The 57,671-nt window shown below is 37.8% G+C and carries 39 protein-coding genes and 3 pseudogenes (1 of these 42 running past the window's edge); 16 read left to right on the top strand and 26 right to left on the bottom strand.

Going from position 1 to position 57,671, the window contains the following annotated elements; all coding sequences use genetic code 11:
- Together HMO_RS0109050 and HMO_RS0109045 are read left to right on the top strand one after the other, a co-directional pair.
- Positions 1 to 185, top strand: the 3' portion of a protein-coding gene (locus HMO_RS0109050; protein ID WP_010301779.1) for an aminotransferase DegT. Its footprint begins 904 nt before the window's first position; only the last 185 of its 1,089 coding nucleotides appear in the window; the start codon falls outside the window, past its left edge; it ends in the stop codon at positions 183 to 185.
- Entirely contained in the window at positions 175 to 1,077 is a 903-nt protein-coding gene (locus HMO_RS0109045; RefSeq protein ID WP_010301776.1) for a peptidoglycan bridge formation glycyltransferase FemA/FemB family protein, read from the top strand. Before HMO_RS0109050 ends, HMO_RS0109045 begins: the two co-directional genes overlap by 11 nt.
- Positions 1,078 to 1,307: 230 nt before the next feature.
- Here HMO_RS0109045 and HMO_RS0109035 read toward each other — a convergent pair whose 3' ends face one another.
- The 4 genes and pseudogenes from HMO_RS0109035 to HMO_RS0109020 all read right to left on the bottom strand — a co-directional run bounded on the left by HMO_RS0109035 (position 1,308) and on the right by HMO_RS0109020 (position 13,167).
- Positions 1,308 to 2,396 (bottom strand): ribonucleotide-diphosphate reductase subunit beta, encoded by a 1,089-nt coding sequence (locus HMO_RS0109035; protein ID WP_010301770.1) that lies wholly within the window; start codon positions 2,394 to 2,396, stop codon positions 1,308 to 1,310.
- A 9-nt stretch (positions 2,397 to 2,405) separates the two neighbouring features.
- Positions 2,406 to 3,326: pseudogene (locus HMO_RS14510) on the bottom strand (ribonucleoside-diphosphate reductase subunit alpha); the annotation flags it as partial.
- A gap of 476 nt (positions 3,327 to 3,802) precedes the next feature.
- The gene (locus HMO_RS16520; protein WP_010301763.1) at positions 3,803 to 9,640 is read right to left on the bottom strand and encodes a DUF7779 domain-containing protein; all 5,838 of its coding nucleotides are present in this window, start codon (positions 9,638 to 9,640) and stop codon (positions 3,803 to 3,805) included.
- Between the two features lie 65 nt (positions 9,641 to 9,705).
- Positions 9,706 to 13,167 (bottom strand): tetratricopeptide repeat protein, encoded by a 3,462-nt coding sequence (locus HMO_RS0109020; protein ID WP_010301759.1) that lies wholly within the window; start codon positions 13,165 to 13,167, stop codon positions 9,706 to 9,708.
- Positions 13,168 to 13,485: 318 nt separating this feature from the next.
- Here HMO_RS0109020 and HMO_RS17055 point away from each other — a divergent pair, with 318 nt between their 5' ends.
- The 9 genes and pseudogenes from HMO_RS17055 to HMO_RS14495 form a co-directional block, all read left to right on the top strand.
- Positions 13,486 to 13,629, top strand: coding sequence for a hypothetical protein (locus HMO_RS17055; RefSeq protein WP_010301756.1), 144 nt, complete (start codon positions 13,486 to 13,488; stop codon positions 13,627 to 13,629).
- 66 nt (positions 13,630 to 13,695) lie between these two features.
- Positions 13,696 to 13,839: a hypothetical protein gene (locus HMO_RS17050; RefSeq protein ID WP_010301753.1), complete on the top strand. Its 144-nt coding sequence runs from the start codon at positions 13,696 to 13,698 to the stop codon at positions 13,837 to 13,839.
- Between the two features lie 93 nt (positions 13,840 to 13,932).
- Positions 13,933 to 14,679: a lasso peptide biosynthesis B2 protein gene (locus HMO_RS0109005; protein ID WP_010301750.1), complete on the top strand. Its 747-nt coding sequence runs from the start codon at positions 13,933 to 13,935 to the stop codon at positions 14,677 to 14,679.
- Positions 14,679 to 16,475, top strand: coding sequence for an asparagine synthase-related protein (locus tag HMO_RS0109000; RefSeq protein WP_010301747.1), 1,797 nt, complete (start codon positions 14,679 to 14,681; stop codon positions 16,473 to 16,475). The genes HMO_RS0109005 and HMO_RS0109000 overlap by 1 nt, the downstream gene beginning before the upstream one ends.
- A complete protein-coding gene (locus tag HMO_RS0108995; protein ID WP_010301745.1) occupies positions 16,472 to 18,190 on the top strand; it encodes an ATP-binding cassette domain-containing protein in 1,719 nt (572 codons plus the stop codon). Before HMO_RS0109000 ends, HMO_RS0108995 begins: the two co-directional genes overlap by 4 nt.
- A 61-nt stretch (positions 18,191 to 18,251) precedes the next feature.
- The gene (locus HMO_RS0108990) at positions 18,252 to 19,664 is read left to right on the top strand and encodes a P-loop NTPase family protein (protein WP_010301742.1); all 1,413 of its coding nucleotides are present in this window, start codon (positions 18,252 to 18,254) and stop codon (positions 19,662 to 19,664) included.
- 544 nt (positions 19,665 to 20,208) lie between these two features.
- Positions 20,209 to 21,432, top strand: a complete 1,224-nt coding sequence (locus tag HMO_RS0108985) for a tetratricopeptide repeat protein (RefSeq protein ID WP_245528670.1) — start codon at positions 20,209 to 20,211, stop codon at positions 21,430 to 21,432.
- 362 nt (positions 21,433 to 21,794) lie between these two features.
- Positions 21,795 to 22,889: a tetratricopeptide repeat protein gene (locus HMO_RS15695; protein ID WP_010301735.1), complete on the top strand. Its 1,095-nt coding sequence runs from the start codon at positions 21,795 to 21,797 to the stop codon at positions 22,887 to 22,889.
- Between the two features lie 7 nt (positions 22,890 to 22,896).
- Positions 22,897 to 23,298 (top strand): annotated as a pseudogene (locus HMO_RS14495) (recombinase family protein); the annotation flags it as partial.
- A 23-nt stretch (positions 23,299 to 23,321) separates the two neighbouring features.
- On the opposite strand, the gene HMO_RS16155 reads toward HMO_RS14495, so the two are convergent.
- The 14 genes and pseudogenes from HMO_RS16155 to HMO_RS0108895 all read right to left on the bottom strand — a co-directional run bounded on the left by HMO_RS16155 (position 23,322) and on the right by HMO_RS0108895 (position 38,165).
- A complete protein-coding gene (locus tag HMO_RS16155) occupies positions 23,322 to 24,032 on the bottom strand; it encodes an IS6 family transposase (protein ID WP_010301729.1) in 711 nt (236 codons plus the stop codon).
- Between the two features lie 194 nt (positions 24,033 to 24,226).
- Positions 24,227 to 24,916 carry a LysM peptidoglycan-binding domain-containing protein gene (locus tag HMO_RS0108960; protein ID WP_075261236.1) on the bottom strand — a complete coding sequence of 230 codons (690 nt, stop codon included), beginning with the start codon at positions 24,914 to 24,916 and terminating at the stop codon, positions 24,227 to 24,229.
- Positions 24,917 to 24,946: 30 nt separating this feature from the next.
- Complete coding sequence (locus HMO_RS0108955; protein ID WP_010301723.1) at positions 24,947 to 26,167, bottom strand: hypothetical protein; 1,221 nt, start codon at positions 26,165 to 26,167, stop codon at positions 24,947 to 24,949.
- A 7-nt stretch (positions 26,168 to 26,174) separates the two neighbouring features.
- Complete coding sequence (locus tag HMO_RS0108950; RefSeq protein WP_010301720.1) at positions 26,175 to 26,483, bottom strand: hypothetical protein; 309 nt, start codon at positions 26,481 to 26,483, stop codon at positions 26,175 to 26,177.
- Positions 26,484 to 26,554: 71 nt separating this feature from the next.
- Positions 26,555 to 26,851 (bottom strand): hypothetical protein, encoded by a 297-nt coding sequence (locus HMO_RS0108945; RefSeq protein WP_029448782.1) that lies wholly within the window; start codon positions 26,849 to 26,851, stop codon positions 26,555 to 26,557.
- 140 nt (positions 26,852 to 26,991) lie between these two features.
- Positions 26,992 to 28,065: a hypothetical protein gene (locus HMO_RS0108940; RefSeq protein WP_010301713.1), complete on the bottom strand. Its 1,074-nt coding sequence runs from the start codon at positions 28,063 to 28,065 to the stop codon at positions 26,992 to 26,994.
- 197 nt (positions 28,066 to 28,262) lie between these two features.
- Entirely contained in the window at positions 28,263 to 28,466 is a 204-nt protein-coding gene (locus HMO_RS0108930; protein ID WP_010301708.1) for a helix-turn-helix domain-containing protein, read from the bottom strand.
- 68 nt (positions 28,467 to 28,534) lie between these two features.
- Entirely contained in the window at positions 28,535 to 29,161 is a 627-nt protein-coding gene (locus HMO_RS15690) for a tetratricopeptide repeat protein (protein ID WP_010301706.1), read from the bottom strand.
- A gap of 140 nt (positions 29,162 to 29,301) precedes the next feature.
- A pseudogene (locus tag HMO_RS14480) lies at positions 29,302 to 29,526 on the bottom strand (recombinase family protein); the annotation flags it as partial.
- A gap of 190 nt (positions 29,527 to 29,716) precedes the next feature.
- A complete protein-coding gene (locus tag HMO_RS17670; protein WP_010301701.1) occupies positions 29,717 to 29,986 on the bottom strand; it encodes a SemiSWEET family sugar transporter in 270 nt (89 codons plus the stop codon).
- A 478-nt stretch (positions 29,987 to 30,464) separates the two neighbouring features.
- Positions 30,465 to 32,747, bottom strand: a complete 2,283-nt coding sequence (locus HMO_RS15685; RefSeq protein ID WP_010301700.1) for an ATP-binding protein — start codon at positions 32,745 to 32,747, stop codon at positions 30,465 to 30,467.
- Positions 32,748 to 33,334: 587 nt separating this feature from the next.
- A complete protein-coding gene (locus HMO_RS0108905; protein ID WP_010301698.1) occupies positions 33,335 to 34,264 on the bottom strand; it encodes a leucine-rich repeat domain-containing protein in 930 nt (309 codons plus the stop codon).
- A gap of 20 nt (positions 34,265 to 34,284) precedes the next feature.
- Positions 34,285 to 35,748: a tetratricopeptide repeat protein gene (locus HMO_RS15680; protein WP_010301697.1), complete on the bottom strand. Its 1,464-nt coding sequence runs from the start codon at positions 35,746 to 35,748 to the stop codon at positions 34,285 to 34,287.
- Positions 35,749 to 35,792: 44 nt separating this feature from the next.
- Positions 35,793 to 38,165 carry an ankyrin repeat domain-containing protein gene (locus HMO_RS0108895; RefSeq protein ID WP_010301693.1) on the bottom strand — a complete coding sequence of 791 codons (2,373 nt, stop codon included), beginning with the start codon at positions 38,163 to 38,165 and terminating at the stop codon, positions 35,793 to 35,795.
- A gap of 1,067 nt (positions 38,166 to 39,232) precedes the next feature.
- Here HMO_RS0108895 and HMO_RS0108890 point away from each other — a divergent pair.
- Positions 39,233 to 39,574 carry a hypothetical protein gene (locus tag HMO_RS0108890; protein WP_010301690.1) on the top strand — a complete coding sequence of 114 codons (342 nt, stop codon included), beginning with the start codon at positions 39,233 to 39,235 and terminating at the stop codon, positions 39,572 to 39,574.
- Between the two features lie 154 nt (positions 39,575 to 39,728).
- On the opposite strand, the gene HMO_RS0108885 is transcribed toward HMO_RS0108890, so the two are convergent.
- The gene (locus HMO_RS0108885; RefSeq protein WP_010301687.1) at positions 39,729 to 42,878 is read right to left on the bottom strand and encodes a P-loop NTPase family protein; all 3,150 of its coding nucleotides are present in this window, start codon (positions 42,876 to 42,878) and stop codon (positions 39,729 to 39,731) included.
- A 111-nt stretch (positions 42,879 to 42,989) separates the two neighbouring features.
- A complete protein-coding gene (locus HMO_RS0108880; protein ID WP_010301684.1) occupies positions 42,990 to 44,822 on the bottom strand; it encodes a hypothetical protein in 1,833 nt (610 codons plus the stop codon).
- Positions 44,823 to 45,687: 865 nt separating this feature from the next.
- Here HMO_RS0108880 and HMO_RS0108875 point away from each other — a divergent pair.
- Complete coding sequence (locus tag HMO_RS0108875) at positions 45,688 to 46,860, top strand: hypothetical protein (RefSeq protein ID WP_010301681.1); 1,173 nt, start codon at positions 45,688 to 45,690, stop codon at positions 46,858 to 46,860.
- 638 nt (positions 46,861 to 47,498) lie between these two features.
- Entirely contained in the window at positions 47,499 to 47,717 is a 219-nt protein-coding gene (locus HMO_RS0108870; RefSeq protein WP_010301678.1) for a hypothetical protein, read from the top strand.
- Positions 47,718 to 47,884: 167 nt separating this feature from the next.
- Here HMO_RS0108870 and HMO_RS0108865 read toward each other — a convergent pair whose 3' ends face one another.
- From HMO_RS0108865 to HMO_RS17045, 6 genes are all read right to left on the bottom strand, one after another.
- On the bottom strand, positions 47,885 to 48,067 hold the full coding sequence (locus HMO_RS0108865) for a hypothetical protein (protein ID WP_010301675.1): 183 nt from the start codon (positions 48,065 to 48,067) through the stop codon (positions 47,885 to 47,887).
- Positions 48,064 to 48,159: a hypothetical protein gene (locus HMO_RS17665; RefSeq protein WP_425358521.1), complete on the bottom strand. Its 96-nt coding sequence runs from the start codon at positions 48,157 to 48,159 to the stop codon at positions 48,064 to 48,066. Before HMO_RS17665 ends, HMO_RS0108865 begins: the two co-directional genes overlap by 4 nt.
- Positions 48,160 to 48,453: 294 nt before the next feature.
- Positions 48,454 to 50,115, bottom strand: coding sequence for an ATP-binding cassette domain-containing protein (locus HMO_RS14465; RefSeq protein ID WP_010301672.1), 1,662 nt, complete (start codon positions 50,113 to 50,115; stop codon positions 48,454 to 48,456).
- 50 nt (positions 50,116 to 50,165) lie between these two features.
- Positions 50,166 to 51,950, bottom strand: coding sequence for an asparagine synthase-related protein (locus HMO_RS0108855; protein WP_010301667.1), 1,785 nt, complete (start codon positions 51,948 to 51,950; stop codon positions 50,166 to 50,168).
- Positions 51,947 to 52,726: a lasso peptide biosynthesis B2 protein gene (locus HMO_RS0108850; RefSeq protein ID WP_010301664.1), complete on the bottom strand. Its 780-nt coding sequence runs from the start codon at positions 52,724 to 52,726 to the stop codon at positions 51,947 to 51,949. The genes HMO_RS0108855 and HMO_RS0108850 overlap by 4 nt, the downstream gene beginning before the upstream one ends.
- Before the next feature lie 21 nt (positions 52,727 to 52,747).
- Positions 52,748 to 52,921 carry a hypothetical protein gene (locus tag HMO_RS17045; protein ID WP_010301663.1) on the bottom strand — a complete coding sequence of 58 codons (174 nt, stop codon included), beginning with the start codon at positions 52,919 to 52,921 and terminating at the stop codon, positions 52,748 to 52,750.
- 410 nt (positions 52,922 to 53,331) lie between these two features.
- Between HMO_RS17045 and HMO_RS0108840 the strand changes: the two genes are divergently transcribed.
- A complete protein-coding gene (locus HMO_RS0108840; RefSeq protein ID WP_010301658.1) occupies positions 53,332 to 56,784 on the top strand; it encodes a tetratricopeptide repeat protein in 3,453 nt (1,150 codons plus the stop codon).
- Between the two features lie 537 nt (positions 56,785 to 57,321).
- The gene (locus HMO_RS0108835) at positions 57,322 to 57,594 is read left to right on the top strand and encodes an HU family DNA-binding protein (RefSeq protein WP_010301655.1); all 273 of its coding nucleotides are present in this window, start codon (positions 57,322 to 57,324) and stop codon (positions 57,592 to 57,594) included.
- Positions 57,595 to 57,671: the final 77 nt, after the last annotated feature.

Here is a 57,671-nt window from a genome sequence, read left to right as displayed (position 1 = left end):
GGGGAATTCAAGCAACTTGGTATTATTATCCTTTGTCAACTATAAGCTTCTTCAAAGATTGCATAATAGAATATACCGAAGGCACTCAGACTTTCATAGATAATATCCTGATTATCCCATGGGGAATTAGACATACGGATGAACAAATCAACTATATTATAGAAACAATTACTGATGAAATTTAGAATACTTCATGAGAATGAGTGGGATGAGATATTGTTAACAACATCATATCCAAGTGTTTATTCTTGCAGCGAGTGGTTTAAAGCTGTTAAGCAAAGCTTTGGGGGGGAGTACCATTTAGTCCTATGGCAACTTAATAGAGAAGCAAGTTATCTTATACCATTTTTTTCAGGCAAGCCATGGTCCTCATCAACCCGCATAGGCTCAATAGGTTATGGTGGGCCATTGCCGATCGAGAATTTTATACCTGTACGACTTGAAGATATTCAGATCCTCGCGCAAAAGATATTTGGAGATCCTTGTACCGCAATTACAACTTTCCCGTCACATCGAGAAAATATCTTATTAAGCGAGAAGAATACGACAATTTCTCACACCAATATTTTGAAGCTTTTTAACTATAATGATATGTACACCTCTGCCTTTTCAGGAAACGTAAGGAATTCTATTAGAAAAGCACAGAAGCACGGCGTTGAAGTCCGTAAATTAAGCCAAAATTATTTTGATGGGGCCCTTCATCTAATCCATAAAACGCAAGAATCAGTAGATGCCTCCTATAAAACGCCGGAAAACTTTTTTACGGCATTAATAACCTCAGAAATAGGAGGAGCATTAGGAGCATTTTACCAAAACAAATTGATAAGCGTAACAGTGTTCGTAAAGAATGATTTTGAAATCGCCTATTATTTAAATGGATGGGATAGAGAATATTCTTCTTTAAATGCGAATCCTCTGCTCATTAATGAAATGATTTTAATAGGCTTGGATTCTAATTGTAAGGTATTTAACTTCGGAGAATCTGCCTACGATTCCCTCAGGATAGCTAAAAACCGATGGGGAGGACAAGAGTACTCAATTTATAGATGGCAAGCTGAAAGAGCAAAAGGAAAGTAATATGTATAATTCAATCAACTTGTTATTGAAAAGCCTAAAGGGTGTCGTCAAGTTGTTGAGAAGGAACAAAATAGACGTTCCTCCTGCCTTCCTTATTAGGGCCGTTGAAAGGCAATTCGGTGTTTATGCCATCTAAATACCAAAGCTTCATACTATCTCCTAACCTTTATAAGTTTTTGCAACAAAGCCAGTGTATTGACATCTAAGACGGTAGCATCAGTGCCGATAATCTAGGATGCTTTTAAAGATTGAAGCTGGTCAAATCTTGTCCAGACACCAGATTCTCCGCTCCATTCACCCTGTGTCGCTGCTTTGGAGTATTCAGTGGCTCTGTTTTCAAAGAAATTTGTATGTTCGACGCCATTTAAAACAAGGGGCAGCCAGGGTAAAGGATGTTCCCTAAGTTGTCTATAGTCAACACCTTCCCAAGTAAAATAGCCATATAAAGTTGGTAGTTTAAGCTGAATTAATCGCCAGTCACAGATGTATCGGACATAATTTTTCATGTCTTCCAGGGTCATTCCGTTAACATTTCCTAAAGCAAAGGCGAGCTCAATAAATTTATCTTCGAGCCTTACGATTGTTTTGGCAACGTCTATAATATCATCTTTGACACTTGAAGTTAGAGTCCCAGTCTCCTTTGTCCACTCGTGATAAAGGCGTATAATACTCTCGCAGTGAAGGCTTTCATCGCGGACAGACCAAGAAACAATTTGCCCCATCCCTTTCATTTTGTTGAAGCGTGGAAAATTCATTAACATGGCAAAGCTTGCAAATAAGGACAGACCCTCGGTAAAGGCACCAAACATTGCCAGCGTTCTGGTGACATCCGCGCAGGTTCGTGTTCCAAAGGTGTGCATGTAATCAGCTTTGGCCGTCATGGCTGTGTAGTCTTTAAAGGCAGAAAACTCTGTTTTCGGCATCCCAAGTGTTTTAAGAAGCAGAGCATAAGCATCTATATGCACAGTTTCCATATTAGTAAATGCTGCCATCATCATTTGAACTTCTAGGGGCTGAAATATGGGGATATAACGTTTGAAGTAATTATCACTGACCTCAATATCTGATTGGGTGAAAAAGCGAAATATTTGGGTTAGCAAATGACGTTCTTCCTCTGTTAAGCGGTCTGATGCCCAATCTTTAAGATCTTCGCCAAGGGGGATTTCTTCGCCAATCCAGTGAACTTGTTGCTGCTTCTTCCAGGCTTGATAAGCCCAGGCATAACGGTCAATATCATAAGTCCCTGACGACTCAAGTAAGCCAATTTGACCTGTGTTAATTAAATTGATGGGATCTTGGTCGCTGTAGTTTTTTGTCATGGTATATTCCTATTGGCAAGAAAGACATTCTTCATAGTTGGTCGTTTGCTGCGAGAGAGGAGGTTGTTTTTTCTTTGATCCCGCAAACTCAGCTCGTTGAACTGATTTAGAACGACAGTAGTACAAACTTTTGACTCCTTTTTGCCATGCGGTCCAGTGAAGCATCAATAAATCCCATTTATTGATGTCAGATGGAAGAAAAAGATTCAGAGACTGCCCCTGACAAATATAAGAGGCTCTATTAGAAGCGAATTCAATTAACCAACGTTGATCAATTTCAAAAGCAGTTTTAAAAATGCTTTTTTCCTCTTCACTTAAGCCGTTTAAATGCTGAACAGATCCTTCATGTTCAATGATTGACTGCCAGGTAGTGTCAGTATTTAATCCTTTCTTCTCCAAGAGTTTTTCAAGATATTTATTTTTGACTATAAAATTCCCTGATAGAGTCTTGTGATTGTATATATTTGCGGGAATCGGTTCAATTCCTGCGCTTGTGCCGCCGCAAATAATGCTGATGGATGCAGTCGGAGCAATTGCAAGCTTATGGCTGAAGCGTGTCTTGTATCCGAATTCTGCTGCATCTGGGCATGATCCTCGTTCTTCAGCAAGAACGATGGAGGCTGCATCTGCAGCGCGCCTAAGGTGCTTGAAAATTCTCAAATTGAAGGATTTTGCTAAGGCGCTTTCAAATGGTATTCCTTTCGCCTGTAATAAAGAGTGGAAACCCATCACACCAAGTCCGATCGATCTTTCACGCATGGCGGAATATTTTGCTGAGTTCATTGAATCCGGAGCATTGTCGATAAAAACTTGAAGAACATTATCAAGAAACCTTAAGATATCTTCGACAATGAGGGGGTGATCTTGCCATTCATCCCACGTTTCCACATTAAGAGAAGATAAGCAACATACAGCGGTGCGATCATTCCCCCTCTTAAACTCTCTTAAGCATAACAAACTCTGTCACTTAATAAGTTATATAATCTATGTAATATAAATGGTATAGAGAAATTATTATGTGATGGCATACATTCGCTGGCCCCCTATCTCTGCAGAAAGATTAAGGCTCCTTTTTCTTTTATGGGTAATAACTCCCCCCTTCCTACCCTACGGCTGTCTTAAATAATAATTTTGAAATGGGGCAAAATTGTGAACTTACTTAAAAATTATTTCTTATGAATAAAGCAGGGCAAATTTAATGTAGGGATGAAAGCTGGACTCCCAGGATAAGGATAAAACAGATCACCCTCTCTTGTATCAGTTTTAAAGTGTTTCTCTAATGAGCCCTTGAAGAACCACTCCATAATTATTTTAGGTTCTGATGGTATGGCCTGAGCAGCTATAGAAGATTTGTAGGAAGGTCTAGACTAAAGAAGCACCAATTAGTAAGGATTATACCCTACGCCTTAGCTCAGCTTTTGTTTGGCGGGAAAGTAATGTAATTCTGCGGCTTTCTTATACCATTCAATGGCTGTACCAAGATTGAGATCAACATTCAAACCATATTCATACATGCGGCCAAGCGAATAAAGGGCATGGGCAGGACAACCTCTTTCTGCTAGCTTATACCACTTAGAAGCTTCTTCGAGATCTTTATCAACGCCGCGGCCATTCTCATACATCCATCCTAATGTATACTGCGCACTGGCTCTTATATCAGCCCGTACACTTTGTTTTGCAGCATTCCGCAGTCCATCAAGGGCATAAGCATCATTCGATTGAATACCTTCACCATCTCTATACAAGAGTGCTAGATAATACTGACCTGTTTGATCATTTTGAGTCGCTGCTTTCTGGATCCACTGTAGGGCTTCTTGAAGATCTTGCAGAACGCCCCAACCTTCTTTGTACATACCGCCAACTTGAGCTTGCCCTTCTGCCCCTTCTTGATCAGCTACTTTCTTATACCATTTAAAAGCCTCCTCATAGTTTTGAACAGTACCCCAACCGTTTAAATAGAGATTCCCGAGGAGAACTTGATCATACTTCGACTCAGATCTCATCGCTGTTTGGACGGCTTTACCGAAACGCTTATATGCTTTTTCTAGGTTCTTTGTTATGCCCCAACCATTAAGATCCATCTGGCCAAGATGATATTGTGCATCCGCATTTCCTTGCTCCGCAAGTTTGGTAAACCAATAAGTAGCTTTAACATAATCTTGTTTTTCTCTTTGAGCATAGAGATACATCTCTGCTAGGTGAGTTTGTGCAGATTCCAATCCTTGCTGAGCAGCTTTGTTATATATTTCTATGGCTCTAGCTTCATTCTGTTCAACCCCCTCGCCTTTCTCATACATTAGGGCAAGACTAAATTGCGCGCATGCATTTCCTTGCTCCGCAGACATGGTGTACAAATTTATGGCTTCGGCATAATCTCGCTTGACACTCTGACCATTCGCATACATCAAGCCGAGGTTTAATTGCGCATATGCATTCCCCTGCTCTACAGCCTTAAGGAACCAAACGATAGCTTGGTCCTCATCCTTACCAACACCGCGACCGTTCAAATACATGAAACCGAGCCTAAATTGCGCATCAGAATCTCCTTGCTGAGCAGCCGCGATGAACCAGTAAGCGGCTTTGGTATCATCCTGTTTTACCCCTTGCCCATTCAGATACATCAGACTGAGACTATTTTGTGCTTCTAAATTTCCCTGCTCTCCTGCACGAGTTAACCAATCAATAGCTTTTTCCCCATTCATGTCAACACCTAAGCCGTTTAGATGCATAAACCCGAGCCTAAGTTGCGCATCTGGGTCTCCTTGCTGAGCAGCCTCACCCAACCAATAAGCGGCGTTAGTATAATCCTGCTCTACTCCCCTCCCACTCGCATACATCAAACCGAGCATAAATTGCGCATTTACATTTCTTTGCTGAGCAGCTTTACCCAACCAATATATGGCTTTAGCATAATCCTGTTCTGTACCCCGTCCATTTGCATACATCAAGCCGAGATTATTTTGTGCATCTGCATTTCCTTGCTCCGCAGCCTGAATAAAAAGATCTTTAGCTCTGGTATCATCCTGTTTTATCCCCTGCCCCTTCAAATACATCAAGCCCAGAGTATATTGTGCGTCTGCAATTCCTTGCTCTGCAGCCTTGGTGAGCCAATAAAAGGCATTGCCATAATTCTGCTCGATACCCTGCCCACTTAGATAACTTACGCCTAGATTATATTGTGCCCCTGCATTTTCTTGCTGAGCAGCCTTGGTATACCATTCTATAGCTTTGGTATCATCCTGCTTGACTCCCTGACCCTTCCCATACATCGCGCCGAGATTAGTTTGCGCGAAGGCATTTCCTTGCTTTGCAGCCTTGGCCAGCCAATAAGCGGCTTTGGTATCATCTTTGTCAACGCCTTGGCCGTTCATATACATCAAGCCGAGATTAGACTGCGCGGAGGCATTTCCTTGCTCTGCCGCCTTAGTATATAATCTTATAGCTTTATCCTCATCTTTGGCAGCGCCTTCACCAGTCGCGCATATATAGCCGAGAATAGATAATGCATCTAAATTTCCTTGCTCAGCGGCCCTGGTGAGCCACTTAAGGGCTCTTTTATGGCTTAGAGGCACCCAGTGACCATAATAATAGCAAACTCCAATAGCGTACTGGACACTGGAATTACTTTGTTTAGCGATTTTCAAAAGCCATTCTAAAGCTTCTAAATTGCTCTGTTTTCTAAGATCTTCAAATGAAACTCTTCCTTGCTCTAATACACGCTGTATGCGCTCCTTAACCTTCTCATTTTCTGAATCTACAGTAAGTACTACTGACAGCATAGAATTGGCTCCGATAAAATATAAAATTTTTCCAGCCAGTTCAAGATAATCAGATTTTTGTGATGTTATATTTAAGCGTTTTGAATGCTTAAGCAATGTCAATACATGTGGTAGATATTTAGAGGTAATTTCGCGTAACTCCGAATTATTAGAATCTGTTTTGAATAACCCTTCTGCTTTTTTTAAAAATAATTTGCAAACCTCTTCGACGACCTGTTGTCCCTGTGATTCCATACCCTCAAGGAATTTTTGGTCATGCAAAGTGCTTTTTTTTAGCAATTGATGAGAAAAAGCTGTCTCCTGTTCTTGGCGGATGACCAATTGTACCAACCGGTGAATGGAATAAGATTGCTGCGATGATTTGATAAGGGAGAAAGAACAAAGTTCCTTGAAAGCAAGATCCAGAGCTTCTTTTTCCATTGATCCTAAGAAAATATCCTCTACAATGGAAGTGGGATCAAGGTAAGAGCAATACACTAGAAGTTCCTGTGCTGAGTTAGAAATCTGTTTTCTTGCCATACGGAGCGTCTTGCCAATTAAGTTTTCATAAGTCATCTCTAGTTCATCTTCTCTAAAAGGGTTCTGATGCTCTTCGAAATGAACCGTAGACTCTTTTTTGAGCTCCTGCAGGTACCTTGCAAGAGGATCTCCAAATACAGAGTTCCCTTTGCTCAACTTGATATAATGTGCAGCATGAGATAAGGCGAGCGGAAAGTGCTCTAACTCGCGCGCAAGTTCCTTCGCTTTCTTTTGATTATCTGGAGTAGTCTCATCCAGTCCTATTGTATTTAGCAAGTATTTTACAGAATCCTCTGAACGGAATACCTCTAGATTGATGGGTGGTTTGCCCCAGCCATGCCTATATCGAGAAGTTATTAAAATATGGGCACCCGTAGGGGTCTTATCCTTTAAAAAATCGGGTGTGGGCACGTTATCATAAATCAGCAAGCACTTACCTTGGCGCGGTATATACTCTTTAATCAACTCGACAATACGCTCATCAGCTTCATCATTAAGCAGAACTCCCATATCTATGAGTAAATCCCTGTACCCTTTCATTAGAGAAATTTCTGTCTCACTTAACAACCAGTAGACTAAGTCATAAGCGTTATTCTCTAAAGCTTCATATGCGTATTCTAAAGCCGAAGAAGTCTTACCAATACCCCCCATGCCTGCAATGGCAGCTTGAGAAGATAGGGTTGCAGTACCTGTATGGTGAAGATCTTCCCATACGAGGGTAAGGTAGCTTTTGTCTGCACTTTCAGCTGCGCTCTCAACAAATCCTATGGGCCGATCAGGCAACCGACTGATCACCTTACCAGCAACTGGTATCCACAAACGATCCTTGGATTCTTTTTTAAGAACAATTGGGTGGGAAAGATTTTGTGAAAGCAACTTTACATTGGCCTTCTCGTTCATCCACGATTTTAAAACTCTTTTCTTTATCTCTTTATCTTTTTTTTCATCCTTATTCTTTGTAAAGTTGAAAATTGCTCTATAAAAACGAAGTTTATAAAAACTACAGTTTTCCTTAAAAATTTCTTCAAATCTTTCTTGTTTTTCTTCTGTAGAAATGTGACTACATATGTTTTGCAAGTATGTTTTGACAAATTGGTTTTCCAGAAATTCTATTTTCCCATAGTATTTAAGCTCTTGCGATTCTGTAAAATTTTGTAGAAAATACCAATCCCATAAGGAGCCTACGAACCGTCCTATATCTTCTGCGGGATCACCAATCTGACCATATGTTCTTGCAACCTTACCAACATCAATCATGGTAACGCGCTTAAAAGAATCTTTACTTATTTCATAGCCATTAATTTTTTCATCATTATTGTAAAAAAAGTTATTCCCATGAGCATCCCCATGAGTTAGCGTCAGAAAGTATAATTCTTGTTCCTCTCTATCCTCAGAATTTAAAGATCTAAAGATCTTATTGCAATTGCTTTCAAACTTATCACAGATTCTTTTTACTAAATGGGCAAAGTTTTCTTGCTCTTGCTCAGAGAGTGAACGAATGATATTGGACGACTGAAGGTCTTTAAGATTATTTTCAGTCCATTGCTTTCCCTTTAACAAGTAAAGGGCCGGCTTTTCTTGGTTTTCCCCTTTTAATGGATTACCTTTTAAAGTTTTAGCTGCTCGTGCTACATGATGGATGTATCTTCCTCCATCAATATTTTTATTATTATTATTTTTGAGATGAAATTGAGCAAAATAGTTAGCGCATGCTTTGACGACACTTTCGGCTAAATCCGTGGAGAGATAATAATGAATGACATGAGTGTTGGCCCCTTCCATTATGAGATTTAGGCAATTTTCAGGATAGATGATCGCATCGTATACTCTAGCCATTTTGAGCTCTTGGGGGGCCGGGTTAATATCCAAAGCGACAAGAGAGTATAATAGCTCACTCATTCCTTCCTCTATATCATTAAAATTTTTTATTGCTATGAAATTAACTCCATCCCGAGATAAGATAGCAAGATCGCAACCACTCCCTCCCTTTATATGTCTGAGAGAAAAGTTAGCTGTTTGACCCTGATGGACCGGTATAAAAGGGTGGTGTCCTCCTTTCGAAGTGAGATATTGCATTAGAGGATCATTCCAGGCTAAAAACTGCTTGCTTTGTGGGGGATATTTTTGAAAAAAAGCATTTAAGGTGTTTAAATCCATTTCCTCTGGAGCGGGGATACGTTTAATATCACCACTTGAAGTATTCACAAGAAGATCATATGTGTGATCTTCAAGGTCATATGTGTGATCTTCCAATTGTATTATCGCTGGTGTGTGGTCGGGGCCTAAATCTTTAGGCATGTCATTTTCTGACATGAAATGGAGGTCACATCCTATCAGAGTGAAATCAGCTTCACATTCTGAACATTTGAGAAGCTTTTTATATTTTTCTAAAAATTCATTAATCTCGATTGAATTTGTTTTATGATTTATAATTTTTTTCTTTAACTCTTCTATATCAGTTTTAATTCGTTTTAATCTGTCTGAAAGGTCCTTATCTTTCCAGAATTCATGCGTCAAGAGATGATCAGAATCCTTATAAAAACTTGTTGACTGTGGGGAACCTTGCCCACTCGGCGCCGCTACCGGAGGCTCTAAAGTCTCTTCAGGAACTAAAGAGGAAGAGGAGAGAGAAGGAATCATCCCGGCAGGTTTTATCTGATGAGATTGTAAGGAGAATGAATCTGTTGGACGGCGTGGTGGGATACCTCTACTCTCTGTATCTTCATCGATATAGTAATAGTTCGGATTAGAATGAAAATATTGAGCAGGATTTTCCTGCTCCATTGCCTTTAAAGAGCTTAGGGGAACTAATGATAAACCGCTTATGATTAATACATGACAAGCCATTTGGCCGATATAATCTATTAAGGCTAATAAAGATCCTACTCTGACCCAGGGCCGATGAGAGGAGAAACTCAAAGCTTGATTATTGGAATTGTCTTGCATAAGTTTATTATCCTTTTTATCAAATATTTAAGACTTACAGAGTTTGGTATTATCATATAGAATACTCATGTTCTTTCTTCCTGTAATCTTTTAATTTTAGAGTGAAGCCTTTGAATGTGAGAAGAAGTTTTGGGAAAATGCTGTTCTATCATTTTTATTGCTGCGGTAAATTGATTGAGAGCTTGATTTTGTAGATCTTGTCTCTCCTTATAGCTTTTGGCATATAACGATCTTTTGAAATATATTTCCCCTAATACTTCAAGAGATTTATAAGTCTCAATATGGTTACGATGTGCAAGAATGTTTAAAGACCTCTTGATAAAATCTTCTGCATCATCTAGCCGATTCTTTTCAAGATAGATTTCGGCCGTATCTCTCATTAAACAAGCTGTTTCAATATTTTCTTCCCAGGAACCCTTATCATAGATTTCAAGAACTTTATCAAATAATTTATGAGATTCTTGATGCTTGCCAAGAGCTTTGTAAGTCCTAGCTAAGTGGAATAATATCCACCCTATTATGGGATGGTTCTCATGAAAGTGTTCTCGGTGAATCTTTAAACTTTGCTCAAGATAGTCGCGTGATTTTTCAAACTCCCCTAGCTCTCGCAAGCAATTTCCTAGATAAGCTAAGGTTAAGCCTATATTTATATGATTTTCAGGAAAATATTTCTTATAAATCAGTAGACTATTCTCAAGGTATTTCTTAGCTTGCTTGTAATCTCCGAGCCTTCTATATAAATTTCCTAATGATTTTAAGACCCTACCAATTCTAAAGTGATCTTCAGGATAATATTTCCTACAGAGTCTTAAGCTCTCTTCTAAAATCTCTATAGATTTTTGATAGGAACCGAGGCCTTTATAGACACTTCCTAAACAAGATAAGCTGCGAACCATACGCTTGCCATCAGAGCTATACTGTTTATTAAGGCGAACGCTTTCTTCAAGGTACTCTCTCGCCTTCTCATAATTACCTTGTCGCCTATAGAGATTTCCCAAATGAGATAAAACCCAAGATAACTCGACCTCATTTTTTAATTTGCCATCTCTATAAATTTTGGCGGCTTTTTCTAGCAATTCTTGGGCTTCCTTATAAAGCCTCAATTCAGTGTAGACAACGCCTATATGAAGGAAGGAACGAGCAACCTTAACCTCTTCTTCAGAAGATAAGACCTTTAAACCTGCGACTCTGAAGTTTTTGAGGCTGTCTTTGAGCACTGGGCGAGATTTATCATTATTGAGAAAATAATATATACAGCCCAGTCTGCTTCTCAATAGTCCTTGAGAAAAATCTGTCAACAAATCGCGATAATTTAGTAATTTCTCAAGATGGCCTGCCATAGTTTGCATTTGGCTAAAGTCTTCCTGCTCTATGACGCGATCTACATAGTCTTCTAAAACAGAGACACTTTGTTTTAATAACACACTATCTTTATTGAGCTTTAGAAATCCTCTCAGATAAGCAAGGCTAATGCCTTGAATACTAAGATGAATAGAAAGATGAGACAGAGGTGTGGTCGATTTCCCTAATGGAGCCGAAATCAATGAATATTTCTTCAGATTATAAATAAAATTATCAACAACCAGTCCCCCTTTATAAAGATCTAATAGATCTCTGGGGATATTTTGGGAATCTAAAAGGCTTATCAATAACAAAAGATCAACAAAATCATTCTGTTTATGAACAAAATCATTTAAAGACAAAGAAACAATTCTGTACCGCGTTTTTGGGTATCCTGTGGATTCTTTAAGAACATTTTCTTGGATTTCTATAAATTCACTATTGCTTTCATTTAAACGACTTAAATATTCTTCATAAGAAATATTGGTTGCTTTTAAGTAATAAGCAGCAGTTGAAACATCAAGAGGAAATGGGGAGAGATTATCTAAAAATTCTTTTGCCTGTTCATTATGTTTGAATTTCTCTGCTTTCGATAATGAGGATGGAGGGGCATTGTACATGATTTTACAGAAGAGCTTTAGTTTCTCCTCATGACTCAACTCTCCTACTTGGATAGTTAAATGGATATGATTATTGTTTTGGATATGGCTATCTTGTGTGGTTAGAATTATTTTTCCTTTTCCCCAAATATTTGGGTCAGAGGGAAAATGCCTATGAATATCATTGAACTGTTTTACATTATCATAGATTAACAACCAATCCGGTCGTAGCCTCAGATAGACTTTGACTAACTGAATAATTTTTTTTTCTCGTTCTTCAGAGTTTTTAATAGATTGCACTTCTCTTAGCACTTTTTTTTCTTCATCAGTTTGTGAAAGAGCGTAAGCAAGCTGCTCAAATGAGGACCTAAGACTTTCTTGTGTTTCAGCATTAATTTCCCAAATAACAGGCAATTTCTGGGAGAGCGCGAATTGACGGGCAAGTGTGGTTTTCCCAGCTCCTCCTATTCCTATGAGGGCAACTGTCTTAATGTCTTGCTGATCTTTAAATAACTCTTCTATCTTAGTTTTTAGTTGGGAACGCTGTAGAAGTATATTATCTATGGGAATAGGTAAATCAGAGCGAATGGAATTATCGTCGGATATATAAGATACCAAGCGTCCTAAGCTCAATATACACAGGATAAGGAAGGCCGAAAGCCATAGCCATTTTGGAGTACTAATAGCTTCTGATAGCTTATATCTGAAGCTATTCTTATCTTTGCCTATGTCTTCGTTCTCTTGAGGTAATTGAGAGCTATCCGGTGAATCGTAAACTTTAACGGTCTCATATTGTTCCTTAAAAGCGGCTTTAATTTTCTCAAGCTCACTCTGGGGCAGAAGTTTCTCCATGATACTGAAGCATGCAGCAAAATAACCATCTTGCTCAGTAATATAAATATAAGAGGAGTTACGAATCTCTTGAGAAATTCCCTTGTTCTCCTTTTCCCTCAGAAATACAAAGTGAGAGCAGCTCATATTTTGTAGAGGTAAAGGCTGTGGCTGTTCTTGCCCTTTTAGCAGAGGGGATGTTTCAGTGTCGACAGGCTCTGTATTTTCAACGATGTGTATATAATGCGCTTGCTCCTGAGAGTCGCTTATTAGGTCTTGAAGGGAAGTAAATTTGTCTCGAGCCTCAACAGAGACATTAAAAGCTGCTGATTTTAAATCTTTTTCTAAACGTAAAACAAATTGTGTATAAGCTTTGTGATCAGACCAATAAATAATCTTATAAGCTACTTTTAGCTTACAATTAAGCTTTGAAATTTCTTTTAAGCTCTTCTTGAAAGCTGAATTGAGGAGTAAATGAGCGTAATGCTTTCTTAAAAGCGGAATCTTACGAGATCTCTCTATGAAATCAATAATCCCTTCCTGTGAATTACACTCCAGTTTAAGCATAATATTACGAATATGGTTTATGACCGTCTTAGGTGAGACGGATAATAAACTGGCTATTTTGCTTGTTCTGCGCGCGTTCAGAAGGCAAGCGATTATATCTATTTCTCTTGGGGTAAACTTAATTTCGTTGATTTTCGCCAAAGAATCTAAGTAAACGTTCTCCGGAGAAATATATTCATTCAGTGACATATATTTTATCGATCTTAACTTATTTTTTTATAGTTATGTTTTTTACGAAGTAGCTCGTATTAGAGTCATTAACTAGCGTCTCCCGAGGCATTTTAGGAGGTTTTTTTTGACAAGTAAAGCGGCTAGGCAAAAATTGCCTAGTCCTTATTCTTGGGTAACTTTTGTGGATAAAAAATCAAAAAAACTCTGAATATTTTGAGCTTATTGCCTCCAGTAATCCAAAGTGAAAGCTGGAACGCGATTAATAAGGACACAATTCTTATTAGATAATTACCCAAAGGGAACACATGTAGATTCCCATAACTAATGGAGAAAGAAATGGAAAATATCGAAATCACCACAAAAACATCAACAGTCCTAGATACCAATTTGGTGGTTGTCTTAGAAGAGAGTGCATCTTCCCTAACTCAAGGCTGTTGTGGGGGATGGTTAGAACAATGGGGAGGATACTCTCGCCCGTGACATTAGAATATTAAGGTCTTTGAATACCTATAACTTATAAACATTTATGGTTAAAGGGAGAAAGAAATGGAAAATATCGAAATTACCACAGAAATATCAGCAATCCTAGATACCAATTTGGGGGTTGTCTTAGAAGAGAGCGCATCTTCTCTAACAAGAGGGCTGGTTGGCACAGGAAAAGAAGGTTTTTGTGTTGGTTTTAGGTATTAGCAATTAAAAAGCTTAAATACTTAAAAATCATAAAATAGCAGGCGCTAGTTTTAGGATAAGATTAGAGCCTGTTTACAAAAACAGGATCATAAAATGTATTACCATTTAAAAGATCACATTTATATTACGCAGTTTAGAGACGAGTTAATTCTGTTAGATACGAAAGCAGATAAATATACAATTTATTTTAAAAGTATTTCTAACCTAATTTGTAACTTACTTGAGAATGTTGATAACGAAAACAAAGGGAAGAGCACCACATCTCTTAATGCCAGATTACTGTCCAACCAAGAGTTAGGTTATACTCAAAAACTCTTAGCTGATAATATCCTAGAAAGTAAGGATTCACCTTATCCATATTCTATTGACCGAAAACCTACTTCTGAAGGGGTATCGGATGTTGATTGGCGACTGCCTTTAGATGCCAAAAATGCAAAAATTAATTTAGCCGTGCTGGGAGCGCTCTTTACTCTTATTAAGGTTAATTTTTACATACAGATAAAGGGTTTCTATCGGACTATTCAATTAATTAAGGCATCTAAAGATCTTAAAAGGAATTACATTACTCCCTCTGAAGAGAATCTTCGTAAGCTCGCCTGTGTTGTCAACCGAGCCTGCCTTTTATATCCGACACGAACAAAATGCTTAGAATGGGCCATAACCTTTATCTTATTGGCTTTAAAGCGGGGTTGGAAATGTAATCTGGAAATTGGAGTTCAAAACTACCCTTTTATGGCCCATGCCTGGGTTGAATGTGAAGGAAAAGTCGTGGAAGACGATCAAATGTTACGAGAAGGGTTAGGGATCATTTTAAATGAACCTTTTAGGAGGCTTGCATAATGATATATCTGGGATTTATTCAATTAAACCAAGAGTCAAGACATATATATGATCCCATAAATACTCTTGCCTTATTTACCTCGGCCCCTCCTGTCTTCACAAAAAAAGGACCAATCACTCTGTGCTATGGAAAGCTTTCTGAAGAGCAGGATTTAGATGAAGTATGGGAGAATGAATCTTCCCTTTTAATCGGGCGCATATTTGATAAATCTACTCACCGCTCTTTCAGCAAAGAAAAATTTCAAGGGTTGCTCAATTTTAATAAAGACAATCTATTGAAAGATGCATGGGGAAAATACGTTTATCTTCATAATAATAAAAAGACATCACAAATAGAAATTGTTGTAGATTCTACGGGCCAGCTTCCATTTTTTTATTATCCATTCCCCGATGGGAGCTTGCTGTTTTCTTCTAGTATAGAAATCATTTATAAAGTTCTCGCCCAAACGCCCGAGTATAATTGGGAATATCTTTGCGCCTACCTCATACATGGAAATAGCAGCTCTATTCAAACACCATTCAAGAATATATTTGAACTTCCACCGGCATGTTGCTTAACCATCTCTAAAAATGAAAGAAAGATAATTCCTTTTTGGAATCCATTAAATTCATACCAAGAAGAAAAGAAACAATCACCAGATGTAGTAAACATTTTGCAAGATACATTAAAACCTTGGATTGAACCATATAAAAACGTATGTGTGAGCCTTTCAGGAGGACTTGATTCGTCTTCAATTTTGTACTGCCTAAAAGATTTAGTTAGAGAAGATCAAAATTTAACAGCTCTGAACTATTTCCACTCCCAAATCAAATCCTCGAACGAGCTTTTTTATGCTCGTAAAGTCGCTCATAACGTTGGGGTGGATCTTATAGAGGTTGACGCATCTGAGTCGCTTCCATTTGACCCTCCTCGGAATAAACTACCTATTAAGCCTAATAAACCGTTGCCAGGAATGGTGAGCCTGCGCTGGTCAGAGAGGACTTTTGAGCAGCTTTCATATCAGGGGTCATTTGCATTCATAAGTGGGCATGGAAGTGATCATATTTTTATGTGTCCTCCAACAAAGAGAACTGTTGCCGATTATTTTTTTGAGAAAGGACTAAAGGGATTTAAGACTAAGCTTGAGGATGTTGCGAATTTTTATAGGGATCCTTTATTTATGATTTTTAAAGAAAGTATGAAGGCAGGCACTTCTTACCTCTTTGGAACAAGGGAAGAAAAAAGATCTTATCAACACACACTCAAGAATCTCCCCAATTGGATAACCCACGATGTTCTTGAAAGACCCACTAATCATTTTGCACATCCTATATATGAGGTTTTGCCAAAGAGGGTTCTTCCTGGAAAATATGACCAAATTAATTTCCTTTATGATGGTATTGCATCTATTCAGATAGAACTCAATAAGCACGCAGACCCAACCTATTATCCATTTTTATACCAGCCTTTAGTTGAGCATGCCCTCTCTTATCCCACCTATGCTCTCTTTGAGAAAGGACACGATCGATATCCTCTTCGCAGGGCTATTGGCGAGCGTTTTAATACAGAAACTATATGGCGGCGAGATAAAAGCCAAACTACAGGAATATTTCAACTAGGGATTAGAAATAATTTAAAAAATATATTGGAACTATGTTTAGAAGGAGAATTTGCCAAGCAAGGTCTTATCCATAAACAAAGTCTCTATAAAACCATTCTGCTTATCGGAAGCGGAGATATAAAGAATATGTGGCCATTTATATACTTAGCTTCTTCTGAGCTTTTCCTCAAATATTGGAATGGAGGAAACCAGTGACCATAAGATATTGGAATTGTATAAAAGATATTCTCTTAGATACATTCAGTGATAAGCAAATTACAATTTACTTTTATTCAGGGACTCTTTTCTTATTTGTCGGCATTATCTCCACATTGTCCGTCCCGCTTCTTCTGAAATATATTATAGATAGTTTCTCAAATTCTGAAAAAGAATATATCTCATGGGCTTTAGTTGGTTATGGCCTTGTTTGGATAATCAGCCAAGCATCACTTCATCTCCGCTCGCTTTTTACTTCTCATATTGAGCAACGTATTACTTTTGCTTTAGGCAATAAGGTTCTTTCTCATCTTTATACTCTATCTCAAAACTATTTCTTAAGGCAAAAGCCAGGCGCTTTGGCAAATATTATTCGCAGAGCTCAGCAAAATGTTCCTCCCATTATTTTAGGAATCTTTTTTCATGTGTTGCCTACGGTTTTGGAATTTCTATTTGTATTGGCCTTGATTATAATCTGCTATCCATTTATTTATTCTCTTCTGCTTGCAAGCATATTATTTACATTCTTTGCTTATACGATGGTTTCAATGAGATGTGTTATAGCTGATCGTCAGACTGCGAATGATGTTGACCAAAATACAGATGGAATTGTGACAGATTGGTTATCCAATCATGAAGCTATTAAGATATTTGGCAAGCATGAGTTTGCAACAGAGATCTGTAAACAAGAACTTAAAAAGCGAGAGGCCGCCGAAGTCAAGTTTATGACAAGGTTTAGTTTCGCTCGCTTAGGACAATCCTTGATTTTAGGTATAGGACTTTTATTAGTCACATTCTTCGTAGGAATGAAGGTTGTAAGTGGTGAGCTTACAATTGGCGATTTCATCCTTTTTAATGGATATATAATACAATTGATGGTGCCTATAAATATCCTAGGACAAATTACACATGATATTAAAAAATCTATTTTAGATCTCAAAGGTGTTATTGAAATTTTCTTTGAAAAAAATGAAGTTATAGAATCTTTACATCCCCTCCATTTAGAAGGTTCTGCCTTTTGCGTTGAATTCAAGAATGTTACCTTCAATTACATGGATAGAAATATCCTCGAAAATATCTCTTTTACCATCGAGGCTGGTAAAACTGTACTCATTGCTGGGCCTACAGGAATTGGAAAATCAACCCTCGCAAAATTACTTTTAAGATTATATAACCCAACTTCTGGTGATATCTTTATCAACCATATAAATATTAAAGATATTTCATTTCGGTCTCTTTACGAGACCATAGGATGGGTTCCTCAAGAAACTTATTTCTTAAATGATAGCATATATAATAATCTGCAATTCATTCAACCTGAGGCTTCTCGTGAGGATATTGAGCTTGCTTTAGAAAAAGCCTGTCTTCTTGAGTTCATAAAATGCCTTCCTCAAGGTATTCACACAGCCATAGGAAATAGAGGATTAAAATTGTCAGGCGGAGAAAAACAGAGGCTGGCAATTGCGAGACTTTTCCTTAAAAACCCTAAAGTATGTATTTTTGATGAAAGTACCTCTGGCTTAGACAGAGATACCGAACTTCAAATTCAAGCGAATATAGAAACATTTTTACCCCATATGACTAAGCTCATAATTACCCATCGTCCCTTCATGCTCAAGAAAGCGGATAAAATTATAAGGCTAGATGAAAATAAATATTCTCAAGACAAAAGTACTTTTAATTGGGAGGAACTGCCATGTGCGAATAAAAGTTAATAAAAATAAATCAGAAAATAAAACATATTCCATATAAACTATAAATTTGAAAGTAAACAAAATGCTAAAAAAATATATATTAATGTCATGTTTTTTAAACTTACATTTGTTAACATTTGCAGATGCATCACAAGATCCTCGCATTACAAACCCACTTCAGAATTTAAACTATATAAAAGTGAGCAATCTTACACATGTTCATGAAAAATACCGACCTCTGTTGCAACATCTTGGATGTGATAACAATGTTTTTGGACCTGACAACACTAAAAAATCTGTCTTACGATTACAGGATATAGCGAAGGAAATAGATAGATACGAAAAGGAATGCCTTGCTCATTTAGCATCTATTCGCAGTAAAACTATTTTGAGCCCAGCTTATGAAGCGGCAACTATGATCATGTTGATTGGAGGAGCTAGTGCTATAAGTGCGTGGTATCTAGGGCTAGAGTCTTATGGTGGAAGTATGGGCGTGTCTTCTGCACTTTATACTGGTGTATTCCAGCTAAAGGATAGTATCACCGCTCTCCATCATTGGTTAAATGAACCATCTCATCCTGTGGATGAGTATGAGAAGAAATACGTTAAAAATCAATGCTATATTCCTAGACAGTTATGGCCAATTATTACTGAAAATTTAACAATGGCACGGCAAAATCCCAGAGAGCAAAGGAGAGCTTTAGATTTTCTTGAATTTACCTTAGATCTAACACCTTACAAACAACCATCCTTAGTTGATTTGAAAGAAAAAAAATTTATATCAGCAATCTTGAATAATATAAATGAATTCTTTGAAAACTACCAAGAATTTGCAGATAACGGCCATAACATACTCAAAATAAATATTAAAGCTTTTCTTCAAGATCTCATGGGAACGCCAAGACGCCCTCACTTTCTTTATTTACAAGGAAAAGGAGGCATTGGAAAAACGCATTTTGTAAAGCAGCTGTGGGAGTGGATCAATAACGCAGCTCCAGATTTGGTTTCTTATGAGCAAGAAAGGATAACGTTTCCAGCCGAGCTGGAAGGCAATGAATTGTATCCCGGAGTTTTGCTTAGAGTTCTTAGGAACAAATGTTCTATGGGTGCAAAAGGCTCAATAGTCTTTATAGATGAAGCAAATTGGCTTAACAATCCAGAATTTAATGCACCAGCAAAACGCGTTTTCAATGGAAAGTTTACGAGTTTACCAGTGACTTATTTAACACATGGCATAAGTAATGGCCAAGAGATCAAGCTATCTTTGCCCCCCCTTCTTGTCATACTTGTTGCTAATCAGGAAATTCAGGATGAAATTTTACGAAGTCGGTTTGAGGTTGTACAATTTCCTGATCCTAAAGAAGAAGCACTTCAAAAATATGTTAATAAATGTCTTGAGGGATTAGATGGCAGGAGTATTGATCCCCAAGAAATGAAAACATTTAAAACTTTTCGAGATGTTGACAAGTTCGTTTTTCTGGAAAAAGGCAAGTAAGGCGAAAAAAGTATTTAAATCCTTTCTGGGATCTTTCAAGTCCCGGTATTTAGATAGCATAAAATTTTCCAGGAAAGGGTTTCTAGTTGCTTTTTTCAGTAACTGCTTTATAGAACACTCGGCTTTAAAATTAGTAATGGTTAATACTAATTCTACAAGTTTAAAAAGTAATCTAAGAGAAATGGTGTTTATAGTTAAGTAGCGACAGGTAGCATGGGCAACTTTTACACAATGTTCCTCCATCATTTCTCTAAGATTACGGTAGTTAACTGAGTAACGCAAATACCAAAAGCCGCTAAAGCGACGCTTCCACAAATCATTTCTAATCGTAAAGCCCTATTTCACCAGGCTTATTATATGCAATAGTCTTCTTAATATTCTAAATGTACCCAGAAGGATATCTGATTTCCCTAAGCTTGAGATTCTAATTAAAGCCTAAACGGAGCGAGGTATTCAACTAGATAAAGATGATCTAGAAAAAATAAAGCCTTTAATCACCCATTGTAAGATGTTCTTAACACATAACACCTTATTAACAGATAGTATGAGAGCATCGATAGTTTGTAGCTTAGGATATATTTATTACTGTCTTAGTTATTATGAAGAAGCACACCAAACCTTAGAAGAAGCTCTTCGAGCTTTAGATAAATTAACCCATCAAAACTATGCTTTAAAAGCTAAAACTCTAGTCTATTTAGGTATTGTCATTAAGACGACAGGTGATCGTAGAAAAGCTAAAGAGTTTATTATAAGAGGCCTTAACATTTACGAAAACCATCTCCCCAATGACTATGATGGAATTGCTTGGGCATTACTAAACTTAGGAGACGTTTACAGAAACCTAGGAGAGTATGAGAAAGCGATGAAGGTCCTTGAACAAAGCCTTGCAATTTTCGAGACAAATAGCTCTGCTAATTACATCGGTAAGGCTCAGGCTCTTTTATATCTAGGAACTGTATACCGAGATCTTGGTAATTATAAAAAATCTATAGGTATACATGAACAAAGTTACTCGCTTTACAAGAAATATGCGTCTAAAGATCATCTTCGTATTGCTCGCGTTTTAGGGCATATGGGAAACATGAATAGAGAGTTCGGAAACTATGAAAAAGCTAAATATTTAATTGAACAAAGCCTTGCTATTTATAAAAAGTGCTTTCCTGAGGATCATATTGATATTGGTTGGGGCTTAACATACTTAGCAATGGTATACACAAATTTAGGGGATTATCAGAAAGCTAGAGATCTACTTAAAAAGAGCTTGATAATTTATAAGAAATATTATCCCGAAGATCATGTGGAGGTCGCCTGGATTTTATTGCATCTAGGAGATGCTTATAAGGGATTACGCCAATACGAAGAAGCAGAAATCCTTTATGAAAAAAGCCTCAAATCTTACCAGTCAGAGTATGGAAAAGATCATATAGAAACAGCGCAGTTGTTGATCAGTTTAGGGCAAGTCTATATGTTGAAAGGTAATTTAGAAGCAGCTGAAAATAATTTTTTTAAGGCATTAAAGATTTACCAAAAAGATAGACATCCCACCTATTATAAAGTTTTAGAAAATTTAGCAGATTTGTACCTCAAAAAACTCACTCTCTTGGAAAGTAAAAAAGGTATCCAGGAGTTTACAAACCTTAAAAGTCAAGCTATTAAATGTCTAGAAAAATCTCTTGATATCGCAAAAGATCGTTTTCCAGAGAATTCTCCTCATATTATAAGGATTCAAAATAAGATTAAGGATTGGCAAAGCAAAACCACGCTATGAAGGGCCTTTGCATTAAAAGCGAATGCCAGAAAGGTAATATTTGAATGAAATATATAGGGGTGCTCCATTTGCCTAATAATGTCTTTTACTTCAGTGAGAGGTTTTGGTCCACTATCAACTCCTCTAAAATTGGCAACGGAACCGCATTTACTACCAACATAGCTAAATATTATGCAGGCTCCCTGCGGCGGTATGCGGCGGCGCCGCTCAAACTGAGCAATGGCCTTGTTAGACCTAGCAAAATTAACTACAATCGAGATTGCTTGGCGTTTAAATATCATTTTATCTTTAGTTTGGCACGGACCTACTTTTGGAAAACGCTTTGCTTTATTAATTTATAACGCATTAAGGATTCTTTTATTATGCGCCTCATTCTAACCGTCTGTCTTATTATGTTACTTCACTCCCATAATAGTTGTGAGGCCTTGGCTTTGACAAGGCCTTCTAAAGTCTCAACAGATCAAGAAAGGATTTCAAAAGCATTTCATGAGCAAGGTTTAACTTTCTTACGAGCTAAAAATTTCTTAAAAGCGAAAGAATGCTTTGAAAAGGCTTCAGAATTGGGAAATACAGAGTTAATGGATCGCTTGGCAAATATGTATACAATGGAAGAAGTCGACTTTCCTGTTGATCACCAAAAAGCCTACGAATATGCACAAAAAGCGGCTGCATTAGGAGAGCCTAAAGCTATGTTTACATTAGGAAGCTTTTATCAGCAGGGTCTGGGAGTTGAAAGAGATTACTTCAAAGCAAAGGAATGGTACGAGCAAGCTGCTAAGTTAGGTCATAAAGAGGCCCTTAATAACCTGGGCTCCTTTTATAGGTTTGGCCTTGGTATTGAAAAGGATTACGCCCAAGCATTAAAGCATTACGAAAAAGCTGCGCAGCTGGGAGATAGCCTAGCAAAGCATAATATAGGGGAAATATATAGTCAGGGTTTAGGTGTCTCTGAAGACGCAGATAAAGCAAGGCGGTATTTTGAAGAAGCTGCCCAGGGTGGAGAGCCTAGGGCCATGGTCACTCTAGGCCTGATGCACTTATATGGTGTGGGAGTGAAAAAAAGTGAAGCTACCGCTATGAGTTATCTTGAGAAAGCTGCTGATATTCATTGGCCAGTGGCTCTTTTTCTCTTGGGCAGAATTTCTGAGGATTTTCACCAGGATTTTTCGAAAGCGAGGGAATATTATTTAAAAGCAGCAGCTCGTGGACATGGCGAATCAGCCCTAACCTTAGCCCTTATGTATCAAGACGGAAGAGGCGGACCCAAAGATAAGAATAAATACGAGGAATATTTAGAGTTGGCAGCAAAATTAGGAAGTCCAGTTGCAATGCTTCGAATAAAAAGTAAAAAAGTGAAGCTCTGGACCTTAAAAACCCTAGCCGTTAAAGGCGGCCCTTTAGGTATCCCAAGAAAGGCCGCTCTGCAATCTCAATTCGCCCTATTTCCAGATTTGTAACGGAACCCTCGCCCGTAACCTTGACGATCTGAGGCGCCTTGTTCAAGAATTGACAGCAAAGGAAGTCAAAGTTCAATTTATTAAAGAAAGCTTAACCTTTACTGGCGAAAATTCCCCCATGGTGCACCTCCTCCTTTCAGTTATGGGAGCCTTTGCAGAGTTCGAACGAGCTCTAATCCGCGAACGTCAAATGGAAGGTATTGCGATTGCTAAAAAGAAAGGCGTCTATAAGGGAAGAAAGCGGGCATTATCCGAGGAACAATTAAAAGACATGCTGCTAAGAATTGCTAGCGGACAGAAGAAATCACATATTGCTAAATCTCTCGGGATAAGTCGAGTCACTCTCTATCAGTATTTAACATCTTGCGGAGAATTTTTTGGCATCGTCAAGTTAACTTCTAAAGGGTAAGATGAGAGTAAGAGTAGTGCAATTTAGGCAGAAATCAGGTTGGATGCCGCCTCTAGCCATAGGGCTTTGGCGGCAGTAAAGGCAAGCCTCTGGTCTGCGGCTTTCCTTTTGTACCGACTAACCTCTACAGCAAAGATATTCCTGACCTTTCCCATCAAGGATAATAACCTTTGGACGCCTAGGGCTGACTTAAATCTTATCAAACATTTCTCTTTACGTCGTGTCGGTTGATGGGCGTTTTCTACCCGGTTGTTTAGACGTTTATGAGTGCGGTGTTCTGTTTGGTGACACATGGATCTTATCGGTTTGACATAGCTTTTTAGCTTATCTGTTACAATGACTCTAGGAGCAGGATAAGATCGAAGTAATCGACTGAAAAATCTAATAGCCGAGGCTTTGTTGCGGCGCTTTTGAAGAAAAACATCGAGTTCTATTCCATTTTCATCAACAGCACGCCATAAAATAAAAGGTTCACCATTAACCTTAAGGCTCATTTCATCTAAATGCCATTTATCACTAAGTCTTCTTTCTCTTTTCTTAATGACATCGATGAAATGATGAGCAAACTTGAGGCACCAGTAACGTATCGCCTCATGACTCACAGTCACCCCGCGGAAAGCCATTTGTTCTTGAATATCTCTATAGCTAAGATTAAAATGGTGATAGAGCCATACAGCTTGACTTATGAGTGAAACAGGGAATCGATGACGCTTGGATGATTGGCTTAAAAGCATGCATTAACTCTAATATAAAGGACTTTGAACCTATCTTACTCTTATTCTATGGATTAGTTAACTTGACGATGCCCTTTATTTGTATAAGTTTCCTTTGTTACGCAACATGGGGGGCATAATGAGTATGGGCATAACACACCCATTCACATGCCCAGCCGCTACTTGCCACATATAACAAATTTTTGATAGATCGATTATTCTCCCTGGTGGTTATTCCTTCTTTTTATTCTTTCTAGTAGCTCTAGTTGAAGGGCTTGATCATATAGAGGGATAATAGGTACATTATTTTGTTGGCGGATTTTTAACGTCTCTGGAAAGGACTTCTTATAAGCCTGGGCAAGGGAAGTAACATGCTCTTGAAAGCCATTTGTTTCAATAAGATGGCTATATTTACCGTCAACAAAGGCATCTGGATTCTCTTGATAAAGATTAATAATTTCTTGAAAGAAACTGTCTTCTAATTCTTTGCTTCTGATCATGCTATTAAATATACCAAGAGTAGCTTCATCCCCCATCAAAGCACACTTTAAATCGAGTTCTGCTTTCATCTTAAGCACCTCATTAGACAGGTCTCCTCGTCCTTTATAGTCATAAAAGTCTGCTAGCTCTCCTAAAACATTGGATAAGTCTTCTGAATCAGAATAACCATACTGTTGCGATTTTTTTACCGAATCTAGAAGCTCAGTTTCATAAAGCCACTCTTTTTCTTCCCTAGTCAAAGCGCTGACATCAGCACTTGTTCCTGCCTTTTCAAATATAGATTCAGCAATTTTCTTGTTTTCTTCTGGTCCTCTTATGTTTGAGATGAAATCGTCTGAACTTAGTGCCCCATTTAAGCTCATCAACATACTCACAATCCCTATTGTTAGTGATAAATACCTCATTGTATAACTCCCTTAATATAAATTCTATTTTTATGGACTTACTTTATTCTCAGCCATTAAGAAATGAACCTTGTTATCACGCTGTATATTAATAGCTTCCAAGTAACCTTCCTGGGGTCTATTTATTTTAAACTCCTTAAGCGCTGAATACAGTAAAATCTTAGTCAGCCCTGCAGTTGCTTTATGTTTTAATCCTTCTAATACGTGGTTATCGAAGAAGTCCTGATGTTCCATGGCCTCTAACAGAAGAGGCCTACAATGAGTGCAACAATCATTACGGGAAACCATACTTAATATACATAGCTTAGGTACAGCGTCTTCTGGAAGTTTAATGCTCCCCATTATTTCACTGAAGGTAGGAGTCAGAGCCGTATTATTAGCTTTTTTTGCAGGTTCCCCTAGAATGTAAAGTATTAAAGGCTCCTCGCTATGTATCCAGAATTGAAAAGCATGAGAGGTACTTTTAATTAGAGAATCTTTTTCCTTCTCCACCAATTCTGGGTTTATAAGGTCATGTTCAGGTATTCTAGCATAAAGAGGCTCGAGTTTATTTCGAATACCCTCATAGTTTTCCTTTCCCAAATCTACCCAATCATAATAGCTGTCAATTGGAATACTGGGGTCACTTGTTATATGAGCTATTGTTTGTTCTAAACGTACAACTTTTTGTCGGGCTCTTTGATTAGAGTGACCACTAATAAACAAGATAGGAATTGAGGCACCCTTAATTTCATATGATTGTCCCTTTCTATAGGCGATATCAATTCTTGCTCGAATATAATTATTTTTGTTTTTCTTCAGACCTCTCAAATTAATAATCTGGTTAATCTGGGCTCCCATTTCCAGATGCCATTTCTTAATTTCTTCAGAGATTAATGTTCCCTGATAACTTAACTGAAAATTTGCTATGCCATTTTCTTTATCACCCACCCACGTCCCAATATCCGCCGCTTTTGTAATAGAATGTTCTGGCGGAAGAAAATCGCTGGGTTTGGATTCTATCTCTTCCTCTGTAGCTTCTCTTTCCTCTTCTTCTCTATTCTCAGAGGTTCCTCTTTCCTCAGTTTTTTGCTTTTTCGGTGGAATAGTTCCAGGTTGTGTGTCAGCTTGGCTTACTTGCTCTAATTCTGTATGGGCCCGTTTAGAAGGGACAGCTTTCTCTGAAGACTCCTCTTGTGAGCAACAGTAATTTATCGAGAAGGTTGAAACGGATAAGATTAAAAGGCATTTATAAAGATAAATTTTAAGCATTCGAAACCTATATAATAAGAAAACCGGATTTTGCAGCCATATATGCTAACTCTTTTTTATAGGAGGAGCTGCCGCAATCAACGATAATTAAGGCATTGGCGGGATCTCCACTTATGCTTGCTTTTTCTTGTTCGCTTTTAGTCACCTCCTTAGATGAAATGGCTCTCTTTTGTTTAATTTCTAAAGTAATAAAGTTTCCTTGTCCGACATTATGGACAATTACTTTAGCATAGTCATGCTCCTCCTGAGAAAAGGAAGCCTGGAGGGTAAGACCTATAAAAAGATAAAAGGAAAGTCGTTGAAAAACAGCACACATAAAAGGGCCCCTGAATAATAGCTTTTCTTTACAGGTAAGCACTCAAGCGTAATATTCAAGGGGAAGGGCAATTATTTCTCTTGCAGTTGCCTTTCAACTTCTCGATGGTAATCTATGGTGATCATAGGTCCATATTTCTTGATAAGCTCCGGAAGCTTATAAGCAAAACTCCCTGCCGAGACTCTTTCATAAGCGTTTAGTGACCCTAATTTTATGCCTTCTTCTAGCGCTTCATACCCGAGCTGTCTCAAAGATTCTTTGTCTTTATCAGCCTCAACTAATTGGGTAGAAGAAAAATAGAAGCTTGCAAGTTGTAACCATCCCTCAGGATCATGGGCTTCGCCAGCAAGCCTATAGTAGTGAGCCACTCTTTCTCTCTCCTGTTCTGAAAGCTTTTTAAGAACGCTGATAGGGATATGCAATGGAAAAGAGTGAATATTATCCCCAATTAAAGCAGCACACAGAATATATCCATGGGAGACACCATGCTTACCTGCATTTTCAAAGGCTAAAAGAGCTTGTTCTCTATTTTTTTATATCTGTACACATAACCAAGATCAACATAAGCGGGGTAAAACTGACAGATATCAACGGCTTTAGTGAGATAATCTATCTTTTTACTAGGATCTTTCACCATCTCAGCAGCTTCAACATAAGCAGGACCGTAGCTTTCTTCCTCTGCAAGCTTGAGAAAATCTTCAATCGTCGGTCTCTCTGATTCAGAGAATATACGGACATCAAGTTGCTTGAGAATTAATGCTTCAAGCTTATTACGTGCGTCCCCTCCTCTGATAAATAGCTGAAGTGCCTTATGATCATCATCATCTACAATACCCGGTGTGTCGTCATCTAGAGCATAATTTTGTCCGAGGATAAGGCAAGCATCAGGATGTTCTGTGCACTGCTCAAGCTCTTGTAGTGCATGCTTAAAATGCTTATCAAAGAAGGTGACAGGCGGCTTTCCTTCCTCTGCCCTGTCTTCATAATTGCGACTATATATCTTGGCTAACTTCTGAGTCAAATAATACTCTGCAACAGGACTGTGATATTTAGTGGCAATAATCAGGCCCCTAATATGGTCGCGTCTTTCGATTAGACTTTCTGTGTAATAAGAAGCCAAAAGCTCATTCATATCGGGCGGATAAAATAAATGTCCACCGATAATCTGACGCGGATCTGTCTGGGAAGGTCCTTTGATCGGGTTGGAAGTATAGGGGGCAACAATCCAATCGCTGATATCTCGAACAGCTTGTTGCCAATCGTTATCGCTCCAGTCTTTTGACTGGGTGAGCTGTTTAAAACGTTCATAGTTATGATCTAACGAGGGGGTATCTGCATTTTGGAAGGCTTGAGCATTAGCCTTTGAGAGATTTGTTAGTTGATTAAAAAGACGTGAGGGAGCACTTTCGTCTGGGGTGGCGCGTCGCCGCTTATGAGCAGGCATTTCTTTCTCTGACAGAGGAGGGGTCGTCTCCTCTCGCGTTCTTTTATTTCCTGGATGACCTTCTACTTCCATACAATAGGGAGCATCAGCGCTATAAGAGCATACCAGGGCAACAGTAAGTACTCGACCTATGAACATGAGTCCTCTCCTTTAGCTAAGTCTTTGACAAATTATATCCTTTTCTTAAGCTTATGGGATTGAAGAAGGAAGGTTGAGTTGAATATTCATGTGATTTTATACTTTGGGGCCCTTCTGCCTATTTACCAGGCTGCCCGGGAACTTATAAATTCTTTTTGTAAATTTTATGGGGCTGATAATGCTTAAATTCATACTCCTTAATAGAAGCCCGCATGAATCTTAGCTGGCTCTTCTAATATAGATAAGACTCTCTCAGCACAATAAATCCGTCCCCATTTGCTCTCATTAATTTTCTTCAAAATACCAGCAGCTTTCAGCTTACGGATAGCTTTTTGCGCGGTTGTATAATTGACGCCGAGGTCTCGAGCAACGTTACTTATTAAAAGGTAAGGATTCTTCACCCGTTCACTGAACCACCCCTCTGTTTATAGTCTAAAATATTTCGGTTGGGAGCCTCTAATAAAGCAAATTACTCCCAATTGCGAACCCATGTATCTTTGGTGACCTTAGCTGATACTTGGCTAATATCTTGGGCACGTTGGTCAACTGCAGTGCTATTGATCGAGTTTTTACCCCGTAATTGGGATTGCTTGAACAATTCTTGAGCCTTGTCCAAATCTTTCCCGCTACCTATTCCTTTAGTATAGCAAATTCCCAGATTAAATTGGGCTTCTGACCATCCCTGTTCGGCTGCTTTTTTGAATAACTCAGCAGCTTTTTTAGGATCTCGCTTCACACCTATACCTGCCATGTAAGAAACAGCAAGGTTATTTTGAGCATCTGCGTCCCCCTTCTCTGCCGCATGCTGAAAATATTGAACAGATTTTTTCATATTCTTCTTAGCACAGTTACCTTCTAGATACAATTTCCCGAGTTGTGTCTGCGCATCCTTGCTCCCAAGCTCAGCTGCAAGATGATAGGTTTTAATAGCCTTATCGCAGCTTTTATTCTCTCGATAGGTGTGCCCCAATCCTAGCAATTCGACACAAATCTCTTTTTCTCTTTGAAGGTCTACTGGTTTGATGGCCGTTTCAGCCTTAACCCCCAGGGAACTCAATAAAGTAACAGTGATGCATCTTAATAGAAATTTATCCATCATGTCCTCCTTTAGGCTGTGTGAACTAAATTAAAAATTGAATAAAAAAATGGTAGTTTCTTGTTAACCAGAACAAAGGAACTACCAAAATGGATCACTACATATATTATCCCTACTTAATTTCTAAATGCAACAGAACCCCTCAGATCGTCAAGGTTGCGGGCGAGACGATCTAAGCTATGCACAACAACAGTATCCCCGTCTCTTACATATTTAAGGAGCTCTGCTAACTGAGGGCGTTCCATATTCTTACCCGACGTTTTATCGATAAATAGTCGATCAGTTCTTATTCCTTCTAGCTGCCGCTCAGGATTTTGCTCGAACGAACTGACACGTATATAACCAATGATTTTTCCAGCAGCCATCAAGTTACCTCATTTTTGTTAAGTTAGAGTCTTAAACATCCATTTACTTTTGTAAAGTAATAAAATTTTTGACCCTATCTTTATGCATTTTGAAGGGGTTTTAATTTGTTAGTTTAGAGTATACTCTAGTTTTACAATGAAGCCTTTAAATTAGTCAGCTTTGAATTAACTCTTTGCCAATGATGTGTTTTTATGAAGACTGAATTTCGGTTTCTTTAAACTTCTGGAATAAGATATATCCTACCAAAATGCTTGATACTAATTCGGTAATCAGAAGCGCAGGCGCTTTAATTATCCAAGCATATATACTCCAGAGAATAAGCCCTAAGAAATAAAACATATACATTCCTAATGATATTCCTTGGGTATTATGGGTTTTCCATATCCTGATGGCTTGAGGAAAAAAGGAGATCGTAGTTATGAGACCGGCTAAAATGCCAAGGAACTCTATATTTTGCATATTATAATATGTACACTTTCGTTTGGAGTGGATTCATGGATAGAAGGTGATGGGTTTCTTTATTAAGCAAGTGAAAAACTTCTAGTTTGAACTTCATCCATTTTTTTAGGAGCAAGATTTACGACTCTCTCGTGGGAAAAATAAAGCTCTCAATTATAGTTTAGCCAGAAAGCTATTTTTGATTATGGCTAATAAACTGAAGGTCGGGAGGACAGTTAATGAAAGATTAAGATGGAATAGAAGAAATTTACCTATCCTTATTCTTTCTATATTGTAATAAAGGTAAGAGAGTTTAAGAAAAATATCAAGTACATTTATGGAATACTCTTTTAAGAAGAAAATCTGCTTCTAAAAGCATGAGCTCTCTCTGAATTTGACAACTATTGATATGACAACAGCTCTAAGTGAAGTGATATATCATATCTTCTTTGCCAAGTTAAGAAAGAACTGACACACTTTCGCGAACACTCCAGAACCTTTATGTATTGTGCAAATTAAAAGCATACTTGTTCTCTAGTAGGCACCTTGAGATCTCTTCCTTAAGATGCGGCATATTTATTGGTTTTTCTAGATAACCATTAATACCTGCTCCAAAAAACTCTTCTCGGTCTTCTTTTAGTGCCGAGGCCGTAACCCCAATAATGGGAAGGGCAATTCTATCATAAGATTCTCTAATATACCTTGTTGCGGTGAGACCATCCATAATAGGCATTTGCCCATCCATAAGGACAATATCAAATTTTTCACGGTTCAGTATTTCAAGAGCTTCTTTACCGTTTGAAACGGTTGTTATTTGGCATCCTAACTTATTTAATAAGGCTTTAATAACAATTTGATTTACTACATTGTCGTCAGCTACTAAAACTCGCAAAGAGGGGGGAATTTGAGTTGAGATTAATGGCTTATCCTCTTGGCTTTCCACCTTTGCTTTTGGCTGTTGTCTTAAAGGGATATAAAAGTAAAAGGTAGAACCTTTACCAACTTCGCTCTTAAAACCAATATCTCCATTCATAAGCTTACAGAGCTGTTGCGAGATGTATAAGCCTAAGCCTGTCCCTCCAAATTGTCTTGTCACTGTCGCGTCTGCCTGTTTGAAAGGCTTAAAAATTAAAGATCTTCCTTCTTCTGAGATGCCGATCCCTGTGTCTTTAACGGCACAATAGAGTCCAGGTATCTGTTGCTGCGTTTGTTTTTCTAAATAGGCTTTCACTTTAAGGGATATCCTTATTCCCCCTTTTTCTGTAAATTTGATTGCGTTCCCAATAAGATTGAAAAGAATTTGGCGGAACCGCGTGGGATCTCCCACAAAATTATCTGGTACGGCATGGTCAATCGTATATTTCATCGTCAGCCCTTTACTTTCCATTTGAGGAGCCAAGAGCTCGGTAACCTCTTTTACCACTGAGAAGGGATTAAACTGAATCGTCTCCAACTTAAGCTGGCTCATTTCAATTTTTGAAAAGTCGAGAATATCATTGGTAATCTGAAGTAAGGACGCAGCAGAGGATTTTGTAATCCTTAAATAATCTCTTTCTTCATCGGGGAGAGGACTTGGATTTATTAGATCTAAAAGGGCTATCATCCCTGTAAGAGGTGTTCGAATTTCATGGGAGATATGAGAACTGAAAGCCACTCTTGCCTTTGCTTCTTCTTCTGCTTCTTTAACTTTTCTTAGCCGATCGCTTTCTATTCTTTTATAAGACCTTTCTTCATTAATGATCCGCGTAGATAATGCGCAAAATGGCGCTAGCCAATCTACCAGCTCTTGGCTGTAACCTAAGTCACTGCCACTCAGCCCAACAATCCCAATAACTTCATTTTTTAACAGAAGAGGAATACTCAGAAAGTTTAAAAGAGGGAAAGGTTCTTGATCTTCGCCAGCGCTAAAATTACTTTGCTGTAATGACTTAATAAGATATTCTTGTTTATTAATAGTTTCTTTGAGTAGATTTTTTATTCTTCTTCGTTGATGGGGGTAAGAAGTTATTTCTATCCTTTTTAAGCTCTTCTCACTAGGTGTGGCGGTAGAAAGCCTGATATAAGCTTTACTCAGCGTAATTTTAGGATGGCCATCTGGCCAGAAAGTGGCTATAACACCAAAGCGGCTCTTTGTCGCTAAAATGAAGCTTTTTATTATGGCCTTTTTGGCAAATTGATTCTCTGTTATCCCTCCAAAAATATCTTTTATATACGCTGATTGGATCTTCGATAAGCCTGAAAGAAGAGTGTTTTCTGCTGAGAGGTCTTTACTAACATATTTTAGATGCCTTCGAGCCTCTTTTTCTAAGACTTTCCTTTCAGTAATATCTCGAGCAAGCTGAATGGAGCAATTTCTTTCCTTTTGTTCTCCCAACCGAGGAAGAACAATCCAATCAAGCCATCTATATCCCCCTTCTTTTGTCCGGAAGCGGTTGAGCAGCCCAAATCTGTTTGGATAGGCTTCATATTGCAAGGTTTTTTGAACGTCTTTAGGGTGGACAAAATCTATATAAGGTCTGGAATATAATTCTTCTAAATCCCATCCTAAAACTTCTTTCCAATTGTTGTTAAGCCTTGTATAGGAGCCTCCCTCTACAATACAAACAAGATCCTGGCAATTTTCAAAAAGATAATCGGCATCTTCCTCAGTGACGCCCCATACTTGCATATTCGGTACTCTAGATTGAGAGTCTTCTGATTTATCTGCTGCATGTATTTCCTGGTAAATAGATGCATAACAAAAGAGATTGTAGATTAACAAAATATTAAAAGTAATTTTCATTACCTAACCTATTTTTTATATATATAAAAATTAAAAAAATTAAACGGCATAGATGAGAAATGTTAAAAGAGATGCTTTAATGTTTTTATTAGATTTTAACAGTTCCTACCTACACTTTTTGATTTTGGATAATGAGCAGGTATAAACTACACTTGGATCTTCTTGAGCGGTGAGTATAAACTTCTTGTAACTGCAGCAGCTGTGTTTGCTTTTCTTGAGCCAAGTTGCCTTGCGATCTTTAGAGTGCTGCAAACATGGTAATAGGTTTCTTTCTCAAGGCGACCAATTACTGTTGGTTTAATTTTTTTAGATTCTACAACTTTTTTATTAATTATGTACTGCCTTTTAAAGGTTAAATAATATATATTGTTCCACCAAAAATTATAGGTGTAAGCATTCTAAATGCTTTAGCTTTCTCAATAAGCTTGTAATGACGCACCTTTAATTGGCTCTAATGCATCAGAACGATCTTGATAATCTGGTATGACCTGAGCGACTATAGAAAATCTGCAAAAAGGTTTAAATTAAAGGAGCAAGAATAATAAGGATTATACCCTCAGAGCCTCTTAATATAATTTTTGAGAGGCCTAATCTTGAACTTTCTCTGCCAAAGAAGGTTGATCTTGCTGCGTAGAATAAACATAATATTCTAGCGGAATCGGCTTCTTGAGAGGTGAGATCCGTGTCAAAGTGTGGTTCTGAAGATCGACCTTAAATCCTAAATCCTGCTCAATTCTAGGAGCCCATAGCCTAAGCTCTTCGTCAGAGATGTCTGGGTTTTTATCGAAAGCAAAATATTCTAAGGTTTGATTTTCATTTAATGCCACAAGAATATCTAGAAAGTCATCCCTAGTTATTCCACAATCTTCTGCTTCAATATGTTTAAGAGAAGTATTCCCCTCGATTAGGTCCTCTAGAAGAAGTATTCCATTCATAGGATTTTCACTTATATCTAAATAGCTAAGCTTAGTATTATGGCGTAACCCTTTCCTGATGGAACGAAAACTCTCATAATTTAAACCCATTCCTCTAAGTTTAAGCTTCTGGAGAGAAGGATTTTTTTCCAGTGCTCCCCCAATTGCTCTTCCTATGATAGGATGAAGAGACATAAAATTATAACTTAAATCAAGGGCTTTCAAACTTTCTGTCTTCTCTAACCTATTCATTATCCCACCTACCCCTAATGTCACGGTAAGCTTGTTATGAGATAAATTAATGACTTTTATTGTTGAAGGTAAATCATCAAAGAGTCGTTGTATACCAGAATTTCTAAGCTGGTTATTGCTTAAATCCAGGGCTTGAAAACCACTTTTCTCTTTTATTAAGCTCATCACATGGTCCATATCGTCATCATTTAAATTAGACGAACTCAGATTCAAGGTTTTTAGAGGAGTGGAAGCAGCTGGGAGATTGTTAAGTTTTCCAGAAAAAGTCTTCGAATGCTCAATTAGGCTGCATTTAGGAGATAAAAAGTTTTCAGTCGGTCTGTGAAAGTCTGGGTCTATTCCTCCATCCATGGCTAAAGCGGCATGAGATACTAGGATTCCCCGCTGCCATACTCATACTTCTGACCTAATTTATGAAAAGCTTCTCCACTGCCTTGGTAAGCCGCTTCCTTCAACAATTGAAGACCTTTGGTTGGATTTTTCTTCTCCTCAATATAGCTATTACCAAGCTGGACTTTAGCATTTAAATGTCCCTGCTTTGCTGTTTTTTTAAAAAACTCAATAGCTTTTTCCTTATCCTCAGTAATTCCCGCCATTCTTCCAGCCCGTCCCCACCCATACATCATTCCCAATAAATATTGGGCTTCTGGATCACCTTTACCAGCAAGAGCAGTCAAACCACTCACACACTCTTTAAACCACTTTTCTGCTTTTTCTGGTTTTCCATAATTATGGTAATATGCTACTCGATAAAGAGCTTTTGCATTTCCTTGGTGAGCTGATTTTTCAAACCATGGGTATGCATACTCTTCATTAATCTCGCCTCCGATCCCATGCCAATAGTGGCGACCAATTTCATATTGTGCCTCAGCATCCCCGTGTTTGGCTTTTGCTAAGAGAGCAGGAGGCAATCCTGCTTCTTCTGGTAGTATCGGGGGAGAAGGAGATTTTGTAGGCCTTGTTGGTGCAGGCGCTTCTTCCTCCCCTAATCTTTGAAAGGACGGGAGTTTAGAGGCCGGGGTTTGTGGTGGTGAAACTGTTAGATGACTCATCGCAGCACTAAGTTCTCCTGCTCCTTCAAAGCTAGAAACGTTGGGAAAATACTTTTGAAGTATGCCTAGCATCTTATTACTTAAGGGATTGTCTGCAATATTTAAGACTGCAAGCCTTTCACGATACCTAATAGATTCTATAATATCATTCATCCCCCTGTCTGTCAGGCGGCAACTAGCAATATCTAAGGTAGTTAAGTTCTCATAAAATTGGACAGCTCTTGCAACCATTTCAGATACATCAGCCTCTTGATCCCAGCTAAGCGTTAATTTAAAGGTTTCAATTTGGCTAAATTTATGTAGAAGATCTAAGAGGGGATCAAAACCTAAGGAAACCTTCCAACCTTTAATAAATACCCCTCTGTCGTAAGAGCTGAAAGCAGTTCCATGGATGTCTGCAAACTGTAGAAGCCCCTTATAGTTAGCGGGTGTGATCTCTAAGTTACCTTTAAAGATATGCTTTCTTAGTTCAGCAATATCTGTCAGCTTCTGATTGCGGCTGCTTCTTGAGCTAGAACTACTCCACTGAGAGGCACTGTCCCAATCACTATGGCGACTTGAGATCCGAGATGATACATGAGAACTTTTATCACTAAAGCGATCACTGGCAGCGGAACTGCTATCCCAGTCTTTTCCTAAGCTAAATCGGCTAGAATTATTTTCTTCGTCACTATCACTGGCCAGAGCGTCCGTTGATAATGCTAATCCCCTTATTAGGGTTAAGCATAATAATGTTTTGGTTAAGGAAAGGCGTTTAAGGAGAATAGATTTTTTTACTTTCATTGGTGTCTCTTTTTCTATGTTATATGGAGAATCTTATAATTGTTCTAAAAGCTTACAAAGTCCGTTACTACTGACACTGCTTGACCGGCATAATTAATAAAAGCTCCACCATTTTTCTTCGCCTGCTTGGCAAAAAATCTTGCTGCTCTTTTAAAACGCCCATCATCAAGAACGACTTGTTGAGTTTGGGTCAACAAAGCCCATCCATCAAAAGAGCGACCATCTTCCGTTTCTAAGGTTGCTTTGGATAAGAGTGATTTGAACCAAGAAGGCTCATGCTGAGCACTACGAAGCAACAGATCACTGGCAGTTATAATCTTATTTTCATCCAGCTCCCATTGCTTAAGAGCGTAGTCAATCATGTGAGTTGTTGCGACCTTAGCTAGCTTATCAAGGCTCTCAGGAGTTAAGTCGACAATTCCATCCTTAAGCCGGAACAACAGACCATCTGCCACCTCTTGCGCTAGCTTAACCATTCCTTCTAAGCCGCTATAATTATAAAGGCTGCCAATTTTAGCTGATTTAAGGCGAACTTGCTTGTCTGCATATAACCCTGCTCCCTTTTCGACAACCGTTCCAACAACTGTACCTAATAGCCCTCCTAGCGGAAGAAAAGCATCACTTAAAATAGAAGCAATAGTGGTACTTCCTTGCAGAGCTTGCTCATAAGCTTCTGGATGACGGGCCACTGTTCCCAAGGCAAGAGCTTCATAAGTTATAAAATAGTTGCCAAGATGTAGCTTAACAAAATCATAGAAAACTGTTCTTTTCCAATCATGGAAATCTGATAAAGCAGCTTGAAGAGGATTTTGTAAGCGGGCTAAATTGGTTTGATATAGCCTTGCGTCTGTTACCAGGTCATTTGCAATTTGTTGCTGTTTCTCCATAAGCTCTATACGCCGATGTGGTGCCGTTTTTAATTGAGTGCGAATTTGTTCCAATTCTAACTCAAGCGCTTTTTCTTTCTGCTGATGGCTAGTAGTTAAATGTGTCAAGCGCTCTTTATGATTTTTTTCAAGACGGGCTTGATCAAGTTTAATTACTTCTTGGCCGTAAGCAGCATTTACTTGCTGCTGTAACATCTTAAGTGAATTGATATCAGGCCCTGATACTACATCTTTTGTAACCTTGGCGGCTTTTGAAAACACCTTGGAAAGCTTTTGTTTGGCCTTTGAAAAACGAGTTAAATTTTCAAGAGACTGAGAATATTTCGCATTATAGTCGACGACAATTTTATCTGCTTGTTGTAAAGCCTGCTGTTCAGCAGGCGTTAGAACAGCAGCAACATCCTGCACTGGAACCTCTGTGCGCCAAGCTGCAGCATTTGGAGAGGAGGTGGAATTAAAATGATCTTTTAAGGTCTCTATAGCTTTCGATAGCTTTTCAGCCACAACTGGAGGAGCAAATTGATTTTCCGAACTGTCGGAAGAGAGTAAAACTGCGGGTGACTCCTCCTTCTCTTTCTGCGCGGAACGGATTAAATTTAACTCTTTATCTTTTTTCTTTGCTTGGCTTTTTTGAGGATGAGCCTCTTCAAGCGCTGAACATAAAAGAGGATTATTCACTTGCTTTGCATAATCTAAAGCGCTACCTCCGCCAACTTGTTTTGACGCTCTTAATTCCACATCAGCCCCATGTGCTAATAGTAGTTGTACGATCGAAAGGTAACCATGTGCCGTGGCAACCATTAATGGCGTAATACCATCTTCTTTCGCTTGATTGACAGAAGCTCCTTGGCGTAACAACTGAGCCACTACGTTTTCATGCCCTTGATAGCAAGCAATTAAAAGGGGACTAATTCCTTTATTATTGCTCTGATCAATAATCTTTCTGGTGGATTCGTTAGCAAGACAATAATCGAGGAGTTTGGCGACAATTTTTTCGGATCCTTGTTTAGCTGCTATCCATAAAGGGGTTTCTTGTTGCTCTCGGGAAGCAATAGAGATTTGAGCTCCGGCTTCACATAAGAGATCAATAAGAGTCTCCTGTCCTTTCTTACTGGCAACATATAAAGGTGTTATTCCTTGGTTATTTGCTAGATTCACCTCCACCCCTTTACCAATAAGGAGAGAGACTAAATCACACTTTTCTTCTTGGCAGGCCCGATAGAGGGCTGTATTTCCCTCGTTATCTTGATGATTAATATCTGCATTTCTATTTAACAGTTCTCTCACAAGATCTGTTCTACCGCGAGCACAGGCCCGTTCTAATAAAGAGCGTCCTTTATGGTCTATCCAGTCGACGGGCAGGCCTGCCTCAAATAACCCTCTTAAACGAGAAATATCTCCTCGGTCGACCGCTGTAATAATCCTTCTACTAGCCGATTCATCATAAAACTTACTGGGAGAGCAATCATTAGGCAAAGCAATGGAAATAAAGGGCACCAAGAGAGGTAAGGTTAAAATTATTTTTTTCATAGATAACTCAACTGTAAAGCTAAAAACTTAAAGATTTAAATATGCTAGCTCCCTCATATCTATTTCCCTCTACGCTCAACCATGAGAAAAATTGAATTTTTTAATTTTTAAATATAACTTTACGAAAGATAGAGACACCCTTTTCTAGAGGCGCGCATGAAATTGCATTGCCATTTATTTCTCAGTAAAAGACGGTTGTCTTGTCCCCTCGGAGCCCCCTTCTTTTGTGCCCGCCAATAAATATTTATCTTCTCCGCAATTATAAAAAAATAGATAAGTAGATTTATTCTAGGCCCGGTGCCCCTTAAAATTTCACTTGACCTCTATTGCAGTGTCTTTTGGAATATATAATATCCTCTTATAAATCTAATATTGTTACTGATTACAAAATCTGTTTTATAAAACAGTCGCTTGTTGATACTTCCTTTTTCATAACTTTTAATTGGATGGTAATTCTTATTTGAGCTCATTGATAATTATGTCAGTACTAAATTTATAGAAGGCATTAAATTAGGATACCCTAAGAGAGAGTATTGAAAACTAAGCAATCCATTTATCTTAAAAAGCGATATCCGCCTTATTTGGACGAGAATGAATATATAGTTTATGGTACATATATCCCTATAGTGACTAATTTTTATCTAGGAACAAGCTCTGAGATATTACATTTTATAGAATTAATATTTTAAATTCAAAATACTCATTAATTTTATAGTAACTAAAATATCTTTATTCTCGGATTACATAAGATAACTGGGTTTAGAAGATGGCGAAGAAATCCTAATTGGTATCCAAGAAGGCAATATTGTTATAATTTCTTTAAAGACGTCTTTATTAAAAGCTAGGCGTCTAGTAGATCTGAATCATTCGAGGGAAGATATTACTTCACAGTGAAGAATGGTTTTATGGTTTGCTGACAAGATAAAACGGATATCAGCTTTAAGCTGTATAAGTAATTTCGCTATTTATTTTAAAAGGCCCTCCAAAAATTAAAAGCGGAGCATAACTACTTCCTTATTGGTATAGATGAAGATAATGAAAGGCTGACCACGAAGCCACATTTTATTGTGGTAAATCAATCTAATGCTAATGGTCTGGATCGCCTTAAAGAAGAAGGTTATCTTTCAAAGACTCATCCTCATACAATTATTTATAATATAGATCAAGAGGTTGCGCTTCTTTCTCCTACTAGCCTCTATATAGGTAAACTCACCTTAACAAATGCGAGCAATAACTGCACCACAATTAGAGCTAATTTCCTTAGCGGGTGCACTAGCCTGACTTATGTCGATACTCAAGGTCTGCCCACTAAAGTGCTGAATCTTCTCGCATCAGTAATGGAACAAAGTTGTCAAATTCATCTGAGAAATTCACAGCTTTCAAAAACAGATTTTTCATCACTGGATTAAATTTTCGAGGCACTGTTGCATTTAGGAAATGGGATAACTATTACTTCATTCCTTAAATGCAACAGTACCTTTTGGCAACAAAATGATAAAAAGAGGGAAAATCTCCCCCTCTCTTACATTATTAAATTAAAGTTTCGGGTTGCCTCTATTGGCGCTAAAGATTTGGAAACCTCCCAAGAAATTTTTGCTTAACCGGGTCATTGGCAAAAACGTTATAATCATTTCTATAGCGTTGTAGAGCATCTTCTTTTAATGCTCTCAACTCATCAGTAGTCAATTGCTTCTTTTGGGGTCCTTGGCCCTTTGAATTGCCGCCAGCTTGTCCTCTATCACCTTGATCGCCTCTCTGCCCACGTTCGTGATCGAGAAATCTTGGTGCCTCTTCCCTATACCTATTACCGTTTCCTAAAATTTGTGTTCCACTTTCACAATTAGCCCAAAAATCTGTGCCACTATGATCATATTTTCCTGGATGATACGTATATGTGACTTTATATCTAACTCGTCCGCCCAGACCGCCAGCACTGCCTGCACCTCCACTTCCAGAACTCCCATTGTAAGTATCATTATCTGCCATGGTATAGGCTAGGTTAGGACATTCCACCTCAATAAGACCTTGATGCCCTTTTATCCCCCCCTGTCCACCAGCAAAACCTCGATGTCCTTTTGCTCCTTTTATACCAGCCTGTCGATACTCTTTCTTAACATAGGAAATAGTTAAATGGTCTTTATAGAATACCCCACGATGACCCTTTGGCTCTTCATCAGTGCCCCCATGAACTTTTAATGCAGACACAAAGTATCTATCTTTTTCTGGATCCCATACACCGTGTCCCACAGTAATTGGAATAGAACTACTCTCATTCCATCCTCCTTCATTACCTTCCACTGCAGCAACTATATCAGTATTGTCGCCTCCTGCTTGCCCACCTTCTCCTGAGCCACCATTCCTTTTGATTACAAACTTGGTAGTTTCTTGGGGATGAGCGGCTTTATATACATCCTTAAAATTATTTGTAACTAGTACCAAGTTACCACCATTTTCTCCATGTCTGCCTGGATTTCCCGCGGTATTATTGGCAGCTTTACCTCGCTCAGCAGGGTAATGGGAGTTGCCACTAAGGTTCATGGTGACAGACTGTGTTAATTGAAGTATTTCAGGCGCAATCCCTATAACGGTTGCTCCGTTTAACGTTAAATTATCATCTGCCAACAAATTTCTTAAAGAAAATAGATTAAGCTTCAGCACTTGACTTGTAATCGTTTCCCGCCCCTGAAAATTCGTCACATCCGAAAAACCAATCAAATAACCAATAAGGGTTAATTCTTTATTTTGACTATTAAAAGTATAATTAATACCATTTCCTAAATTCTCAATCCTTGCCTTTAATTCTGTCAAAGGATTTATCCAAGCACGCAAGTTAGGAACAATATGTGTATTGATTCTGTTAAGAAAAGTGATATAGTGTATATTTTTTGCAATTCTCTCATACATATGAGATATAGCACATGTCTGCAGGACATCTTGCAATTCTTGCTCAAATTTAGGCAAAGTAGGGGGATCAGTAAAAATGAGTTTTTTTGCGAGTTGGCTAAAATGATCTCTGAGCTTTTCAGCTGTTTCAATGTTAGTTTGAATTCTTTCGTCGCAATAATTATAAATTGCTGACACAACATCGTTGGCGATATAGTGCTGAGTATTGCCATTAATGTTATTTGCGTGACCTTGCGCCAAATTTTGAGAATGAGGGGAACGAAAAGCGCTTATCCAATCAGCGCATCTATAATCAACATTTTGGTTAATTCTCTTAAGAAAAGTAATATATTTTATATGCTTACTAATCTTATCATACAAATTTAATACCTCGCATGTTTGAAGAACATTTTGTAGATTTCTTTCAAATACAGATAAGGTAGGGGGATGATCAAAATCTAGATCAGTTGCGAGCCGGTTAAAAAAGTCTCTAAGCTCTGTAGCTGGTTCATTACCATTTTGAGTTTTTTCAGTACAATAATTATAAATTTCTGGCATAATAGTGTTTGATATGTATTCTCCAATTTTTATATTAATTTCAATTGCAAGTTCTTGAGCAAAATTCTTGGCTTTCTCAGATACTGTTGGGGTTGGATGCAAGTCATTACTTTGAAGAGGAAGAGTACGACCTATAACATTTAATATGCCATCTTTTGTATCTTGCCTTATCCGTGTGTTCAAACCTAGAAAAGCTTCCTCTTGCCTTGGTGCTGGTGCTGGAAAAAGTGCTATTCTAGGATCATCTTCTGGAGAATTCTTGAGATCCAAAAGTAAAAAACGAGCCTCACGAGGCAAATCAACATCCACGTTGTCAGAAAGCAATTGTAATTCATACTGAACGTTTGAAATGTCCTTATCTCTTTGTCCAGTCATAACCAGACAACATCCTTGACCCAGACGTTTAATGGTATGGCCTCTTCTTGACGTCTCGTCTAATATTTTAGATTTAAAGGTACTCAATTTTTCAAGAGTTAACGCTCCTGTTATGTCAATCTGAAGTAGATGCGTATCGAGTATTCCTTCAATCACCTGACCCTGAGGCGCAATAACAGTGTATTTTAATTGATGACTACCTGTTTTTTCTAAATACATTTTCCCCTTTTCAGGAATTCTATCTGCAGGCAAGTCTGACGTTAAAAGAAGGTCGCACCTATTAATGTCCTTTTTAAAAAATTCCGTCATTGCCTTTATCGTATTTTGCACAGGTTCGGCTCTGCCTGCAAAGGAGTTCTCCGCTGTCACAAGTAGAATTTTTACAGGGCTAAAGGTTTGAAATAACTTGTTTATGGCATAGGCGTTTCTAATATCATTTTCTGGGACTCGTGTATCTCTAAACCCAGGACAATCATAATATACCCGTCTCTTATCAGGATCATACCAGTAACGAGGTGTCGCAGTTTGTGATGCATGTGTATGACCAGGTTCCATTCCGGGAATGGGGTCAATCACATCAACAAGCCAACCCCCTCTAGCGCTTCTTGTCGGCTTAAGTTCTTTTCCTGCTAAAAAATTTATCAGTGTACTTTTCCCATCCCCCGTATTCCCTATCGTGCAGATCATTTCATCCCACTGAGAATTATTTCGTCTTAAATCTTCTAAATCTGAGTCTATTGTTTGATCTACTTCTTCAATCTCTTTGATAATTCTTTTAATTCTTTCTGCAGCAGTCTCTGTTTGTTGCATTGCATCAGTAGAAGACAGGGAAAAAATCAATGCAACTAATCCCCAAAACATATTAATAACTTTGTTATAAAATGATTTTCTAAACATTTTTTTCTCTTTATAATTAAATAATTATTTTTTAACCTGCTAAAAATATAAAAATCTCTGTTTTCTGTTTCCTTACACTTTTCTCTCCTTAATAAAATAAATTGTTAAATTCTAAGATACTAAGCATACCTTGACTGTATGGTTTGTATCATGTAGTGCCTCTGCTGCTTGTTTTACTTTATCCATGCCTTTTATAAAATTCTTCGAAGCTCTTTCAAGAGCATCTTCTATGTTTGATGACCCATTCTCAATTGCGTCAGACAGATTTTTAAAAGCATCATTAAAAGATGATGCGGAATCTTTTAAACTGTCAGAAATTTCTTTTGCTGCATTTTTAAGATTCCTAGAGGCACCCACTATTCCGGTTTGAAGGTTTGTTGAAGCTTTTTCAAGATTTTCAGAAGCATCAACGAGAGCATTATTTAGTAATACTGCTGTACTGTTAAGGCTCCTTACAATAGTTTCAGTGTTTTGAGTTATATCCGCAGATATCTCTTTTGCAGTAAGGGATAAAGATTTCACAGCATTATTAAATTGCAGTGTTGCAAAATTTAATGTATTCGCTAGAGTATTGGCACTATATATCATTGCCTCAGAGATATTCTTTGAAGATTCTATAAAAGCATTCCCAGCACTTTTGCTGGCGTTTTCTATGCTTATCCCCAACTTCTCTATACTATTTCCGATGGTTTTAGCTATTACTACACCTGCCCCCTCAAGGTCTTCTATCACTCTCTGAGATGCGTGCTGTGTTAAAAATATGGCTGTTCCCGGATTTGTCAGGACATTTCTATTAATGTCAATAAACTCAATAACGTTATCTTTAAATTTTACTGCAAAGTCTGAAAAAAGAGTGACGCCTTCATTATTTATAATGTCACGAAGCCTTACTCCTATATTGTTATATGAGTCCCAAAAATATCCTGCCTTTCCAGGCTTTATTTCAACCCACCCCATTAAGGGAGCCTTTTCTAGTCCTTTGTGGTAAGATGGCATATCGAGATTTAAGAAAAAGTTCGCCCCTTCTGGAAGGGTGACAGTATCTATAAAATCTTTCTTTGCGCTCTCTCGTGCAATTATCTTGGATGATTTATCACAGCCTTTTTGGAAGTCTTTTATATTATATATTTGCAAAGAAAAATTTCCTGAAGTGATAAACAATCCATCTTGTATATAAGAAAGTGTCGGCGTATAAGCAAAAATAGAATCTGCATCATCCTGTACAATAGTGAGTTTCTGGGAGACATCTAGTTTTTGTAAATCGTATAACCCCTGAACTTGAGCAGCAGAAAGCATTTTATTTGAGAACTTTTCCTTTTTAGGGATCTTAAAAAGTAATGTATTAAGATCAACAGTTAATGGATTTAAGCTTAACAATTCATAAACAGGCTTTAGAGTCCAAAGATGAAGGGACTCTATATTTGCTGAAGGATAAGCGTCTATAGCAACCTTCTCTTTTCCTAAGTCATACTGAAGAAGAAAGGGGCGACGATCTTGATAGCAACGCTCAAATAACAATTGAAACTTTCCATTTCCTTTTAATTCAGCAATGCAATACTTTTTTCCCTCACTTTGAGTGCTTTGAATAGGTGTCTCTGAATCTAAATTGGTCAAATAGAAACGGTGAGGCATATCGCCTATTCTCTCAGTTCTTCCTACTTCTGCAAAAGAAAACAAGCTTTGTCTATTGATGTCTTGGCTAAATTTCAAAGTCCCATTATGCCCACTACTGAGGAAAGTTTTCCCGTCATGATTATCGGGAAGAAGGAGGTAAGACGCTCCTTTTACAGCAATGGGTTCTAGATGCTCTCCTCTAAAGGCTTCTACAAAACGATCATCTAGCCTTCCAGGCTCCGTCCCTTTGACACAGGAGGATGTTATCGCAAAAGAAAACACAGCAAAGGCAACTGTGGATAGCAAAGATATTTTATTAAGCTTTCTCATTAGTTTTCTCCTCTATGAACTAGCTTTCAACCCAATTGTTGGGAGCTTTATAGCGCTAACCTTATGGTAGTTTCAAAGAATTAATCTATCGGTAAAATACACGTACGTAGTGGGCAATTTTAGATACAAGCGGGCTGTCGAAAATCACTACGTTGGAGTTTTTTCCTCTCCGGGTATAGCAGTCTAGCTTTTTTAGATGCCCGAGGACTATATAATGTCACTTCTATAGGAGATCACTTTCTCAAAGGATGTAACAACCTTACTTACGTCAATACTCAGGGTCTGTCAGCTGCGATGCTTACTCTTCTTACATCCAAAATGGAACAAGGCAGAGTCTTTCTTCTAGAGTAAAGCAAAACCAGTGAGGCTTGAAATTTGATAAAGACCGCCCAATAACGCAGAGGGTAGAAGAGTGGAAAGATACTCTTATACTTCTCGATTCTCTTAGTGTAATATGAAGGAGTTTTGAGGCGCGAAAGAACGATTGCGAAATAGAGAGGAGAATACTGCGATAAACGTCAGGGGGCATTGAAAACGGGAAAATGGAAGCAATCTTAGATATCTCATACTGTGGAACAGTAAAGCTGCCCCTCTCACCATCCTAACCTCAATTGGCCTGCCTTAGATGATGCCCTCGGACGCTACTCCGTCCAACTAAGCCGCACCCTCCTCTACTGATCTGCATAAAAACATTCCAATATCCTTCTAACTATTTTTATTTCCCCTTTATGAGTTATTGATTAATATTTTATTGCTTTACTTTCTCAATTCCCCTACATTTTTCATGAATTATACTTCCTTGAATTGCATCTAAGAGCACCATTCAGTAGCAACTGGGAAAATTGCTAGCCAAAGGAACAAAATTATGCGAAGAAACGTTAAATTCTTATCTATTATAGTAGGCCTTCTAAATTTTGCTCACAGTATGGAGGAAGAAGATACCATTTGTAATGGTATAGACACCACCAGGCAAGGCATTCTGATATGTAGATCTAAAGACGATAGTTTAGATTATAAGAACTACGTGAATAAAATCCTAGTGGGGAAGGAAAACCCAGATCAAATTATTCGCTTTGCTGAAGCTGGGGAGCTAAGCGCTTACAAGACGATAATGATGATAGAAAGCATCCCAATGTCAGAAAAATTAGCGTTAACTGATCGCTTTGCTCAGTATTATCCAGATAATGCTGAAATGTTTGAACTTGCCGCAAAAACATGTATGGAGAATGGTTTAATTAAGAAGGGATTTAGTTTTTATGAGCAGGCTCTCGGTACAAGCAAAATGAGCAATAACGGTTTCTTACGTTATATTTATTACTTGACAAATTATAGAGCCCAAGAGCCTAACAGCATTCCTATAACTTGGAGATTGCTACAGCAATGGCAAAATAAGATTCAATCTGACATTTCACAAAAAAATCAATTTATTGACAAATGTGAGGAGCTTATTACCGCCTATGATCTATTTTTTAAAATTATTGTTTGTTTAGAAGAATACTGGAGCTTTGCTGTAGAAGCCATTAAGCTGGCCGAGAGAAATGATACGCCTGCTTTTATTAAAGGGATAATTTTTTTGCAATATCTCAATTTTAAAGGAACCCCTCTTGAAGCGTTTATTTACTATAATATAGGCTATCAATTTAATGATGAGGAGGAGTTACAACAAGGAGCCGAAGTAAGTAAGGAGGTAGCCTTAGAAAAGCAGATCCAGGACTATGAGAACCAAATTAATGATTTAATTAATGAGAATTTATCCAAGTTACTAAATCCCCCTCTTTTCAGTTCTAAACATATACTGAAGGATTTGACCAGCAGTTATTATATGCTGAGATTTACCAACCTGACGCTGACAGAAGAAGAAGTATGTCAACAATGTGCTAAAAGCTTTATACAAGCAAATCTCTCGACTTTGCTAAAGTACAAAGGAGAAAATTCTTATATAATTGCTAGGCTTAAATCCCTTGATGAAAACAATAAATACCTAATCGCCTTAATAGACTTTATAGCAGAGGCTATAAATAATGCTAAAAAATCATAGCAGAGAAAAGGATAAGCAAGAATAATCTATGCCTCAGTAGAGGAGATTAACCCTTTGCTTTTCTTAGGAGCTGAAAATGAATATGATTTTCTTATTATCAGCTTAGAGTAGTTATTACTAGTTTAAGAAAGCAATCTTATAGTTTATATTTTTAATATGGTGCTTTTACAGCCATATTATTCTTTATTGCTGACTGTCTTCTTCTATTAAATTTAGCTAACGTTTAACTTAATAGAATAGCGTAACTATCCCCTTCATACTTCTTGTAAAACTCTTCTTGCATATAATGCTCATGTCCTCCTATAGAATTAATTATCTGGAATAAAATTATTAAGATAAGTGTTCGCGTGAAATTGTGTAAATTTTTGCTTATGTGCTTTCTCTCCGCATTAAGTTGCCAAACCAGTCACACTCAAGATAATGATCAGCGTTAGCTTCTCGATCTTCCCCTTGAAATTCTTACCCTAATCTCTTCTTTTTCCGATCTTTCTGAAAACTTAGCTCTTAGAGAAATTTGCTTTTTCACTAAGAGCTGGGTTGATGACTTTTATGCGAAAATCATACAAAGGAATTTCAGCACTTTTAAAGAAACCTTTAATGCTGAATTTGAGGGGATCTCTCTAGGATATAGGAAGAGTTTGATTAAAAAGATTACATCAGATCTTCTCAAGAATGACGGATGTTTGTTTGTTCCTCAAACAAGCCGTTTTGAAGGATACCTTGCAAAGAACTATACAAGCATTAAGCTTTATCCTTACCTCAAAGAAGACAAAGATTGGGCCCAAGAATTATATAGCACACTTTTTGATAAGCAGCTGCCCAAAAAAATTTTGAGCTTGCCCTTCACCATCTTTTAGCTTGCCTTCCCATTACCCATATTTATGGGGCTCAGTTAGAATTAGATCCATCAGTAGTTGTTCAAAAATTTAAGGAGGTCCATCATGAGGCGCAGGTTGTAGCTCTTAAAAAACTAAAAGCAAAGCATAGCTACTTCCTTATCGGTATAGATCAGGATCGCGATAGATTAGCGACAAAACCGCACTTTATTATAATCAATCAATCTAATGCTGGTGATCTTGCTCACATTAACCAAGAGGATCATCTTCCAAAGGATCATCCTCATACGATTATTTATAATATCGATCAAGAAGTTGCTTTCTTCCCGCTCTTCATGGATTTGAGGTCTAAAGGTGATCTGATCAATCACTTGAGCTTCCCATAGTCAGCTGCCACAATATTATTCAGATGCTTAATTTGACGATGATCAATATCCGCAGGGCAACATCTTTCCTCGCTTATATCTTCTATGGCGGCTATATAAGCAGAAGCTTGTGCCGTATTAATTGATTGTGGTTTTTCCTACTTCTTTAAGGCCCGCAAAGCTTTTCTCAGGAATCTTGCTCGCTTTCTCTCATACTTCAGGGAGGACTATTTATTGTTGAGTCCAAAGATATGCTCCTAAGTTTGGGAAAGGGTAAGCTGGTATGCTAAGCCCAGAATTCTTCTTGGAAAGTTGAGAGAATATATATAAAAGCCAAAAGTCAATGAAAGTAATCTTATAGAGCTATAGCTTTTGGCGCAAAAACCAAAATCTTATTTTTTTGTCTTTACAATACGCATAACAAAGTTGCTGGAATTTTTATTTAGCACAACCATCTGGTTTACTTTATCAGCCCAGTGAGGGTGATGGGTGATAATAATCTTGGTGGCATGAGGTAGATATCGCTCAATGTTTTTTTGAATAATGGCATCCGTCTCTTTATCTAAAGAGGCCGTGCTTTCATCAAAGATGCATAAACCAGGATTCTTGAGAAAAAGGCGCGCAATGGCTAGACGCTGTTTTTCACCCCCAGAGAGTTTTACGCCTCGATCCCCTACCATGGTATCCAGGCCATCAGGAAGCTTGTAAAGCAGTGGTTCAAGATGTGCCTTTTTTACCACTTCTACAATATCTTCACGTATAGCATGAGGGCGTACAAATCTAATGTTATTGATAATTGTATCATTAAGTAGGTAACTTTCTTGAGGAACCCAACCCACTGCTTTGTAGAGAGAAGCAAGTTCAATGTTCTGAATGTTGATATCATTAATCAGAATCTCTCCCTCTAGGGGGTCGTATAAACGTAGTAATAGTTTCGCAATAGTTGATTTACCAATACCTGTTTTACCAGTAATAATAGCTGTTTGCCCAGCTTCAACACGAAAAGATAATTGGTTCAGAATAAGGCGATTATCGTATCGGAAAGAAACATTGCGAAATTCCACAGAAAATGATGATCCTGTGAGTATAACAGGATTCTTTATTTCTTGGATATTGCTGGGTGTTGATAGGGTTTCAAATACTCCTTTCATGTCAATTAGGGCTTTTTTTATGTCTTGTATGAGATGCCCTAAAATACCGATCGGCCCTACTAATTGCAGCATATAACCATTAAAAAGAACAAAGTCACCCGCAGTGAGTGCGCCATTACGTACACCAATACCGACATAATAGGTTAATATCGATAAACCAATTCCTAAGGTAAATGATTGTCCTATTTGAACACATGTGTATCGCTGAATAAAACCTATCTCAGCTTCTTCTCTCTTCTTGAGCTCGGTATTACAAACGCTAATAGCAAGATCCTGTCTACCAAACGTTTTGATAGCTTCATAGTTGGAAATCCAGTCTGTTACTACCCCGTCTACTTCACGATCGATGTTATTAGCGTGTTCGCGTAGCTTTATTATAGGCTTAATGGAAAGTAGCGCATACACAAAAAAGCTCGCCAATACACACGTAAGAATACTAACATAGAAAAGTGAATAGAAGATCATAATACCACCGATTACACATATAAATTCTACGAAGGTTGGTAAAATATAAAAGAATAAACCCAACATGACACTGGGAACATTTCTTTGTGCTCGGCGAATAATATTGGCTAAGGCTCCTGGCTTCTGATTAATAAAGTACTGATGAGATAAGCTGTAAAGATGAGCCAAGACCTTACTACCAAGTAAAAATGTTACACGCTGCTCCAAGCGAGAGGCTAAGAAAGAGCGAATATGTTGCGTGAGCTGACTTAGCATCCATAGGACACCATAACTCAAAAGTAGCCATGACATCCACATCCCTGTATCATTCTTAGAAAGGCTTTCCATAATGTATTTAAGTAAGAGAGGAAGAGTTAAGCTGGTGAGAATGCCGATTAATAAGAAGCACGCAGAACCAATAAAACTCCATCGCATGGAATGATCTGACAGGGCTTGCATAAAGATGTCCTTAAGATACTTATAATCTCTCATGTCAATCGACTCACTTCTCATATTAATTTGTCTGACCATATTTTAAGGAACATCTCAATAGAGCAAATCTGGATAAACGGCCATAGATGAATATTATCTCCATTACTTATGAGTGAGATCGTATGATATAAACCATCTTTATCTACAAAGCCTTGTTTAACCATTTCGCCTTCTAAACAGAGCTCCATAACAAACTCGATGTTTCTCTTCACACCGAGTTGTAGAGTTCCAGTTGTTTGGCATTTATCTCGTCTCCATACAGTATCAGTTTTAAAGCGTGTGTTAACGGAATGGCGTAATGGATAACGATCGTACCCTTTTTGGAATAAATCGTATGTTGGGAATGAGAGAGCAAAATTAACCACAGGCTCACAAAAGAACGGATATTGTTCAAGATAACAAGTATTGGCCCTTACCTGTACCGAGGCTAGCCCTTCAAATAGAGCATCGATTTGATCGTATTTTCCTGGAAGAATCCGTGATGAAATATCTTGATAAGCAGGATGAATAAACTCACTTGTCCTATGCCGGTTTATTTGATGATTAAACCAATAGGGAGACTTGTCTTGTGGATTTTCTCGTTTTTTAGGTTTTCTTGCTGCAAGGTAATTTGCAAGGTTTACCATATTTTGTACTAGGATGGGCGTTAAAGAGTCCCTATAAAAATGAGTGACTTCTTTAACCTTGTCCAGTAAACCTTTCGTACCATGGGTTAGCCAATAATCGGCAATACACTTTCTTGTGGGTGGGCGCATAAAAATGTGATCACTACCATGTCCACTCAGTAGAATACATGAGTCCCGGGATGGAAGATAATGGGACACTTCATTAATTAAAGCTGCACTGATGCAGCCAGAAAAAGGCTTGTTGATCTTTAATCCTTGATCTACTACATAGGGATCAAAAGGTAAAACTTGAGAGGTATCAATTTCTGTAAGATTAATACCAACCTCCTCACACACTTTTCGTGCATAAGTTAGCTCGTTCGATGATTGAATAGTTGAATCAAAGTAGTTAAAAGCTGAGAGTTTCTGATCAGGCCTAACAATTTTGCTTAAACAAAACACTAAAGCTGTAGAGTCTAATCCACCTGAAAGACTCACACATACGTTCTTGTAAGGTTCAATCAGGGGCTTGAGTACCGATTGTAAAACATCCACAGCATCAGTTGAAGTCAGCATCATTGAACTATGCGTAGCAAAAGGATTCCAAAAGGGTTGTATCGCACGACTATAAGGAGTAGCTGTTAGAGAACAACCGGGTGGGACTTCTTCCACCCCCTTAAAAGAAGTTTGAATCGCGCTACTGTTTCCATAAAAAAGGTAAGAACATAGATAATGCCAGTTGCGTTCAAGAGGAGACGATATATATTGCTGAATAAGCTCAATATGTGATGAGAAAATTAGATCACCTCCAGGTAAAGCATAATAAAAACAAGAAAGCTGCCCTGTAGGATCCACCATGACATTTAGCTTGTTAGCAACATCAATATACCAGTAAACATATTTACCCCACATTTTTTGGGGCAAATCCTGCTTAAGCTCTTGGGATAAAACTCCAAACTCTTGAGAAGTAATAATAGCACAATGATCTCTTTCAAAAATACGCCCTATTAGGACGGCTGAATCACTTTCCCAAACTTGATCTGTGTCTTGCTCAATGTGCTGCTTACCATAGACAAGGGTTAAATTCTTTTTAACCATACAAGATGGTTGGTCATCTATATGCTGTTGAAGGATAGATATTAACTCAGACCCTTTACCCTCAGCATTCTGTTGGCTCCAAAAACCAAGGTAAATCATACTTTTTCCTTTCTAAAAGGTTCATTAAGAATAATCCCAAGGCCCTCCCTAATTTCTTGGGAGTCCATCACTACCTTAGCATCGCATTCTACCCACGCATGGGCCATGAAAGGATAATTCTGCACTCCGATCTCTAAGTTGCATTTCCACCTTTTTTGCAAGGCCATTAAAACATACGTTATAGCCCATTCCAGGCATTTGGTTCGGCTAGGATAAATAAGGCAAGCTTTATTGACTATATTGGCTAAATGCTTTAAATCTGCTTCGCTTGGAATGAAGTAGTCACTCTTCTTCTTAGAGGCTTTTTTAATAAGGAGGATCGTTTGATAAAACCCCAAGAACTTGATATAAAAGTTAACTTTGATTAAATGCCTTAAAGCGTTAAGAACAGAAAAGCTTAAGGGTAATTTTTCTTCATTCAATGGTAGACGCCAATCAATATTGGAAACGCCGGCAGACTCTGACTTACAGTCTGTATAGAAAGAGTACGGTATCTTTTGAGGGTGCACGATTCTCTCGCTAAGCAATATATTTAGATAATTTTGATCCGATTCCTCAAGCTCTTGATTGTGTACAACTTTTAATAAAACATCAGCAAAGACTGAAGAGCATATAGTGTACTTATCTTTCTTGGTATCGAGCACAATAACTTGATCACGAAATTGGGTGATATAAATATGAGGAGAAAGCGAGTAATATATCATTTTAATTTGGTACTTTAAGAATCGTTTAATCGGTTCTGTCACATACTTTCTTAACAGATGTGACAGAACCATTCTTCACTTCAAGCTGATAGTTTAGGCATCAAACTTTTGCAATGAGGTCACTCCGCCTTGCTCAAATTTCGCTCCACAACCTCCAGCAGTGATAGTTGATGCAGACTGAGATATATTTATAAGGCCTGCGTGTTCGTTTTTATCTAATTTATTGAAAAAACTTTTTACCATTATAGATTTCTTTAAGTATTTCATTTATGTGTTCTCCTTAATTTGGATTATTAATTTGTCTTCACTGTATGTGGAAGACAATTTGACCCTAAATTACTCTTCTGGAGATCTTCTATCGACAAAAAACACGTATAAATAGGAAACATGTAAATTTTACATAAATTACAGAGGAAAAAGATTTACAAAGAAGCGGTCAAAATAAATAAGTCCAGAGTATTGAAAGATAAGAGTGATATATTGACCACGGGCTAATCTGTAGGCATTAAAACAACCTTCTAAGAAAATTAATCCATCTATTCATGAACTAACGCTAGCTGAGATATACCGAAAAAATACGTAGATGTTTTACTTAGAGAAGTAGAGCAATTTTTGTTATCCATTCTACAGCAATGATATCCTTTTGAAGAATTAGCCCCTAAGTGAGCACTTAACGTATGACAGTAAAATACCTCCTCCAAAAAACATTATTATGGGATACTATAAAAACGGTCAATGGTATCACCCTGACTGCCCGAGAAATTGATATAGTCTCTTGTCTGGTTTATGGCCGGACCTCTAAGAAAATAGCCTCCCTTTTATCAATCACTCCCAGAACCGTGGAAACTCATATCCGAAATATTATGCAGAAATTAGGATATCATTCACAAGAAAGCATAAGAGATTTTATAGAAAAATCAGACGATTTTATCTTTTTACAGACTCATTATCTGAACCTATTAATTGCTAAAGACTTTGAAAGAACGCTTAAAGAGATTTCGGATCTTTTCATAAGTAGAATATGTGGACCTAAAATTGTTCATATAAGAACAGAGGAGGATAACTCTCCTCTTATTGAACAAATTATATATCAATTGGAATTACTGGGGACCAATATAATCAAAGTTATAAGAAAGAATATAAGGGCCGACCTTTCTCACCAGGCGGATTGCATTATTTTTGCCTTCACTAATTCGTTAGTAAAAATTCTAAAAGAAAATGAAGGACAAAAAGGGTTAAAAACTGCACAGTTTATAGAAGAAACGAGGAAACCTTCATCTAAATTTCTATTTCTTTCGCTGCAAGAGCAAGAAAATGAGGAAGAATTGGAAGAACCCTTTAAAATTATCCCTCTGAAGGCGCAAGATTACGATAACCATTATTATTTATTTTTCGCAATTTTAGAAAGGATCTTTCCTGAAATCAATTTGAAAAACATTATTGCTTCCTTTAAAGAAAAAGTCCAGCGTCTCTGCTTTTTCCCCCTCATACTGGATGATAAAGGTAAAAATGCCATAAATTCCTTTGCTCCTGGAAAGAATCCTACCTATATAAGCTTGAAAAATTTTTTAAAAGAGAGAAGGAGATGGGTAATTATAGGAACAATTATCTGTACTTGCTTGGCGTATTTATGCCTATCTCTGTTTAGTTCCTTACAATCCAGCAGAACCGCTTTTCTTTTAGAAGGCTCAAGAATTCCTTTTGTTCGATCCTTATTACCTCTTCCCGCTGAGAGAGCCTTTCTACAGCGGCCAATCTTGCTAAAGCAGATTAGAGATGGATTTAAGGGAGAGGAAGATATACAAACAGTGGCTTTGGTCGGAATTGGGGGCGCTGGAAAAACAACGCTTGCTCGGCAACATGCTCAACATCATCAATATTCTATTGCATGGGAAATTAATGCAGAAACCAAGATAAGCCTTATACAGTCTCTAGAGAATATGGCACAGGCGCTAGCATTTACAGAAGAACATCAAAGAGTATTGAGAAGTATTCAAAGTATGAAGCAATGTGCTGAAAAGGAAGAGAAAGTACTTTCATTTATAAAGGAGAGGTTGAAAGCTCAACCGGGCTGGCTGTTGATCTATGATAATGTGGGTCTTTTTACGGAAATCCAAGATTATTTTCCACAGGATGCTAGTGCTTGGGGAAGAGGGAAGATTATTTTAACCACTCGAGACAATAACATTCAGAATAACAGCCAAGTGAACCACGTCATTCATATTGAAGAGCTAAGTCCGGGACAACAGTTAGCTCTTTTCCTTAAAATTATGAGCAATGGAATGATTAATACTTTTACATTTGCCCAAAAAGAAGACATAAGAAAGTTTCTAGAAAAAATACCTTCATTTCCTTTGGATACTTCAGTAGCAGCTTATTATTTAAAAGCTACCAATATTTCTTATGAAAAGTACCTAGGCGCTATGGCTCAGAATAATAAAGATTTTCTTAAGCTGCAAGAAACCCTTTTAAGAGAAGCTGGAGGGTATACTAAGACTCGATATGGTATAATCACTACCTCTCTGCAACGTTTAATAGAGACTCATAAAGATTTTTGTGAACTTTTATTATTTATTAGCCTTCTTGACTCACAAAATATTCCAAAGGATCTATTAGTTGCATATAAAAACTCAGAGGTTGCTGATAACTTTATTTACCATTTAAATAAATATTCTCTTATAGAGGAGCAAGTATTTTCATCTAAGCCAGCTATTTCGATCCACCGTAGTTTGCAGGCGATTTCTCTTGCTTATCTATCTCAGGCTTTAGGATTGGCAAAGGATAAGCAGCAATTGCGGAGAATTGTATCTATTTTGGAAAGGACAGTCTACGACGCAGTAAAGAAGGATGATTTAGAACGAATAAAATCCCTGCTTCCTCATTGTGAATCTCTATTAATGCATACAAGTTTATTAACAAAGCATATGAAGACTTTAATAGAGAGCAGTTTAGGATTCGCTTACTATTGTCTAAGCTATTATGAAAAAGCAAGAGATCTCTTAGCAAAAGCTCACAAGAACATGAAAGGTAATCCGATATCCGATTATGAGTTAGAAGTAAGAATTTTAAGCTATCTAGGCCTTTGTATTAAAGCAGTAGGAGACCGCAAGGAGGCAAAAGAAGTTTTTGAGAAGAGTATTTCTCTTTATAAAGAGCATGAATTGGAAAACAGCAACGAGCTAGCTTGGGCTCTTCTCAATCTAGGGGATGTTTATAGGCTCTTAGGCATTTATGATAAAGCAAAGGATGTCTTAGAGCAAAGCTTGCTAATTTATAAGCATAACGGTTCTAAAAATTATATTGGCAAAGCAAGAGCCCTTTTATATTTGGGCACCGTTTATAGAGATATTGGCGCTTATAGTAAAGCTATAGATTTATTAGAAAGCAGCCTTAAGATCTATAAAGCTTATGTCTCTAAAGACCATCTTCGTATTGCTCGCATTCTAGCGCATCTGGGAACACTTAATAGAGAAATGGGATATGGTTTAAAAGCTAAAGATTTTACTGAGCAAAGCCTTGCTATTTATCAAAGTGTATTACCTCAAGATCACATTGATATTGGTTGGACTTTAGCATATCTGGGAAAGGTTCATATAAACTTAGGTAATTACTCAGAAGCCAAAAAGTTACTAGAAAAGAGTTATGCTATCCATAAAAAGTTTTATCCTCAAGATCATATTGAATATGCTTGGGTATGTTTATATTTAGGAGAAGCTTATAGTCGCTTAAAAGAATTTGATAAAGCAGAAAAACTTCTGTGCCAAAGCCTTCACCGTTATAAGATACATTACGGCTCTGAACATATAGAGGCAGCAAATGCTCTGCTCTTAGTAGGTCACTTTTACTTATTAAGCGGCAATATGGAATTAGCTGAGTCTTACTTTAATGAAGCGCTCGCCATCTATAGAAAAAGTAAACATCCCAATATTTATAAGGCTCTTGAAGGATTATCTGAAGTATATATAACGCGAGCAAGCATAATTGAAAAGCAAGATGATATACAACAATCAAAAATATATAAACAACAAGCAAACAACTATTTAAGCCAAGCACGACAGATAATCAATAATTACTTTCCTGAGAACTCTCCACATTTAGCAAAAATCCATAAACTTCAGCTAATGCTCTGAAAGGAGGAAGGGCGCTGTCGTGCGGCAGCTAAGCATCGCCACAACAAGTATCTAAATAATATAATGGAAGCTGATTGCAGAAAGCTTAAACGATGATCCAACCCAACTTTCAGCTATTGCAGCACTTACTGCCAGAGTAATATAAGTGTAAAAGCGATCACTTGATAACATACTCTCCAGGTGATTAATTGTCTCAGGACAATAAATAAAGTTTGGCATTAATAATAAATACTACTACATTGTAAATGTAGCTCTCGGTCCTGCCTCTGCTTGCATGCATCCGAGGCTTTTTTATTTTTAGATATAACAAATTGTCTATATCTTCACTAGCTATTTATTTTGAAGAACAACACACAATAATTTTAAACAAATCGCTTGCTTTGGTAATAAGGTAAAAGAATATTCCATTTTGCGTGCTCATTTTGTAACTTTGTCATGCATTATGATATAAAAGCATACTTGAAATTAATACACCATTTTGCAGTTTCTCATATCTCTGATAAATTGTAGAAAGTTACAACCTAAGAGAGAACGATCATGAATAAAACTGATCTCATTAAAGCAGTTTCTGACCAATGCAATCTACCACAGAGCAATGTAAATCAAATTTTTGATGCTATCTTAGCAACGGTTACAGCTAGCCTTAAAAAAAAGGAAGAAGTTAATCTGCCAGGCTTTGGTAAGTTTAAGGTGACTGAAAGAGCTGCTCGTAAAGGACGCAACCCACAAACGGGACAAGAGATTACTATTGCTGCCTCCAAGGCCCCATCCTTTTCTGCCGGTAAAGCGCTTAAAGACGCGGTAAACTAAGTGATAAGCGGCTTCTAAGTCGCTATAAGCTTGCGCACCATTAATGGTCAGCTATCCTGCTTGCCACTTGCGCAAGC

Origin of the sequence: Candidatus Odyssella thessalonicensis L13 (assembly GCF_000190415.1) — a bacterium.
In the GTDB taxonomy this organism is placed as follows: Bacteria; Pseudomonadota; Alphaproteobacteria; order Paracaedibacterales; family Paracaedibacteraceae; genus Paracaedibacter; species Paracaedibacter thessalonicensis.
This window is presented reverse-complemented; position numbering and strand designations above follow the sequence as displayed.

Bases quoted from the DNA above. Each gene is read 5' to 3' on its own strand.
- HMO_RS0109005 (WP_010301750.1), top strand. From the start codon at position 13,933: ATGTATTACCATTTAAAAGATCACATTTATATTACGCAGTTTAGAGAC.
- HMO_RS0108850 (WP_010301664.1), bottom strand. From the start codon at position 52,726: ATGGTTCTGTCACATCTGTTAAGAAAGTATGTGACAGAACCGATTAAA.
- HMO_RS15690 (WP_010301706.1), bottom strand. From the start codon at position 29,161: ATGGATAAATTTCTATTAAGATGCATCACTGTTACTTTATTGAGTTCC.
- HMO_RS0108905 (WP_010301698.1), bottom strand. From the start codon at position 34,264: ATGGATGGAGGAATAGACCCAGACTTTCACAGACCGACTGAAAACTTT.
- HMO_RS15685 (WP_010301700.1), bottom strand. From the start codon at position 32,747: ATGAAAATTACTTTTAATATTTTGTTAATCTACAATCTCTTTTGTTAT.
- HMO_RS17670 (WP_010301701.1), bottom strand. From the start codon at position 29,986: ATGCAAAATATAGAGTTCCTTGGCATTTTAGCCGGTCTCATAACTACG.
- HMO_RS0108855 (WP_010301667.1), bottom strand. From the start codon at position 51,950: ATGATTTACCTTGGTTTTTGGAGCCAACAGAATGCTGAGGGTAAAGGG.
- HMO_RS0108885 (WP_010301687.1), bottom strand. From the start codon at position 42,878: ATGTTTAGAAAATCATTTTATAACAAAGTTATTAATATGTTTTGGGGA.
- HMO_RS0108985 (WP_245528670.1), top strand. From the start codon at position 20,209: ATGAGAGCATCGATAGTTTGTAGCTTAGGATATATTTATTACTGTCTT.
- HMO_RS17050 (WP_010301753.1), top strand. From the start codon at position 13,696: ATGGAAAATATCGAAATTACCACAGAAATATCAGCAATCCTAGATACC.
- HMO_RS0108835 (WP_010301655.1), top strand. From the start codon at position 57,322: ATGAATAAAACTGATCTCATTAAAGCAGTTTCTGACCAATGCAATCTA.
- HMO_RS0108940 (WP_010301713.1), bottom strand. From the start codon at position 28,065: ATGTTCATAGGTCGAGTACTTACTGTTGCCCTGGTATGCTCTTATAGC.
- HMO_RS0108960 (WP_075261236.1), bottom strand. From the start codon at position 24,916: ATGAGGTATTTATCACTAACAATAGGGATTGTGAGTATGTTGATGAGC.
- HMO_RS17045 (WP_010301663.1), bottom strand. From the start codon at position 52,921: ATGAAATACTTAAAGAAATCTATAATGGTAAAAAGTTTTTTCAATAAA.
- HMO_RS0108950 (WP_010301720.1), bottom strand. From the start codon at position 26,483: ATGTGTGCTGTTTTTCAACGACTTTCCTTTTATCTTTTTATAGGTCTT.
- HMO_RS14465 (WP_010301672.1), bottom strand. From the start codon at position 50,115: ATGCAAGCCCTGTCAGATCATTCCATGCGATGGAGTTTTATTGGTTCT.
- HMO_RS17055 (WP_010301756.1), top strand. From the start codon at position 13,486: ATGGAAAATATCGAAATCACCACAAAAACATCAACAGTCCTAGATACC.
- HMO_RS16520 (WP_010301763.1), bottom strand. From the start codon at position 9,640: ATGCAAGACAATTCCAATAATCAAGCTTTGAGTTTCTCCTCTCATCGG.
- HMO_RS15695 (WP_010301735.1), top strand. From the start codon at position 21,795: ATGCGCCTCATTCTAACCGTCTGTCTTATTATGTTACTTCACTCCCAT.
- HMO_RS0108990 (WP_010301742.1), top strand. From the start codon at position 18,252: ATGCTAAAAAAATATATATTAATGTCATGTTTTTTAAACTTACATTTG.
- HMO_RS16155 (WP_010301729.1), bottom strand. From the start codon at position 24,032: ATGCTTTTAAGCCAATCATCCAAGCGTCATCGATTCCCTGTTTCACTC.
- HMO_RS0109000 (WP_010301747.1), top strand. From the start codon at position 14,679: ATGATATATCTGGGATTTATTCAATTAAACCAAGAGTCAAGACATATA.
- HMO_RS0108875 (WP_010301681.1), top strand. From the start codon at position 45,688: ATGCGAAGAAACGTTAAATTCTTATCTATTATAGTAGGCCTTCTAAAT.
- HMO_RS0108895 (WP_010301693.1), bottom strand. From the start codon at position 38,165: ATGAAAAAAATAATTTTAACCTTACCTCTCTTGGTGCCCTTTATTTCC.
- HMO_RS0108955 (WP_010301723.1), bottom strand. From the start codon at position 26,167: ATGCTTAAAATTTATCTTTATAAATGCCTTTTAATCTTATCCGTTTCA.
- HMO_RS0109045 (WP_010301776.1), top strand. From the start codon at position 175: ATGAAATTTAGAATACTTCATGAGAATGAGTGGGATGAGATATTGTTA.
- HMO_RS0108840 (WP_010301658.1), top strand. From the start codon at position 53,332: ATGACAGTAAAATACCTCCTCCAAAAAACATTATTATGGGATACTATA.
- HMO_RS15680 (WP_010301697.1), bottom strand. From the start codon at position 35,748: ATGAAAGTAAAAAAATCTATTCTCCTTAAACGCCTTTCCTTAACCAAA.
- HMO_RS0109020 (WP_010301759.1), bottom strand. From the start codon at position 13,167: ATGTCACTGAATGAATATATTTCTCCGGAGAACGTTTACTTAGATTCT.
- HMO_RS0109035 (WP_010301770.1), bottom strand. From the start codon at position 2,396: ATGACAAAAAACTACAGCGACCAAGATCCCATCAATTTAATTAACACA.
- HMO_RS0108880 (WP_010301684.1), bottom strand. From the start codon at position 44,822: ATGAGAAAGCTTAATAAAATATCTTTGCTATCCACAGTTGCCTTTGCT.